The sequence below is a fragment of the Pseudomonas sp. LFM046 genome, assembly GCF_000949385.2.
Classification (GTDB): Bacteria; Pseudomonadota; Gammaproteobacteria; order Pseudomonadales; family Pseudomonadaceae; genus Metapseudomonas.
On sequence record NZ_JYKO02000001.1, the window covers coordinates 3,458,129 to 3,512,344 of the forward strand.

Below are 54,216 nucleotides of genomic sequence, written 5' to 3' on the forward strand. Positions count from 1 at the left end.
TGACGTCGATATGGCTCAGTGCAGTGCCCAGGCGCTCTTCCAGGCCGTCGAGGCGGCCCTGCTGGTAGGCGATCAGGGATTCGACGATCACCGGCAGCGCCATGGCCCGCGACTTCTCCCCCAGGTGGGGGGTGACCTGGGCGCGCATCTGCTCGAAGAGCATCCGCGCCTGCTTCACCTGGCCCTGCTCCAGAGCGAGGAGGATTTCCACGTTGGCCAGCTGCATGTCGAGGTAGTGGCCTTCGAGGAAGTGGTTGCGCTGCTGGGCCAGGGCCAGGAGGCGGCGGGCGTGGTCCGGCTGGGCGAGCACCACCAGCGCCAGAGCGCCGATCACCAGGATGGCCACTTCGAGGAAGGCCTGATTGCGCCCGAGCTGGGCTTCCACCTTGCGGGCGATGCTGACGCAGAGTTCCAGGTCGTCCTTCTGCAGCGCGAGGGCGGCTTTCACCGCCAGGGTCGCCAGGTATTTGTCGCTGAGCGGGGACTCGGCACGGGTTCCGCCCCAGCGCGCCAGCAGCTCGTCGAGCATCTGGTTGGCTTCCGGCAAGGCCATCTCGGTGGTGCGGTTCCAGACATCGGCCAGCACCAGGATCGGGTATCGCTCGGCGATGTCGTCCGGCACCTTCTGCCGCCAGCGGTGAATCTTGTTCAACTGGCCACGGTTGATCAGCTCCAGGCCGCAACCATCCACCAGCGCGGCGAGCATTTCCGGGTCCTCGGCGAGGCTGGCGTGCTCGATGGCGAGGTTCTGCATGTGGTGGTTGGTGAACCAGAGGCTGGCATTGAAGTGCAGTTGCTTGAGGCGTTCCGGGTCGCGAGCCTTGAGGCGGCTGCGCAGGAAGTCGGCGAACAGGAGATGGAAGCGGTACCACTGGCGCTCCCGATCCAGCGGCAGGAGGAACAGCTGCATGGTTTCCAGCCGTTCCAGCAGGGCCTGGCCGTCCTGGCGGCCGGTCAGGGCATTGGCCAGGTCACCGCTGAGCTGGCTGGAGACGCCCAGGGCCAGCAGGGCGTCCTGCAGGTCGGCGGGCAACTGCTCGAAGACACTGGCGAGCAGGTATTGGCCCACCGTGGCCTGGTCGCTGCCCAGGCACTCCATCTGCAGGGTGGCCTGGGGCTGGTGACGGAGCCAGAGGCTCGCCAGCTGGACGCCTATCGCCCACCCTTCGGTATGGCTGTGCAGTGCGGCCAATGCGGCATCATCCAGTTCCAGGCCAGTGTGCGCGAGGTAGTCGCGGGTTTCTTCGACGGACAGGCGCAGTTCGTCGAGGCCGATCTCCAGGAGCCAGCCCTTGGCCCGCAGGGTGGCCAGGTTGAGCGGCGGCAGGGAGCGGCTGCCCACCGCCAGGCTGAAGCTGGCGGGAGCCAGACGCACCAGGCGGCCGAGGGCAGCGAAAAGTTCCGGGTCCTTCACCAGGTGCAGGTCGTCCAGCACCAGCAGCAACGGACCATTGAGACGGGCCAGGTCCACCAGCAGGCTTTCCAGCACGGCGTTGACCGGCACCTGCATGGTGTTCTGCAGGTAGCCCTGGGCGTAGTCACCCAGGCCGGGAACCGCGTCGCCGAGCGTCTTGATCAGGTGCTGGAAGAAGCGCGCCGGGTCATCGTCCTCTGCCTCGAGGGAAAACCAGGCCACGGCACTGCCGTCAGCGCGGCGCTGCTCGGCAAGGGCTGCGAGGGCGGTGGTCTTGCCGAACCCGGCAGGCGCCGAGAACAGCAGGAGACGGGCATGGGGATGGGCGGCCAATGCTGCCTGGACCGGAGGCCGGGGCAGGTAATCGGTGGATGCCTGGGGGGTGACGAGTTTGGAGCGCTGACGGCTGCCGGCCGCGGGGTTAAGGACTGCGTCCACTGCCTGAATCCCTATATCGTTATCGTTGTGGGACGGAGGTACTCCCCCGTGGGATTAGTACATAAGTATCAGAATGCTTTTCCCTCGTAAACTTTGGAAAAGGCTCTAGGATCGACACTGCAGGCAGACTAGAATCCGCCCTTGCATCTCGCCCGCACCTCCCTATGCCCGACTGCCATCTGCACGCCCTTCCCTATCACGAATCGCCCTGCGAACGCTTCGCCCTGGTCCGCCAGGCAAGTGGCGCCGTGTTGCTGGACGCTGGTCGCCCGGTCGCCGACCGTGGACGCTATGACCTATTCAGCGCCTGGCCATTGGCAGAATTTGCAGCAGCGCCGGGCGAATCGGCCAACGACTTCGCGGGACGCCTTCGGGGGGCCCTCGCGGGCCTTGGCGAAGCCGGCCTGCCGGCGGGAATCGAGCTGCCGTTCGTCGGCGGGTTGATCGGTTACCTGTCCTACGATTTCGGTCGCCGGGTGGAGCATCTGCCCGACCAGGCCATCGATGACCTGCAACTGCCGGATGCACGGCTCGGCCTCTACGCCTGGGCCCTGATCACCGATCACCAGGCGCGTACCAGCCAGTTGGTCTTCCACCCGAAGCTGGCGGCAACCGAGCGCCAGCGCCTGATCACCCTGTTCAGCGAACCGGCCCAGGCACCGGCCGGACCGTTCCGCCTGCGTGCACCCTTCAGCGCCAACCTGCAGGAAAGCCAGTACCGCCAGGCCATCGAGCGGGTGCAGGCATACATCCAGGCTGGCGATTGCTACCAGGTGAACTTCACCCAGCGCTTCCAGGCGCCCTGCGAGGGCGATCCCTGGACCGCGTATCAGGCCCTGCGCCGTGCTTGCCCAACGCCCTTTGCGGGTTACCAGGCCTTGGCCGAGGGCGGCGCCATCCTCAGCCTGTCGCCGGAGCGTTTCATCAAGGTCAGCCAGGGCCAGGTGGAGACCCGTCCCATCAAGGGCACCCGGCCCCGGGGACGCACCGCGGATGAAGACCGCGCCCAGGCAGAAGAACTGCTGGCCAGCCGCAAGGACCGCGCCGAGAACCTGATGATCGTCGACTTGCTGCGCAACGACCTGGGGCGCAGTTGCGCCATCGGCTCGGTGCGGGTGCCGGAGCTCTTCGCCCTGGAGAGCTACCCCAATGTGCATCACCTGGTCAGCGCCATCACCGGCCGCCTGGCGGCGGACAAGGACGCACTGGATCTGATTACCGGCAGCTTCCCCGGTGGGTCCATCACCGGTGCGCCGAAGATCCGCGCCATGCAGATCATCGACGAGCTGGAGCCCACTCGCCGCTCGATCTACTGCGGCTCCCTGCTCTATCTCGACGTACGCGGCGAGCTGGACAGCTCCATTGCCATCCGCACCGTGCTCGTGAAGGACGGCCAGGCCAGTTGCTGGGGTGGCGGCGGCATCGTCGCCGACTCCGACTGGCAGGAGGAGTACAAGGAGTCGATCACCAAGGTGAAGGTGCTGATGCAGACGCTGGAGGGGATGGACTCCTGATTCGGGGGCGGTACGTCCTTGTAGGGGCGAATTCATTCGCCCCTACAGGTTCCGAGCACGCTGAAACCAGAAAATGAAAAAGCCCGCATTCGCGGGCTTTTTCATGGGCACAAGGCTCAGAGGCTCAGCTGGCGGCTGGACGCCTTGATGAACTCGCGCTTGAGGTCTTCATAGGTGTGCACCGCCGGGAACTGCGGGAATTCGCGGATCACGTTTTCCGGCGCATGGAACAGGATGCCGGCGTGGGCTTCGCTGAGCATGGTGGTGTCGTTGTAGGAATCGCCAGCGGCGATCACACGGTAGTAGAGGCTCTTGAAGGCGATCACGGACTGGCGCTTCGGATCCTTCTGGCGCAGTTGATAGTCCACCACGCGATCGGTCTCGTCGGTGATCAGGCGGTGGCACAACAACGTCGGGAAGCCCAGTTGGCGCATCAGCGGCTGGGAGAATTCGTAGAAGGTGTCGGAGAGGATGACGACCTGGAAGCGCTCGCGCAGCCAGTCGACGAATTCGACGGCGCCTTCCAGCGGCTTCAGGGTGGCAATCACGTCCTGGATGTCGGAGAGCTTCAGGCCATGCTCGTCGAGGATGCGCAGGCGCTGCTTCATCAGCACGTCGTAGTCCGGGATGTCCCGGGTGGTCGCCTTGAGCGCTTCGATTCCGGTTTTTTCCGCGAAGGCGATCCAGATTTCCGGGACCAGTACACCTTCAAGGTCGAGACAGGCGATTTCCACGAGCATTTCCCCGCATGGCTGTTTTGATTGGAGGCGGCACTCTAGCCGCTCGCCCAAACCCGTGCAACGCGCCCACTTATACCCAAATACAGCAGCGCTGCTTCCTGATGGTTATTTAGGGGCATATCTGGCCTTTGTTAAGATGCGCGGCATAGAGCGCGTCCAGCGCCAACCCATAAAAGGAAGCCTGCCTGATGAGCCAACCCTTCGACGTCGCCGAACTGGCGGCAACCTATGCGACCAAGTCCCCCCAGGACATCCTCAAGCTCGCCTTCGAGCATTTCGGCGACGAACTGTGGATCTCCTTCAGCGGCGCCGAAGACGTCGTGCTGGTGGACATGGCCTGGAAGCTGAACAAGAACGTCAAGGTCTTCAGCCTCGACACCGGCCGCCTCCATCCCGAGACCTATCGTTTCATCGAACAGGTCCGCGAACACTACGGCATCGCCATCGAAGTCCTGTCGCCGGACCCGCGCCTGCTGGAACCCTTCGTCAAGGAAAAGGGCCTGTTCAGCTTCTACAAGGACGGCCACGGCGAATGCTGCGGCATCCGCAAGATCGAACCGCTGAAGCGCAAGCTGTCCACGGTCAAGGCCTGGGCCACCGGCCAGCGCCGTGACCAGAGCCCGGGCACCCGCTCCCAAGTGGCAGCGCTGGAACTGGACAGTGCGTTCTCCACGCCGGACAACCCGCTGTACAAGTTCAACCCCCTGGCGCAGATGACCAGCGAAGAAGTCTGGGCCTACATCCGCATGCTGGAGATTCCCTACAACCCGCTGCACGAGCGCGGCTTCATCAGCATCGGCTGCGAACCCTGCACCCGTCCGGTACTCCCCAACCAGCACGAGCGCGAAGGCCGTTGGTGGTGGGAGGAAGCCACCCAGAAGGAATGCGGGCTGCACGCCGGCAACCTGATCAGCAAGGGTTGACCCTGTGCGCATCACCCTGGTGAAGAAAGTCCTGGCTGACGGCCAGGACTGTCGCAAGTGCCAGGATGTGATGGAACGCCTGGAGCGCGGCGGCCACCTGGGACGGATCGACCGCATCCTGGTGGCCGACGAGCGCAACCCCGCCAGCGCTGGCTGGATGGCCGCGCAGCACTATGGCGTGGATACCGCGCCCTTTTTCGTGGTGCGTCATGACGATGGACGGGAACAGGTCTACACCGTGTTTCTCGCCTTTCTCCGCGAGGTGCTGCAACCGCCCGCTTCGCCTGAAGACGTCGAATAGCCCGGATGGGTTGAGCTACGAAACCCGTGCGGTTCGGCATTCGACCGGTTCCCACAACCTCAACAAAAAGCCCGGCAATCGCCGGGCTTTTTGTTGAGGCAGCACTTCAGTAGGTAGGCAGTTGCACATCGTGGAACAGCTCGTCCAGTTCCGCCTTGTTGTGGCACTGCACGGCCTTGGCCTGAACGTCGCGGGTCAGGTGCGGGGCGAACTTCTCGATGAAATCGCACATGAAGCCACGCAGGAAGGTGCCCCGACGGAAACCGATCTTGGTCACACTGGCCTCGAACAGTTCGCTGGCATCCAGCACGACCAGGTCGCTGTCCAGCTTCGGGTCTACCGCCATCTTGGCCACGATGCCCACGCCCAGCCCCAGGCGCACGTAGGTCTTGATCACGTCCGCGTCGGCGGCGGTGAACACCACCTTGGGCGTCAGGCCGCGGTGGCTGAAGGCTTCGTCGAGCTTGGAGCGGCCGGTAAAGCCGAACACGTAGGTCACGATGGGGTGATCGGCCAGGGCTTCGAGGGTCAGCTTGGACAGCTTCGCCAGGGGGTGGCCTTGAGGCACGATGACGCAACGGTTCCAGCGGTAGCAGGGCATCATCACCAGATCGCCGAAGAGCTCCAGGGCTTCGGTGGCAATGGCGAAATCCACGGTGCCGTCAGCGGCCATTTCGGCGATCTGCATCGGCGTGCCCTGGTGCATGTGCAAGGCCACGTCCGGGTACTGTTTGATGAAGCCCCCGATCACCGGCGGCAGTGCGTAGCGCGCCTGGGTGTGGGTGGTGGCGATGGACAGGGTGCCCTTCTTCTCGTTGGAGAACTCCTGGGCGATCTGCTTGATGCTTTCGACCTTGCGCAGAATCTCACCGGCCGTGGTGATGATGCGCTCCCCGGCGGGAGTGACCCGGGTGAGGTGCTTGCCGCTGCGAGCGAATACTTCGACACCGAGTTCGTCCTCCAGCAGGCGGATCTGCTTGCTGATGCCCGGCTGCGAGGTGTAGAGCGACTGTGCAGTGGCGGACACGTTCAGGTCGTGATGCGCCACTTCCCAGATGTAGCGCAGTTGCTGGAGCTTCATAGGCAATCCTCAAACCGATTGCGCCGCAGGATGTCGGCGGCGTTTATAACCATATTAATAGGTTGCTGAATAAAACTAGACGTTTTTTTCTGTCTTGCACAACCCGCGACCCTCGACATTCAGAAGTCGTTGCGGCCGCGGTGTTGAAGCATGGGGACGAGATACACCGGCACCTCGGAAAGCTGCACCAGACGAGCCGCCGTTCGCCCCAGGGGTGTATCCAGCGCAGTGCCATGGCTGTGGCTCCCCACGACGAGGAGGTCCACCGAGAGTTTCTGCACTTCTTCAAGGATGACCAGCGGCGGATCGCCCTGGACGACCCGAACGGCGCGGATCATGTCGAGATCCTGCACGGCTTCGCCCATTTCATCGCGAAAACCTTCCAGCACCCGTTGTTCGATGCTCGACATGACGGTGCCCAAACCCTTGGCACGGAGCTCCTTCAGAGTGTCGTCATCCAGGTAGGTCTGCAGCACCGACTCGGCGAACAGCCCGAGGGGTTCGACCGCGTGCACTACATAGAGCTGGGCGCTGAAGGCCCGGGCGAGGGACAAAGCGTGTTGGAGTACGTAAGGGGCATAGAGACCGAGGTCCGTGGCATAGAGGATGGAGCGGATCATGAGGCCTCCTACCGCCGTTCATGGCTGGCCTCACCTGAGCTTAGTCAGAACTGTGGTTCGTTGCTCACACCGTGGGGAACATGCCCGGTAGCCACCACGTCCCGTGCTTTCTCGCAGTGCCCGGCCTGGTCGTCGAAGAACACGTCGGCGCCGAAGGTCTCCAGGATGGCGGCCTTTTCCAGCCCACCGAGGAAGAAGGACTCGTCCAGGCGGATGTCCCATTCCCGCAGGGTCCGGATGACCCGCTCGTGGGCCGGCGCGGAGCGCGCGGTAACCAGCGCCGTGCGGATCGGGCAGGCCTCCGGCGGGAATTCCTGCTGCAACCGGTTCAGGGCGGAGAGGAAGGGTTTGAAAGGCCCGCCATCCAGGGGCTCGCGCGCCGAATCCCGCTCGTGGGCCTGGAAGGCGGCGAGACCGCCAGTCTGATAGATGCGTTCCGAGTGGTCGGAGAAGACCACGGCATCACCGTCGAAGGCGATGCGCAGCTCGTTGCTCGCCGCGCGGCGCGGCCCGCCGGAGAGGATGGTGGCAGCGGCATAGCCGCTTTGCAGGGCGCCCCGCACATCCTCGGCATGGGTGGACAGGAACAGGTGGCAACCAAAGGCACGCAGGTAAGGCTCCGGACTCCGCCCGCCGACGAAGGCCGCGCGAGAAATGCCCAGCCCGTAGTGCTGGATGGAATTGAAGGCACGCAGGCCGGTATCGGCGCTGTTGCGCGACACCAGGATCACTTCCACCCGCTGCTGCCCAAGCATTTCATTCAGGCGCAGGAGCTTTTCCACCATGGGATAGGCATCACCCGGGGCCAGCACCTCGTCTTCATGGTCGATCTGGTACTGGCGGTAGGCTTCGATGCCTTCCGTCTCATAGACCTTGTGGCTCTCGTCCAGGTTGAACAGCGCCCTGGAGGAAATGGCCAATACCAGCTTGTCGCCCAGTCCTGCGCCCATGATCCCTGCCCTTCCCGTGATTGACTGGCCGGAGCATATCGCAGCCCACGCGGGAGCGCGCGCCCTCCCCCGCGTTTCTCAGCCTTTCGCGGAAAAATGCCTACGCCAATGTAGGCCCTGCCGCACAAGGGATCAGCCCTTGAACCGGGAAGCAGCGCGTACATTACGGGCCTCCGCATTTTCCGCCACTAGGCGGCCATGCACCCAAGACACAGGAGTGCCCCCATGCATGATTCACCACCGGTCAACAAACCCGATCGCAACCGCAGGGGGCCTACTTGCGGGATTCGCCCTGCCGGCCGTCTTCACCTCCGCAGAACGATGCTGGTTGCCCTGCTGCTGGGGGTCACAAGCGCACCTGCATTCGCCGAATCTCCTTGTCGAACGACTGAGAACGGCTACTACCACTACAATCCTGTCATCCTTTCGATCAGTGGGTATGCCACCCCCGAGTTCAACCCATCCGTGCCGATAGGTACCGTTCTTGACTCGCGAGCGATAGCGCCCCTGGGAATGGGAAACGCCTCTGTGTATTGCTACGGTGGTGTTAAAAACTCCCTAAATGGCCGACTGACCGAGCAACCTGAACCGACATACAACACTTATCCGACTCCGGTAAGCGGTGTTGGCGTGCGTTTTCGCTACGGTAATAACCCCACGTACTGGCCTACCAGCGTCGTTTATGACGGCAGCAATTGGATTGAGGCGCCTTTCAATCCCATCACCATTGAATTCGTCAAGACCGGCCCCATCACGGCCGCTGGCGAGCTCACAGGGGAAATTGGCGGCACGTGGGTATACAACCGGCAATACCAATTCATATCGTACCAGGTAAAGGGCCGTATCCAGATCACCCCGAAGGTACCGACCTGCTCGGTCGCAACCAAACAGATCAACGTCCAGATGAGTCCGACGGGTAGCAGCTTTACCTTGAGCGACTTCGGTGGTGTGGGCAGTACCACACCCGAGCGCAACTTCAGCATCCAGTTGAACTGCTCCGGCGGAGACGAAGGAACGTCGACCAATGCCTATGTGACGCTGACGGATAACGTCAATCCCGGCAACCGCACGAATCTGCTGTCGCTGTCGCGAGCTTCCACGGCATCGGGTTTTGCGGTGCAGATCCTGAAAGATGGGAAGCCGCTGAGTTTCGGTGCCGATTCCAGCAGTGCGGGAAACCGCAACCAATGGAAAGCCGGGAACATCCGGCAAGGACAGGGCGGCTTCACCATTCCCTTGACCGCGCGTTACATTCAGACGAACGCGAAAGTGCTAGGCGGCACGGCGAACGCGACCGCCACGTTCACGATGAGCTATCAGTAGCGCGAAGTGTCGTGAAGCCGTGCGTGGTCTCGGACCATGAACGGCTCCGCCAATGCCACGGCGACCTTCACCTTCAGCCTTGGTCGCGCGCCTCGATAAAGCGCAGAGCCTGGTAAAGGGCTCGCACACGAGTCATCTCGAAACCGGCAGCGGAGGCCGCCGCGAGGGGCGCCTCATAGATGGCCCGCAACTCCAGGGGCCGCTTCTGCGCGAAGTCGTGATACATGCTTGGCAGGTAGTCGGGCATGCGGTCGGTGGAGGCCAGCAGCTTGGCGGCGAAGTTGTCCGGAATCCGGTGACCGCAGGCGGTGGCACCCTCCACCACTTCCAGCATGATGGCCTCGATCAGCGCGCGACTGTCGGCATTGCCCATGAGCGCAGTGGTGCCAGCATTCAGCAGCACCGAAAGGCCGTTGTAAGGCACGTTCCAGACCAGCTTCTGCCAGCGCGCCTGATCCAGGTTGGCCACGGCGGCGGAGTCGATGCCAGCCGCCTTGAACATGGCTGAGCCCTCTTCCGTCAGCGCCTGTCGCTCCTCGTCATCACGGGCCGGGCCGGAGTGGTAGCCGAGGTTCACCGCACCCAGGGACTGGTGCTCGATGACGCCCGGCCCCGAGCGGTGCACGCAGATGTAGCAGAGACCGCCCAGCAGGTGCAGGGAGTCCGGCAGCAGCGGGCGCACATCGTCCTCGACGGCCAGACCGTTCTGCAGCAGCACCACCTTGGCGCCCGGCGCGGCAGCACGGGCAATGACCGGCGCGAGATCGGCGTTACTGGTGGTCTTGGCCCCCACCAGCAGCCAGTCGCAGGGCGGCATGTCGGCGGCATCGCGGTAGGCCTGCACGGGAAACAGCGCCTGCGCACCGTGAACCACGCTGTTCAGCTGGAGGCCACGGGCACTTACGGCGTCGAACTCGCTGCGCAGCAGAAAGTGCACGTCGAAGCCGGCGCGAGCCAGCATCACGCCATAAAAGCCGCCGATGGCGCCGGTGCCGATGATGCCGATGCGCGGTTTGCTTGAACTCATCTAGGGAAGCTCCTCTGCTGGACCGGCCAAGGCCCGGTCCAGGGCTTGAATCAGATCGTCGCGCCGCAGGCTGGCGTGCAGCGCGCCATGGAAAAGGCCATCACGGACCACGAAGAGTGCGGGAAGGTGGAATACCTCATATCGCTCTACCAGCCCACCATTATTACCCGCGTCTATCCAGCACAACCGCTCAACCGGCAGCCCGGCGCCTGGCAAATGCTGGCGAGCCCAACGGCAACTGGCGCAACCGGCGCTGGTGAACACGACCAGGGAGGTGCCTGTCAGGTCGAGCAACCGGCGATCGGCATCGAGGTCGGTCAATTCGGCCTCGAGCACTATAGTGTCTGGAGCGATGCCGGAATCCGGGCATCGGGAGTTCGCGATCATGCGTCAGTTCCTGCGTCACCCCACGGACATGCCGGTGGAGCTGGTTCCGCACAAGGGAGGGACCCTACCCTTGCAGCGGCTGCACGATATCAGTCTGGGTGGGGTAGCGTGCAACTCCCCGCGCGCCTTCCGACGCGGCACCACGCTGCAGCTGATGATCCCGGCGCTGGGCTCGCAGGCGTGCTATTCCGGCACCGTGGCGTGGTGTCGCAAGGAGGGCACGGAGTACATGATCGGTATCGCCTTCATAGATGAAGAGAATCTGTTCCGTGCCCGGATGGTGGAACAGATCTGCCTGATCGAGCAGTACCGCAAGCAGCGCGAGCAAGAGACCGGTACCGCCCTCGACTCGGAAGCCGTGGCCCAGGAATGGATCGCCCGTCACGCCGCTGACTTCGCCCCAGTCTGAAATCCTGTCAATTCCACGCTCGGCGCGTGCATTCGCCATTGTCGAGCCCGCGTGGAAAGCGTTAAGGTTCCCCACCCCGCGCGTTTTTTCTGCTGTGCCTTCCGCCAGTCGGGGTTCCCTGGCGGCCGGCACCCGTGACCTGACGACCCTGAAGAATGAAAAGCACGATGGCTGATTTACAGATCGACGACCTTAACGTTGCCTCCAACGAGACCCTGATCACGCCGGAGCAGTTGAAGCGCGAAATCCCCCTGACCGACGCAGCCCTGGACACTGTCGCCAATGGCCGCCAGGTGGTCCGCAATATCCTCGATGGCAAGGACCATCGCCTGTTCGTGGTGGTAGGCCCCTGCTCCATCCACGACATCAAGGCCGCCCACGAATACGCCGACCGCCTCAAGGGCCTGGCCGCCGAGCTGTCCGATACCCTTTTCCTGGTGATGCGCGTGTACTTCGAAAAGCCGCGCACCACCGTAGGCTGGAAAGGCCTGATCAACGACCCCTACCTGGATGACTCCTTCAAGATCCAGGACGGTCTGCACATCGGCCGCCAGCTGCTGCGTGACCTGGCCGAAAAAGGCCTGCCCACGGCCACCGAAGCCCTGGACCCGATCTCCCCGCAGTACCTGCAGGACCTGATCAGCTGGTCCGCCATCGGCGCCCGCACCACCGAATCCCAGACCCACCGCGAAATGGCCTCCGGCCTGTCCTCCGCGGTCGGCTTCAAGAACGGCACCGACGGCAGCCTGACCGTGGCGATCAACGCCCTCCAGTCGGTTTCCAGCCCGCACCGTTTCCTCGGTATCAACCAGGAAGGCGGCGTCTCCATCGTCACCACCAAGGGCAACGCCTATGGCCACGTGGTGCTGCGCGGCGGCAACGGCAAGCCGAACTACGACTCGGTCAGCGTCGCCATCTGCGAGCAGGAGCTGACCAAGGCCGGCATTCGCCCGAACATCATGGTCGACTGCAGCCACGCCAACTCCAACAAGGATCCGGCCCTGCAGCCGCTGGTCATGGACAACGTCGCCAACCAGATACTGGAAGGCAACAACTCCATCGTCGGCCTGATGGTGGAAAGCCATCTCGGCTGGGGCAACCAGTCGATTCCGAAGGACCTCGACCAACTGAAGTACGGCGTATCCATCACCGACGCCTGCATCGACTGGGACACCACCGAGAAAACCCTGCGCAGCATGCATGCCAAGCTCAAGGACGTATTGCCGAAACGCCAGCGCGGCTGACCGACAGGCAGAAACGAAAACGCCGGGCAATTGCCCGGCGTTTTTCTTTGTGCGCTGGCTCAGCCGTTATGCTGAGCCTGGCGCTGACGGCGCTCGATGTAGCGCTCGACGTAGGAGCAGGACGGGATCACGGTGTAACCGTGGTCCTCGGCGTATTCCAGCGCGGATTCAGTCAGCGCCGCAGCGATCCCGCGACCACGCAGGACGTTCGGCACAAAGGTGCGATAGATGTCCAAAGTCTGTTTCCCCAGGTCCATATAGGCCAGGTACGCACGATGACCGTCCACGGTGGTCTCGAACTGATGACCTGCCTGGTCATGGTGAATGGACAATGCCTCGCTCATCACTACTCCTCTGAGGGGGTCTAAAACCTTACCCGTACCTTATCTATCTTTTCCAGCCGAAGGAACATCTCAGCCGTTCCCGAACCGAATTGGACGCTGAGAAAAGCCTTCCCGTTCTCCACCTTGTGTAATACGCCCTGGTAATAGGCGCCATCGAAGGTGATGAACTGCAGCCGTTTGCCGGCATAGGCCGGCAGATCAGCAACATTGACGAACTCGTACTGCTGCACGGCACGTTCTGTGCCTTCATTTTCCTTCGCCGCGGTGATCTTCTCCATCGCCGCAGGCTTGTTGTGCACCGCCGGGTCCACCCAGGCGAATTCGACCGGCTGCACCAGTTCCTGGTTCACCAGGACCGCCGGACGCAGCATGGACACCACATCCTTGGCTTCGAAGAACTGCAGCCCATCCCAGGCCATGCCTTCACTCGGGTTCAGCTCCACCCGCAGCGACTGCGGGTCCTTCAGATAACGCCCGTAGGCATCCAGCATCGGCTGTCCCAGCGCGATCCGCTGGCTGCGCAGCACGGTGTCGAACTGCTGTACCGCAGTCTGCTGGTACGCCTCGGCGGACTGACCGAGCTTGCCGGCGCAGAACTGCTGGACCTTGCGCTGGTACTGGTTGTCGTTCAGTTCGAAGATCACGCTGGACAAGTGCGGCGGATTGACCTTCAGGTCGCCCGGCTTCTCCGACATGTTAGACAAGGACAAGCTGAGGCGCACTTCACCCATATCGCGGGTATCGGATGTCATCGTCAGGTTCAGCTTCTGCGCGCCCGGCTGGAACAGATAGGAAAACTCCGCGTCCGTCTCCAGGGTCCGATAGCCCATTTCCAGCAACTCGTCGGTGCCGATGTTGCGCACCGAGCCGCAGGCCACTTCGCTCATCGCCGTGAATACACTGCGCTCGGCCGGCGTGTTGTAAAGCTGCTGCATGAATGGCCCATGCACTTCCAGTGCGAGGCCCTTGAGGTTGACCGCCATCTGCTCGGGGAATTTACCCTCGGCCAGACGCTCCTTGAAGCTGAGGAGCTCGCGAAGCCCCTGGAACTTCAGCTCTGCCCGCTGAATCTGGAGGCTATCTCCCATGGCAGGTACGCGAAGTTGCAGGTTCTCAAGGCCAATTCGGCCATCGAAGGAAGAAGTTATCCCCCCGTAGGTGATATCCATCATCGGCGACAACTTGCTGATCGCGTCATCCATGATGGATCTGACCGACCACCAGAGCGACAACTTGATGATCAGCCCCACGGCCAGGACCGACAGCAATCCCCACTTGAGAATCTTCGACATAATGACGTCCTTGAAGTCTGCGCCTCTCTATGGATATCGGAGGCCGGGCAAGCTTAACAGTCACTCCCTGGCACTGCCACGGCGACTCTTTGTATTGCCGAAGATATTTCTAGGTTCACTGCAGAAAGTTCAGTTTTCAATGCCAAATCAGCCCACGGGCAACACCCCCAACGCCGGCACCGGTAACGCCTGTCAGGTTACGGGCAAGAATCCGGCGATAGCGCTGGCACCGACCTACACTTGCAATTCCGACTGATCAAAGAACAACCAGAACGGCTGTTTTTTGACCAGCGACCTCGCTAATTGCTTGTGAACTAGCCGGCAAGCTGAAAAAAATGTGCCTGCCTTGCACAAGGTCAGTTTACTTACTACAAGTTACGGGTAGTATGTACGCCGGCTAATTTCCCAAGCTCGGGGAATTGCTTTATGGAAATGTCCACCTTAAGGGGAACACGATGAACAACGTTCTGAAATTCTCTGCTCTGGCTCTGGCCGCAGTTCTGGCCACCGGTTGCAGCAGCGTATCCAAAGAAACTGAAGCCCGTCTGACTGCTACCGAAGACGCAGCTGCTCGCGCTCAGGCTCGTGCTGACGAAGCCTACCGCAAGGCTGACGAAGCTCTGGCCGCCGCTCAGAAAGCCCAGCAGACCGCTGACGAGGCTAACGAGCGCGCCCTGCGCATGCTGGAAAAAGCCAGCCGCAAGTAATAGCTTTCGGGCTATTGAAGCCGACCCGGCTTGCTGGGTCGGCTTTTTTATTGCCCGCGAATCACCCTCCTCCATCAGCACTGCAGACACTGGAACAACTCCGCTGCAAAGGCTGCATCCCAAACGGCGGGCAAAAGAAAAGCCCGCTGGCGAATCGCTCAGCGGGCTTTGCTCGTGCAATGGAGCGTTTAGAGCTCGGTATTGGGCATCGTGGCCGCCACGGCCGAATCAGGTTCGGCGATTTCTACCGGCAGACCGTCTTCGGCCGCAACCACTTCACGCACCACGTCCCAGTTCAGGCGGATGCGGTTGACCAGGTCTTCGCGCTTGAGCAGGGCGTTGATCACTGCGGTGTGCTTGTCCACCACCGACGGGTCGCCGTGGTCGTCCAGCGGAGCGTGGGCTTCCAGGTAGACCTTGCCGCCGCTTACGCCGAACTTGTAGGGCTCGTTCATGATGCGCACCGGAGTGCCTACCGGAGCCATGGCCGCCAGGGCCAGCACGTTGTTGTTCAGCATGCGGAAGCAGCCGTGGCTTACGCGCATGCCGATGCCGAACTTCTTGTTCGAGCCGTGAATCAGGTAGCCCGGAACGCCCAGACTGAACTTGAACGGACCCAGCGGGTTGTCCGGACCCGGCGGCACCACGGTGGGCAGCGGATCACCATCGGCGGCATGCTCTTCGCGGATGGACTTGGGCGGATACCAGGCCGGATTCGAGGTCTTGCCAGTGATGGTGGTATGGGCAACAGGCGAGCCCCAGCCTTCACGACCAATACCGAGCGGGAAGGTGTGAACCACGTTCTGCCCTTTCGGGAAGTAGTACATGCGGTACTCGGCGAGGTTGATCACGATACCTTCGCGCGGGCCCGGCGGCAGAATGTAGCGGGTCGGGAGGATGATCTCGGTGCCTACGCCCGGCAGCCAGGGATCGACGCCCGGGTTCGCGGCAACCATTTCCAGGTAGCCCAGGTCATTGGCGACACCAATGTCGGCGAAGGTGTCTTCATACTTGGCCTTGATCACCTGGACCTGGCCGACGATGTCTTCGCCGGGCGGGGGCAGGGGCAGCTCCAGGGCTGCAGCAGGCCCCGCCACCAGCAGGGACGCTAATGACAGGGAGCGGGCGACGGCTGGAAAGCGCGACAACATCCGGGAATCCTTGACAATCGACTGATTAAAAGACGCGAAATTCTACACTGGTGCGCGCCGCACCGGGAGCCCTCAGGCTTCCGACCAGACCGAGTGCACCCCGTGACGCTGGGCCTCGAGAGTAGAGCGGCAGTGGGTGCACAGGCGCCGGTCACGCAGCAGCTCCTGCCCAAGATTACTCCAGCGCGGCTGCGCTGGCAGCAAGCCACCGCAGAGGGTCCGATCGGCGAAACCACCCAATTCCAGCTGGCGCACCACCAGGTGCAGGCGCACTTCGCGGCAAGCGAACAGGTCGAGTTGCTCGTCGGGCTCTATCACTTTGTAGCCAAACAGGGACCAGGCGGGGCGCGGCATGGAGGACTCCAGGGAGGGTGCGCAACATTAGCCGAAAGCGAGCTGGGGGAAAAGCGTCAGAGCAAGGGTTCGAGGGTCGGCCAGACATTGTCCAGCAACCGGGGCTGGGCCTTGGCTTGAGGGTGGATCCCGTCGGCTTGCATCATGTCCGGAACGCCGCCCACACCGTCCAGGAAGAACGGCACCAGAGGCACCTGCTTCTGTGCCGCCAGGGTGCTATAGACGTTGGCGAAAGCCGTGGTATAGCGCGCACCGTAGTTGGGCGGCAGGCGCATGCCAAGCAGCAGCACCGAGGCACCCTGTGCCCGGGCGCCATCGATCATGCCGGCAAGATTCTGTTGCAATTGGGCCGGCGGCTGGCCGCGCAGGCCATCGTTGCCGCCAAGCTCGATGATCACCAGTTCCGGCTTGTGTTCCGCGAGCAGCGCGGGAAGCCTCGAAAGCCCGCCAGCACTGGTGTCGCCACTGATTGAAGCGTTCACCACGCGCTGCTTGTAGCCCTTCTCGGAGAGGCGTTTTTCCAGGAGCGAGACCCAGCCCTGGCTGGTTTTCAGCCCTAGAGCGGCGCTGATACTATCGCCGACGACCAGCACCGTCCCCGCCATGGCCTCCTGCGCCAGCAGCAACAGGGACAGGCAGCCGCCCAATAACCAGGCACGCATTGGATTCTCCATGAGCGCAAGCATTCTCGATGCGCGGAACCTTAGCAAAGTGGTTCCCAGCGCGGAAGGCGAGCTGATCATCCTTCACGACCTCTCTCTCAGCCTCGACAAGGGCGACAGCCTGGCCATCGTCGGCAGTTCCGGCTCCGGCAAATCCACACTCCTCGGCCTGCTCGCCGGGCTCGACCTGCCCAGCGGCGGTGAAGTACGCCTGGCTGGCCGCCCTCTGTCGGGTCTGGATGAAGACCAGCGGGCACGGGTCCGCGCGGAACATGTCGGCTTCGTCTTTCAGTCATTCCAGCTGCTGGACAATCTCAACGCACTTGAGAACGTCATGCTACCCCTCGAACTGGAAGGCCATCGGGACGCCCGCAGTCGGGCTCGCCAGCTCCTCGAACGAGTGGGCCTGGGCCAACGCCTCAGCCACTATCCGCGCCAACTTTCGGGTGGCGAACAGCAGCGCGTCGCCATCGCCCGCGCCTTCGCCGCCGAGCCCGACGTGCTCTTCGCCGACGAGCCCACCGGCAATCTCGACAGCCACACCGGCGAGCGCATCAGCGACCTGCTCTTCCAGCTCAATCAGGAACGCGGCACCACCCTGGTGCTCGTGACCCATGACGAACGCCTCGCCCATCGCTGCCGCCGCCTGATTCGCCTGGAAGCCGGCCGCCTGGTCGACCAGGTAGAACCCTGATGCGCCGCCTGCCCTTCACTCGCCTGCTGGCCATGGCTGCGCGCCAGTTGTGGCGCGACGCCCACGGCGGCGAACTGCGGGTGCTGTTCTTCTCTTTATTAGTGGCAGTGGCGGCAAGCAGCGCCATCGGTTACTTCAGCGCCCGCCTGAATGCCGCGATGCTGCTGCGGGCCACCGAATTCCTCGGCGCCGACCTGCTGTTGAGCGGAACCTCCCCGGCCAGCACCGAGCAGATCGACAGCGGCCAGCGGCTGGGACTGAAACACGCCCGTGCCGTGGAGTTCTCCAGCGTGATCGCCGCTGACACCGGCATCCAGCTGGCCAGCGTCAAGGCAGTCGACCCCGCCTATCCGCTGCGCGGCGAGCTCAAGAGCGCCGCCCAGCTCTACGGCGAAGAAACCACCGGCAGCGGCCCGAAATCCGGCGAAGCCTGGGCCGAAGCGCGCCTGTTCGCCACCCTGAACCTGAAACCCGGCGACAGCATCGACGTCGGCCAGAAGACCTTGCGTCTCTCCCGCGTGCTGACCTACGAGCCGGACCGCGCGGGCGACTTCTACAGCCTCACCCCACGGGTACTCATCAGCCTGGACGACCTTGACGCCACCGGCGTGGTCCAGCCCGGCAGCCGCGTGCGTTATCGCGAACTCTGGAGTGGCCCGGACGATGCCCTTGGCCGATACCGCGCTGCTGTGGAGCCCGGCCTCGCCGCCAACCAGCGGCTGGAGGACGCCCGCCACGGCAACCGGCAGATCGGCGGCGCGCTTGGCCGCGCCGAGCGCTACCTGAACCTGGCCAGCCTGGCCGCCGTGCTGCTGGCCGGCGTCGCGGTAGCCCTGTCCGCCGCCCGCTTTGCCGCTCGCCGTTTCGACGCCAGTGCCCTGCTCCGCTGCCTTGGCCTGTCCCGCCGCGAAGCCCTGCTGCTGTTCGGCCTGCAACTGGCACTGCTGGGCCTGCTGGCCAGCGCCCTGGGCGCCCTGCTCGGCTGGATTGCGCAGGCGGTGCTGTTCAAGCTTCTGGGCGGCCTGCTGCCCGCCGTGATTCCAACCGGCGGCATGGTGCCGGCGCTGGCTGGAATCGCCACCGGCCTGCTGGCCCTCGCCGGATTCGCCCTGCCGCCCCTGGCCGCCCTCGGCCGCGTGCCGCCACTGCGCGTGCTGCGCCGCGACCTGCTGCCGCTGCCCGCCAGCGCCTGGCTGGTATACGGCACCGCGCTGTTGGCGCTCGGCTTGATCATGTGGCGCCTCAGCCTGGACCTGAAAATCACCCTGGCCCTGCTGGGCGGCGGTCTGATCGCCGCACTGCTGCTGGGCAGCCTGTTGCTGGCCGGCCTGAATGCCCTGCGCCGCCTGCTCGTCAGCGCCGCGCTGCCCTGGCGCCTGGGCCTCGGCCAACTGCTGCGCCACCCGCTGGCCGCCGCCGGCCAGTCCCTGGCGTTCGGCCTGATCCTGCTGGCCATGGCACTGATCGCCTTGCTGCGGGGCGAACTGCTGGACACCTGGCAGAATCAATTGCCGGAAAACGCCCCCAACCATTTCGCCCTCAATGTGCTGCCCGCCGAGAAGGACGCCTTCGCCAGCCGTCTCGCCGTCCTGTCGCCCCACCCCGCTCCGCTCTATCCGGTCGTGCCCGGTCGCCTGACCGCCATCAACGGCGAAGCGGTACGCCAGTTGGTGAGCAAGGACTCCCAGGGCGAACGCGCCATCCAGCGAGATCTCAGCCTTACCTGGGCGGCGCAACTCCCCAGCGACAATCGCCTGGTATCCGGCCGGTGGTGGAGCGATCTGCCCACGTCCGGACTTCCCGGCGTCTCGGTGGAGTCCAAGCTCGCCGAAAGCCTGGGCCTCAAGCTGGGCGACCGCCTCTCCTTCAGCGTCGGCGGCCTCCAACGGGACGCCCAAGTGACCAGCCTGCGGGAAGTGGACTGGGACAGCTTCCAGCCCAACTTCTATATGATCTTCGCCCCGGACACCCTGGCAGACCTGCCCGTCACCTACCTCACCAGCTTCTATCTGCCACCGCATCACGACCGCGAGTTGGTGGAGCTGTCCCGCGCCTTCCCGGCAGTCACGCTGCTGCAGGTGGAGGCCATCCTCGCGCAACTGCGCAGCATCCTCGCCCAGGTCACCCTGGCCGTCGAATTCGTCCTGCTCTTCGTGCTCGCCGCTGGGCTGGCCGTGCTGTTTGCAGGACTGCAATCCACACTGGATGAACGCATCCGCCAAGGCGCGCTGCTGCGTGCCCTGGGGGCCGAGCGCCGGTTGCTGGTCAGTGCGCGTCGCGCGGAGTTCGCCCTGCTCGGCGCCTGCAGCGGCCTGCTCGCCGCCCTCGGCTGCGAACTGGTCAGTGCCCTGCTCTACCGCTTCGCCTTCGACCTGCACTGGCAGCCCCATCCCTGGCTGCTGGCGCTGCCGTTGCTGGGCGCCCTGCTGGTCGGTGGCGCGGGCGTGCTGGGCACTCGCCGCGCGTTGAACGCCAGCCCGCTGACGGTTTTGCGCGAAGCTTGATAGGCTTTGCCTCCCCAATCCCCGCAGGACCGCCATGAGCCGCTACCGCCCGCCCCGCACCGCCGGAACCCCCTTGATCACCCCGGAAGGCGAAGCCCGTCTGCGCGCCGAGCTCCACGAGCTGTGGCACGTGCGCCGGCCCAAGGTCACCCAGGCAGTGAGCGAGGCGGCCGCCCAGGGGGATCGCTCGGAGAACGCCGAGTACACCTACGGCAAGAAGATGCTGCGGGAAATCGACAGCCGCGTGCGCTTCCTCACCAAGCGGCTGGAGAACCTGAAGGTCGTACGCGACCGGCCGGCCGACCCGGGCAAGGTCTACTTCGGCGCCTGGGTGATCCTGGAGGACGAGGACGGCGAGCAGGCGCGCTACCGCATCGTCGGGCCGGACGAATTCGACCTTAGGCAGAACCTCATCAGCATCGACTCCCCCCTCGCCCGCGCCTTGGTAGGCAAGGCGCTGGACGCAGAGGTCCGGGTCAGTACCCCGACCGGGGAAAAGACCTGGTACGTGGTCGAGATCGATTATCCCTAGACGCCGCGAAGCACTCAGCGACGGGTAATCAACCCCTGGCGCGCGACACGCACCAATTGGCCGATCACTTCAGGCAAGGCTTCGGCGGCAGGTGACTGGATCACCGCCAGGTCGAAGCTGTCGCTGGCAAAGCGGGCGAACGATTCCCCTTCACGGGCGAACTGGATGAGGAAATTGCGTTGGCGGCCCCAGCGTTTGGGCCAGCCGTCGAGGTAGCGCAGGAGTGTCGGCTGGTGGGAGCCGCCGAGCAGGATTCGGGGATTGCGCAAAACCAGGCCGGTGGTGATCGGCGCCAGTCGAAGCAATGGTTGGGGACAGGTCATGGTGTCATGTCTCCGCCTCGTGGGGGTCCCGCTGGGCAGCGGTGAGAGGCGACACCGAACCAGCGTTTTAGCGGAATTTCGAGGTCCCTGAAGACCTCCGCGCCCCGCAAGTAGCTGACTAAATCGGCGCATGGGGCGACATCCTAGAGAAGCCCGCGCAATACTGTCAAGGCGACCACCACGCCCTGCGAGGCTCCCCATGAGTACCCCGCCGTTGCGCCTGTTTTTCGCCATTCCCTGCTGCCCACAACTGGCTCGCGACATCACGGATTGGCGCGCCCAGCACGCCATCGACGGCAAGCCTGTGGCACCGGAAAACCTCCACATGACCCTCGCCTTCCTCGGTTCGCAGCCCCGTGGACAAGTGGAAGTCCTTGAAGCATTGGCAGCCAGTCTGGAGCCCAACGCGTTCACCCTGCACCTGGATCGCCTGGCGCGGTGGAAGAACGGTCTGCTGCACCTGGCACCGAGCAAGGTTCCAGGCGCCCTGTGCGATCTGGAGCATGACCTGCGGGAACTGCTGCTGACCGCCGGCTTCACCCTGGAAACACGCCCCTTCAAGCCTCACCTGACCCTCGCCCGGCACTGCCCCAAGCTGCCCTCCGCCCCGACCCCAACCTTCGATTGGCCGGCGACCGAATTCACCCTCTACGCCTCGGAAAATACCGCCAAGGGCACCCGTTATCGTGCCCTCGGACAGTGGCCTTTGCGGCCTCCGGCCCCAGCCTGACGTTTCGCCGCGTAACAGGAAACTGGCCGGCATCTGCCGGAGAACGGTTGTAAACATCCGCAAAAAGCCCAGGCCAGAGCGCTCAACCGCGAAGTGTCGTGAATGGCATGGTTCCTGCCATCCGCCCTCCCTGAAGTGCACGCCCAGGAAGGGCGTGGCCACGCCAGGGAATGCAGTCAGGCCCTCCCATGCACAACAGTCGAGAGCGCACATGAAGCAAAACAAGACCCTGATCGCCCTCTGCCTTGCCGCAGGGCTCGCCGCCTCCGAGCAGGCACAAGCCTTCTGGTTCGGCTCCAGCGGCTACACCGAGACGCGCTACCCCATCGTCCTCACCCACGGCATGCTCGGCTTCGACAGCATCCTCGGCGTCGACTACTGGTACGGCATCCCGTCCGCCCTGCGCCGCGACGGCGCCCGTGTCTACGTCACCGAAGTCAGCCAACTGAACACCACCGAAGCCCGTGGTGAAGAGCTGCTGGAACAGGTGGAGGAAATCGTCGCCATCAGCGGCAGCCCCAAGGTCAACCTGATCGGCCACAGCCACGGTGGTCCAACCATCCGTTACGTGGCTGCCGTGCGCCCGGACCTGGTCGCGTCCGTCACCAGCGTCGGCGCGCCGCACAAGGGATCGGCCGCCGCCGACTTCATCCGCCAGGTGCCGCCGGGCTCGGCCGGTGAAGCCCTGCTGGCCGGGATCGTCAACGGCCTGGGTGCCCTGATCAATTTCCTCTCCGGCAGCAGCAGCGACCTCCAGCAGAACGCCCTCGGTTCCCTGGAGTCCCTCAACAGCCAGGGCGCGGCGGCGTTCAACGCGCGCTTCCCTCAGGGCCTGCCCACCACCGCCTGCGGCGAGGGCGCCTACCAGGTCAATGGCGTGCGCTACTACTCCTGGAGCGGCACGAGTCCGCTGACCAATGTGCTGGACGTGAGTGACGCGATGCTCGGAGCCAGCTCCCTGACCTTCAACGGCGAAGCCAACGATGGCCTTGTGGGACGGTGCAGCTCGCACCTGGGCAAGGTCATCCGCGACGATTACCGGATGAACCACCTGGACGAGGTCAACCAGACCCTGGGCCTGACCAGCCTGTTCGAAACCGATCCGGTCACCGTCTATCGTCAGCAGGCCAACCGCCTGAAGAACGACGGGCTCTGAGCCACACCCGCGGGGCCTCCGGCCCCCGTCTCCCAAGCCACCCGAGAGCGCCCGTGAAGAGACTCCTGCTGCTGTTTCCCATCGCCTTCAGCGGCGCCCTGGCCATCTTGCTGCAGTCCGGTGGCGAGTCCGCGCCGGCCGCCTCAAGAGCGGCCGCGCCGACCCCGGACCGCGCAACAGCCTTCGAGCCTGCCCCCGCCCCGTCCAGCCCGCCTGGCAGGATCACCCCGCAGCCCGTGCCGGCGACTCCGATGGCCTCGCCCTCGCTGAGCGGGACCGAGGTGGATGGCCGCTTCCATCTGGATGCCGCCGGCAACCTGGTCGTCAGCGAAGATATCCGGCGCATCTTCGACTACTTCCTCAGCACCCAGGGCGCGGAGCCCCTCGCCAACAGCATCCGCCGGCTGCGCGGCTACATCGCCGAACAACTGGATGCGCCGGCCGACGGCCAGGCCCTGACGCTGCTCGACCAGTACCTCGACTACAAACGTCAGTTGGTGCAACTGGAGCGCGATCTGCCGCTTCTCGCTGACCTGACCGCCCTCCACCAACGTGAAGCCGCCGTCCAGGCATTGCGCGCACGCCTCTTCAGCGCCGAAGTCCATCAGGCTTTCTTCGCCAATGAAGAGGCCTACAACGCCTTCACCCTGCAGCGCCTGGCCATCCAGCGGGACGCCAGCCTGGCCCCGGCAGCCAAGGCCGCCGCCATCGACCAGCTCCGCAGTTCCCTGCCCGAAGAGCTGCAGACCATGGTCGCCAGCCAGCTCCAGGCGGAACTCCGAGCCCAGGTCAGTGCGCTTCAGGCCGACGGTGGCAGCCCGGAGCAGGTTCGCCAGCTGCGCCAGCAACTGGTGGGTGCCGAAGCCACTGCCAGACTGGAAGTCCTGGACCAACAGCGCCTGCAATGGCAGCAGCGGATGCAGGACTACCTGAAGGAAAAGGCCCGCATCGAAGCCAGCGAAGGGTTGAGCGATAGCGACAAGGCTCTCGCCATCAGCCAACTGGAGGAAGAAGGGTTCAATCCGCAGGAACGATTGCGCCTCAAAGCGGCAGCGGAACTCGCAGCTGCCCGCAAAAAGCAGCCCTGAAACGCAAAAAGGCCCGCCGAAGCGGGCCTTTTCATCAGTGGAGCGATCAGCTGGCGATATTGCGGTCCAGGGACATCTTTCCGGCACCTTCGATCAGCAGGGTGGCGCCGATCAGGCCAAGAATCATGGCGTATTCGAAGCCGCCATTCGTGATGAAGAAACCACTGGCCCAGTGCACGCTGAAGATCGCGACCACCATCGCCACGATCAGCGCCGCAGCAGCCGGGCGCACCAGCAGGCCGATCACCAGCGCCACGCCGCCGAAGAACTCGGTACTGCCTGCCATGAGGGCCATCAGGTAACCGGGGGTCAGGCCGATGCTTTCCATCCACTGGCCAGTGCCCGCCAGACCATAGCCACCGAACATGCCGAAGAGTTTCTGCGAACCGTGAGCCATGAAGGTCAGGCCGGTGATGACACGCAGCAGGGTGATCCCGTAGCCGGCATTGGTCGCGAGGATGGATTTGATCGGGTTGCTCATCGAGGTGTTCCTTGTGTTGGGGGAGTAGATGAGCACAAGTTTAGTAGAATTTTTTGATATTAAAATCGCAAAATTCCCAACACACATATCGAATAACTAGATTATTTGTTGATCTTGCCGGGGCTTTTCGAGGGTTCCAGTAGATAACGCTCACGGTCGAAGGCCAGGTAGTACTTGTTCACGCTGTTCACGTAGCTCACCACCCCCATGCCGGCCTGTTCGGCGGCGACCCGCTCTACATGGAAGAACCACTGATTGGGGTTCAGCCCCCGCCGCCGCGCCTCCGCACGCATGCCCTGGACCCGTTGCGGCCCCAGGTTGTAGGCGGCCAGCACGAACGCCATGCGCTCGCGCTCGTCGAGCTGGGTGCTGGAGAAGCTGCGGCGCAGCTTCGCCAGATACTTGGTCGACGCCTCCACATTGTTGTCGAGCTTCTGGATGCTCCCTACGCCTACGCTACGGGCTGCCCCGGGCGTGATCTGCATCAGGCCGGTCGCACCACTCGCACCCTTGGCGGCCGGATTTAGGCTGGATTCCTTGTAGGCGAGCGCCGCGAGGTTCAGCCAATCGAATTGGTGCTGCTCGGCATAACGCTGCAGCACCGGGCGCACCCGTTCGAGGCGCTGGCGTTCCTTGCGTGCGAGGGGATTGTGCACCTTGTAGAGGCGGCGGTAGATCCGCTGGAAAGCGGCGTCCTGGTCATCGGGCGCCCGGTAATCCGCCAGGAAGCGATCGACACTGGCCCTCAGCATCGGCGCGTCGCGCCGGACGAACCAGGTCATGTCGCCCTTGCGGTCCAGCACCAGGTGCCGATCCACGCGCAGTTTCGGCAACACCTTGGCCCAGCGCTCGGCAATGGGCTGCTCCACCGCCGTCAACGGGAAAATGCCGGCCTGCACCATCTCCAGCACGTCCTCCACGGCCAGGGTCGGATCGACCCACTCGATGACGATCGGGGCCAGCTTGCGCGCGGCCAATCCTTCGTTCACCTGACGCAGCGCCTCCCCGGCAGCGCTGCCCGCCGGGAGCGCGATGCTGCGCCCGGAAAGCTGCTCCAGACGCTGATAGCGCCGCTGCCCCTGGCGGCTGACCAGCACCAGCGGCACATCCTGGCGCAGCGGCGCGCTGGCACTGACATTGGAGCCCACGCCCTGGCTGACCAGTTCACCCGGCGCTACCAGGTCGCCCTCGCCCCGCTGCAGCGCGGTCAGCAACTGGTCCTTGGCCTTGGGAATGATCTTGACCCTGATCTCGCGCCCGTCGCGGGCATTGCGATTGAGGTACTGCTCGAAGGCGCGAATACGGTGGTACTCGACACCAACCGGCTCACCCTTCACTTCGCCAGAGCTGTTGCGACTCTGGTTGACCAGCACCTTGAGCACGCCACTGCGGCGGATCTGAGCCAGGTCGCGGGTTTCGACCGGTTGCTGCCAGGCTTCCGGCGGGCCGGCCAGACGCGCGCTTGCCGGATAAGGCAGCAGCGCCAGCAGGCAAAGCAGGAACAGCAGCGGTCGCGTCATCGATTCTCCAGGGGCTTGGCGGTGCAATAGCGCGCGCCGGAGCGTGTAGAGCCGCTGCGCCGCGAATCCTTGGCTGGCGAGCGAGGGGCGCGGAGAGTGTCACAGCTAAGCGCCCGATGCCAGTCAAAGCGTGGCATTGACTTCAACATATGCCGCCAAGTTCCTGTAAGTATTGGTTTTTTTGAATTAGTTCGAGCTTTGTTATGCTGCCCTGCTCCAACTCGAGGTAGCACGATGCAACTCATCGATATCGGCGTCAATCTGACCCACCCCAGTCTCGCCGCCGATTCCCGCGCCCTGCTGGAACGCGCCCAGGCCGCCGGCGTGTGCCAGTTGGTGCTCACCGGAACCAGCCTGGAAGACAGCGAGAAGGCCCTGCTGTCCGCGGAGGAGCTGGATGAAAGCGGCCTGCGCCTGTTCAGCACCGCCGGGGTCCACCCCCACGAGGCGAGTCACTGGAACAGCGACAGCCATCGCCAGCTGCGCGACCTGCTGGGTGAGACGCGGGTACGGGCGGTCGGTGAATGCGGCCTCGACTTCAACCGCGACTTTTCACCGCGCCCGCTGCAGGAGAAGGCCCTCGAGGACCAACTGGCTCTGGCGGTGGAACTGGGGAAACCGGTATTCCTCCACGAGCGCGATGCCGACGAGCGACTGCTGGCGATCGTGAGGGAGTTCCGCGACCAGTTGCCTGCCGCCGTCGTGCATTGCTTCACCGGCGAGAAGCGCGCCCTCTACGGCTACCTCGACCTGGACCTGCACATCGGTATTACTGGCTGGATCTGCGACGAGCGCCGCGGCACCCACCTCCATGACCTGGTGCGCGACATCCCCCGTGGCCGCCTGATGCTGGAAAGCGACGCCCCCTATCTGCTGCCCCGCAGCCTGCGCCCCAAACCCAAGCACGGTCGCAACGAGCCGGCCTTCCTCACCGAAGTGCTGCGCGAAGTCGCCCAGCACCGTGGCGAGAGCCAGGAAGCGCTGGCCCGGCACACCACAGCCTGCGCTCGCGCGTTCTTCGGGCTGCCGGCCGTCGACTGACCCGCCCAATCCAGCGGCCCGTTGATTCGGATCAAATTCGGTAGGAACGTTCCGGCAGAAAATAGTGGCACCTTGCCAATACCTACCGAGTGCATAAGAAAAATGGGTACCTGGATTCGCGATATCTCGCTGAAGTACAAGTTCTGGGCCGTCAACGCGGTCGCCTTCCTCACCACCCTCCTGCTGGTGCTGCATGCGCTCCATCTGGAGCAGCAGGGCCGCGCCGACAGCGCCCGCAGCGCCGCCGACGCGCAAGCCCAGCTGCTCAGGTCCTGGCCCGCCGGCCAACCCTTGCCCTCCTCCCCCCGAATCATCACCTTCGCCAACGGCAGTGCGCCGCAGCTGCCCGGCGGCCAGGCCTTGGCCAAAGCCAGCGGCTGGGTAGAACTGCCCCATGACGGCCTGTTCGGCAGCGATCCGGTGATCGGCGCCCAGGTGCTCGATGGCGCCGACGGCCAGCGTGTCGCTGTGTTGGCCAGCAGCCCGAGCCTGATCCAGTTGCTCAGCACCCGTTTCGTCGAGTACGCGATTTCCGTGTTCCTGCTGATGGTCGCCCTGCTGGCCGCCTCGCAATTGCTGATCCGCTTCCTGCTCAGCCACCTCAACACCCTCAAGGATGTGATGCTCCACGTGGAGCGCAGTGGTGATCTGTCCGCCCGCGTCTCCCTCGACAGCCGCGACGAGGTCGGCCAGATGGCCAGTGCCTTCAACGCCATGCAGGCCGGCTACCAGCGGGTGGTCAGCACCGTGACGCAGGCCGTCGCCCGTCTCGACGAAGGCGCCGCACGCCTGGCCAGCAGCATGGGCGAAGTGCGCCAGGGCATGCTCGGGCAGCAGAGCGAGACCGACCAGGCCGCCACCGCCATCAACGAAATGTCCACCACCGTCCACCACATCGCCCAGCACGCCGCCGACACCCGCGACCAGTCGCAGAACGCCGACCAGCTTGCCGGCGCCGGCCAGTTGGTGGTGGAGCGTGTCGAGAGCTCCATTGCCGGGCTCTCCACCGGCGTGCAGCAGACCGCCGAGATGATCCAGCGCCTGGCCGAGGACAGCCAGAAGATCAGCGGCGTGGTCAACGTCATCCACGGCATCGCCGAGCAGACCAACCTGCTGGCGCTGAACGCCGCCATCGAAGCCGCCCGCGCCGGGGAAATGGGCCGTGGTTTCGCCGTGGTGGCGGATGAGGTGCGCAACCTCGCCAAGCGGGTGCAGGACTCCACCGACGAAATCACCAGCATGATCAGCGCCCTCCAGGCCGGCACCCGCGACGCGGTGGAGTTCATGCGTGAAAGTTCGCTCAAGGCCGACGATTGCGTGCAAGCGGCCCATGAAGCCGGCGCAGCCCTCGCAGCGATCACTGGCGCCGTGGCGCAGATGCGTGAAAGCAACACCCAGATCGCCGTGGCCGCCGAGCAACAGAGCCAGGTGGCCGAGGAAATGACCCGCGCCGTGGTGGGGATTCGCGATGTCACCGAGCTGACCGTCGGCCAGACGGTGAATTCCGCCGCCACCAGCAGCGAACTGGCGGGGCTGGCCAGCGAGCTGTCCCAGGCCATCCGCCAGCTCAAGCTTCGCGCCTGAGGGCTCAGGGGACGCTATCCGCTCCATAGGGAGTTGCCATTCGCCGGCCCGCCAGGGCCGGACTAGACTGCCGGCATCCCCTCAAGGAGGCGACCATGGGCAAGCGACTTCCCAACATCCACGCCTGGCAGTGGCGTACCTACTCCGACAACCACCAGCATCCGACCAACCTGATCCTGCATGTGATCGCCGTGCCGCTGTTCATCGTGGCCGCGATCACCCTCGTCTATGGGTTGTTCAGCTTCAGCTTCCGACCCGTCGCACTGGGCGTGATCGGCATCATTGCCTCCCTGGCCTTTCAGGGCCGGGGGCACAAGCTTGAAGACGTGCCACCGGTTCCCTTCAGCGACCGCAAGGACGCCATCGGAAGGCTGCTGGTGGAGCAGTTCGTCACCTTCCCGCGCTTCCTGCTCAGCGGCCAGTGGTGGCGCAACTGGCGCAGGAAGCGCTGAACGCGCTCCCGCTCTCGGCCGTCAGCCGAATACCACCACCGTCTGCCGACTCATCGCGACCAGTTCGCCGGCAGGCGTCCAGAGTGCGGCTGCGGCATGGCCGTATCCGTCGCGGGCGTGTTCGATCCGTGCGCGGTACTTGCACCAGTCGTGGGTATCCAGTTTCGCCAGGGGCTGCACGAACTCGATGGTCCAGGTCAGGGTGCTGCCTGGCGCCGGCGCCGGCAGGTGCGGCACCGTGGCGGGCGGCCAGGCGTCCACCAAGGCCAGCAGGTGGGCCTCACTGACCGGTTCCTTCTCCACCGCCCCCCGGAAGCGTACCCAACCGCCCATATCGCGTTCGCGGCTGTTGGAGAACGGCATGCCGCCCACGGCCCAGCGCATGGCCAGGTGGCGGGTGAACTCCGGCGTAACGCCCTGGATGTAGGGCAGTTCGGGGCAGTCGTCGACAGCTTTCATCTCGGGCGCAGGCTCGGCATCCATCTGCACCACCGACTGGCGCGAACCGCCGAAGCTGCCCTGCACCAGCGCCACCACCTGCCCCTTCTGAAGCACGCGGCAGAACACCTGGCTCACCGCCTTGCCTTCGCGCAGCAACTCAGCCTCGAAGTTCGCCGGCACCTCGGGCTCCAGCGGACCGACGAAGGTCGTCGCCAGGGACCGCACCGGCCGGCCCGGCTCGACTTTCGCCCGCATGGCCTCAAAGGCCAGGGCCGCCACCACACCACCGAAGACGGCCCGTCCCTGCCCCCAGGTCGCAGGCACCACCACTTCGGATGGGTTGCCGCGAGCCGCCTCGATCATCTCGGAAAAGTTCATTGCGATGCCCCGTCATTGGTCTGGCGGCGATCTTAGGGCATTGCCTCGCTCACTCGAAAGCACCGTCGCAGGGCTGCCCGGCCAAGGCACAGGGGAGAACTGCCAAGCCTCGCTCAGGCCAGACGCCTGAGGAGTTTTTCCAGGACCTGGTCAGAGCGCACTTCGGCAGCGCGCAGGGCCACCTGCCAGGCACGCACCCGGGGCCGCAGGTCCGGCTCTCGCTCCACCCTGGCCAGCCACTGGAGATTGTCGTGCCACCAACCCAGGGTGGTCTGCGCCCCCACCAGCAGCTCCAGGGTCCTGGGGGACAGCGCGAGGACATCCGGATAGGCCTCGACGCTGTAGCGCATGCGTTTGATCAGCAGCCGCAGACGGTGGCGGTCGTGAACGGGGTCGCGCAGGGCTTCCTCCACTCGACGGCGACTCTTTGCCAGGGATTTTTTGATCGCCTTGCTCAGGCCCTTTACCAGCCCTTCGCGATCGGACACCCGCATCAGATGGGGCCAGGCCTCAAGCACCTGGAACAGGCGCGCCAGCTCGGGCGACTGGAGGAACTGGGCATAGCCGGCAACGCGCGCTTGTTCCCGCTCGTGGGTCAGTCGATTCAAACCATGGCTGCGCAGTTCGATGATCAGCACTTCCAGATCCCGTAGCGGCCCGCTCAAGGTGGCCACATCGGTTGCCGCCTGGATCAATACGTCTACGGCCGGTTGGCCATGAAAGGGGCGCAAAAGGCTTCGCAGGCGACGGGTCGCCACCCGCAGGTCATGGAGCGCCTCCTCGTCGGTGCCGGCCGCGACACGTTCGACGCAAGCGTGAAGGCGCACGTCCAGGCCGATGACTTGCGCAATCAAGGCGTCCAGCATTCTGGCCATCTTCAGGCACTCCGGGCTTCAGCGCGAACTACGTCGGGGAATTGTTCAAGCATGGATCATCGGCGCGCACCCCGCAGGCGCCAGGGCAACGACTTGCGCAGCTCACGCAGCGGCCCCGCCGGGTCGACCTGCTGAGGCCGGGCATAACGGCTGGCTTCGAAGGCAGCCAGGAACGCGTGGATCTGCTCGGCATGACGGGGCAGCTCGCGGCTGGCTCGCTCGGCGAAGGCCCGAGGCCCCTCGCCCTTCCCCCGCAGCACGCCATGGCGCGCCAACAGCCGTTCGAAGGCCTGGAACTGGCGTAGCTGCGGATCGCGCTCCCGCCGCCAGGGCGCAAACAGCAGCAGCGCCAGCATGCTCATCAGCACCGCCCCGGCGCCCACCAGGCAGAGGCCCAGGGTGCGGCCGTCCACCTGGCCGAACCAGCGCTGCACCAGTTGCATCTGGACTTCCCCCTGGTAACCCAGCACCCAGCGCTGCCAGCCGTAGTTGAGGTTGTCCCAGGCCAGCCGAATGTCGTTCAGCCAGGCCAACTGACGGAAGCGCAGAGGCGACAACGGCGAGCCCTCGAGGAAGCTTTCCTCGCCGGCCACCGCCTCTTCCAGGCCTCGTTCGATGCGACTGGGCGCCACCTGGAACGTGGGGTCGACGCTGACCCAGCCGCGCTCCGGCAGCCAGTACTCCACCCAGGCATGGGCATCGAACTGGTGTACCAGCACATACTTGCCGGCCGGGTTGAACTCTCCGCCCTGGTAGCCCGCCACCACCCTCGCGGGAATGCCGGCGGCACGCAGGACGAAGGTCATGGCGCCGGCGTAATGGGCGCAGAAGCCGCGACGGGTATCGAACAGGAAGGCGTCGATATTGTTCGCCTCCAGGGGCGGCGGCTTGAGGGTGTAGACGTAGGACTCGCGGTGGAAATGCTCCAGCAGCGCCTTCACCAACTCCTGAGGATCGGCATACCGCAGCTTGAGTTCCAGGGCCCAGGCGCGGGCACGCGGATCACTGCCAGTCGGCAGCTGCCGGGCTCGGCGCAGGGATGCGGGGTTGCCCTCGGGGTCGCGCACCGCCGACGGCCAGGAGGTGACCTGGTAGAGGAGCGTGCGGTCCACCGGCGTACGCCGTTGCAGGCCGAAGTCGGCACGGACACGCACGCCCTCCTCATTGGTCTCCCCCACATCGAGGGCGAACAGCCAGGGCTTGCCGCTGGGCTGCATGACGATGCTGTAGCGCAGCGGCTCCCCTTCCTTGCGCCAGTCCGCCGCCGCGCCGAGTTCGGCGCCCTGGGACTGGGACCATCGGCGGCCGTCGAACTGCTCCAGGGTCAGGGCGCGCCAGTAGAGCTGGCTTACCGGCGGCACCGGGCCCTCGAAACTGGCGCGGAAGGCCAGCTCGCCGGATTGGCTGAGTTCGGCGATGTCCGCCGGGCTCATGGCATCGGACAGGCCGGAAACGCCCTTGTCGCTCGGCAACGGAAGCGACCAGAGCGGACCCAGGCGCGGAAAGAACAGGAACAGCAGGAGCATCAACGGCACCGCCTGCACCAGCAGGCTGCCAGCAGCCTTCAGCGGCACCAGCGGTCGCGCGGCGAAACGGCTTTGCTGCAGCCCCACCAGCGCGGCCAGCAGCGCGCAGGTGGGCAGGAGACTGTAGAGAGCCGCCAGCATGCCGTCGTTGAACAGGTAGGCGGTCACCTGGGTGAAGAAGCCCAGCATCACCAGCACCAGGGCATCGCGCTGCCGGCGCAACTCCACCAGTTTGAGAATGAACACCGCCACCAGCAGGACTTCGGCCGCTTCCAGCCCCACCAACGTGCCTCGCGAGAAGAAAACGCCAAGCGCCACGAAGAGGATCAGCGCCGCCTTGACCACGCTACCGGGGAACTGGGCGCGCATGCGAAACATCTGGATGCGCCAGGCAGCGCAGACCAACCACAGGGCGATGGTCCACATCGGCAGTTGCGGCAGGTGCGGCACGATCACCAGCACCTGGGCCACCAGCAGCCAGGTCAGGCCGATCCGCGTGATGGATTCGTCCGGCTTCATCAGCGGCTCCCGAACAGCGCCAGGGCGCGCAGGCAGGCTTCGCGATGCGCTTCCCCGGTGTCCGGTGCCAACTCCTGGCTCCCCAGACGCAGGCCGAAGGGCTGTCCACTGGCGGAGAACTGCAGCACCCAATGGCACAGCAGGCCCAGGCGCGGCTCCAGGTCGCCGTCCAGTTGCCCCAGGTCGAGCCAGAGATCACGCCCCGCCAGGGCCGCGAAATCCTTGACGAGCAGCCCCTGTCCCCGGGAGTAGGCCTTCCAGTGCAAACGCCGCCGCGAGTCGCCGGGCTGATACACCCGGAGCCCCTGGTAGTCGTCCGCGCCGGCACCCAGCACGTGCTGGCCTTCATCGCCGTCATCGTTGCCGCGTCCGGCCATCAGGGGCAGGTCGCCGGGCAGCGGACGCGGGTAGACGAGCAGTGCCTGGTCCAGGTCCACCCAGCTCCAGGCCACCAGCAAGCCGAGGGGGAAGCGGCTCTCCACCCGCAGCCGCCGGGGGCGCAGCCAACCACGATGCTGGGTGGGCAGGTGCAACTCGACCTCACGAGAACCCTGTGCGGGTACGTCCTGCATCTGGAGGGGCCTTGGCGGCCAGCCGATGGCGATGGCCTGGTGCTCACGACCGCCGCTTTCGAGGGTGACATGGAAGTGCGCCTGCTCGCCGAGGAACACTGGCGCGCCGCCGGCGGCCTTCAGGCTGAGCCCCGACAGGTTGCGGAAGGTGTGCAGGATGGCCACCAGAAACACCGACAGGAGCAGGAACGTCATCCCGTAGGCCAGGCTGTTCTGGTAGTTGATGGCGACCAGAAGCATGGGCACCAGCGCCAGCCCGAAGGCAGCGCCGGCGCGGCTGGGCAGGATGAAGATGCGCCGCTGGTTGAGCCGGATCTGGCTGGCCCGGGGGATACGCCGGGTCAGCCAGCGATCGACCTGGACTTCGAGCATCAGAGGGCCGGCACTTCGCGCAGCAGCCACTGCACCAGCGCCCCGCCGCCATGGCCGGACGGGTCAGCACGCTCACGCAGGCGATGGCCGACTACCGAGGGCAGCACGGCCTGGACGTCTTCTGGAATCACGTAATCGCGCCCCGCCAACATCGCCCAGGCACGGGCCGCCGACAACAGGGCGAGGCTGGCACGGGGCGACAGGCCCCAGGCGAACTGCGGCTGGCTGCGGGTGGCCTCCACCAGGCGCAGCACATAGTCCACCAGCGCGTCACGGGCCACCACCTTGGGCACTTCGGCCTGGATCAGCCCCAGTTCGGCATGGGTAAAGACAGGTTCCAGGCGCGGCAGCAGCTCACGGCGCGCTTCACCCTGGAGTAGCGCTTTCTCGGCTGCCTTCGCCGGATAGCCCAGGGACAGGCGCATGAGGAAGCGGTCCAGTTGGGACTCCGGCAGGGCAAAGGTGCCGCCCTGGGTGACCGGGTTCTGGGTGGCGATGACGAAGAAAGGTTCCGGCAGCGGGCGGGTCGCGCCCTCGATGGTCACCTGCCCTTCTTCCATGGCCTCCAGCAATGCGCTCTGGCTCTTGGGGGTGGCGCGGTTGATCTCATCGGCAAGCACCAGCTCGGTGAACACCGGGCCCGGGTGGAAGACGAACTGGCCGCTGTCCTTGTCGAACACCGAGGTGCCGAGGATGTCGCCCGGCAACAGGTCGGAGGTGAACTGGATGCGCTGGAAGCTCAGCCCCAGCACCTTGGCCAGGGCATGGCCCAGGGTGGTCTTGCCCATGCCGGGCAGGTCTTCGATCAGCAGGTGCCCACGGGCCAGCAGGCAAGTCAGCGCCAGGCGCACCTGCGGCTCCTTGCCCAGAAGGACCTGGTTCACCGCGTGCAGGCAGGCATCCAGTTTGGTTCGCATTCGTCGCTCCCTGTGCAATGCGACGATGCTACTGGCAGGCCAGGCAATGGCAAAGCGCCCAGCCATCTTTACTCATCAAACTGTGCGTCAGCTCGCTACGCGCGCCTTCGCCAGCAGGCCGAAGAACCGCTGCCCAAGCCGGCCCGCCGAGCCCCCGGGCAGGACAGCGGGCGCGGGGAGCCTTATACTCCCGCGCCCGATCCAGCTTCAGGAATTCCGCCATGGCCAATGCCTACCTCGACCACCACCTCGCCCTGCTCGCCCACCTGCGCAGCATCCTGGTCGCCCTGGGTGAGGCCGAACAGGTGCCGGAGGAGAACCACGCCCTCTTCGTCGAGCGCTTCGACGATCTGATGAGCGAACTGCCCCGCGACCCGGAGGCTAGCCAGTACCTGGGCCAGGACCTGATCAGCCAGGTCTTCCACCGCTACCCGCAGATCGCCCACCTCGTGCCCCGCGACCTGCTCTGGTTCTTCGGTGGCGACTGCCTGCACTTCATGCCGGACGAGGAAATCGAGCTGTTCCAGCGCCTCGACGAACGCCGCTATGAGGCCGAGCAGAACGACGAACCCTTCGACTGGAACCGCGAAAAGCAGCTGCTGGCTCTCCCGGACAACGGCAGCAAGCACTAAGCACCCCGGGGCGGCGCCCTGCCGCCCCGGCACGCCCTTCTTCCCCAAGCCGATCTCCCCGACCGCCACCCATCGCTTTGCGCCGATAAGCGATTGCGGCCCATGGCCAGCCTCTGACATCATTGCGAATCATTCTTAATCACTCCTTGAATTTCTTCTCAACGAGGTCAGCGTGTCGGCTGGAGATTCTGCGAACCAGCATTTGGTGGGGCTGCTCTACCGCGATCATCGCGACTGGCTGTTCGGCTGGCTGCGAAAGACCGTGCATTGCCCCCACCGAGCCGAGGACTTCAGCCAGGACACCTTCCTGCGCCTGCTCGCCCGCCCGGACCTGCAGCCGCCACGGGAACCCCGCGCCCTCCTGGCCACCATCGCCAGAGGCCTGCTGGTGGACCAGTTCCGCCGCAATGACCTGGAACGCGCCTACCTGGAAGAACTGGCCCACGCGCCCGAGTCGCTGCACCCCAGCCCCGAGGAACAGGCGCTGGTCCTGGAAAGCCTGCGGGAGATCGACCGCCTGCTCGGCCAGCTGTCCAGCAAGGCCCGCGCGGCCTTCCTCTATAACCGCCTCGACGGCCTCGGCCACGCCGAGATTGCCGAGCGCCTGGGCGTTTCCACGTCGCGGGTCCGCCAGTACCTGGCCCAGGGCCTGCGCCAGTGCTACATCGCCCTGTATGGAGAGCCGCTGTGAGCCGCGTCTCCGCACGCGCCCTGGACGAGGCCATCGCCTGGCAACTGTGCCTGGACTCCGGCGAGACCACTGAACAGGAACGCCATGAATTCCAGCGTTGGCTGTCGGCCCACCCGGACCACGCACGGGTCTGGCAACAACTCGCCGGCATCGACCGGCAGCTGTCTGCCGCCGCCCCGACGCCGGCCCGCCGCGCGCTGCTGCGCAGCGGTGGCGTACGGCATCGCAGCCTGCACCGGATTGGCACCAGCGCCCTGGGCATGGTCCTGGCGGTGGGGCTCGGGCTGACCCTGCTGGCCCATCAGCGCCCCCTGGGCGATTACCTGGCCGACGAGATGACCGCCAGCGGCCAGCATCGGGAACTTCGCCTCTCGGACCAGACCTCGGTGCAACTGAACAGCCGCACCGCCCTGGACATCGACTTCGACGGCCCGCAACGCCGGCTCTTCCTGCGCAGCGGGGAAATCCTCGTGCAGACCGGCCACGGCGACTCGCGCCCCTTCATCGTGGAAACCGAGCAAGGACGCCTGCAACCACTGGGCACCCGCTTCCTGGTCCGCCGCGACGGGGAAACGACCCGTTTGATCGTGCTCGAATCCGCCGTGGCCGCCCAACCGAGGAATGGCTCCGCAGAGCGTGTCATCCGCGCCGGTGAGCAGATCAGCATGGACCGGCAGCACCTGGGCCAGACCCATGCGGCGCCGGTGGGCGCCGAAGCCTGGAGCCGTGGGATGCTGGTGGCGGAGGACATGCCGCTGGCCCAACTGATCGCCAGCCTGGGCGAGTACCGCAGCGGCTACCTCAGCGTCGATCCGGCGGTCGCCAACCTGAAGATCAGTGGGGTCTTCCCGTTGAACGACAGCGACAAGGCCCTGGCCGCCCTGCCCCCCAGCCTGCCAGTGCGCATCGAGCGCTTCAGCGACTGGTGGGTGCGCGTGGTGCCGGCGAAGGACTGACACCCCGGCCATACCCCCGCATCCATGACCACACCGTGGACGGAACATCACCGTCCACCCCACCCAAAACCATTCCAGGGACGGAATCGAAAATTTTTTCACCGTCCCCTGTCACTTTTCGAATCTGCTTCGGCAATTGGGCATTGAGACGATTTCTCAGTTAGGAGATATTCGCAGTGCGCCGTGCCACCACCCCGTTCCGCCACACCCTTCTGGCCGTGGCCATCAGCCTCGGCAGCCTGTCCGCCCAGGCCCTGGCTGAAACCTACCACTTGCCATCGGCTCCCCTGGCCAACACGCTCAACCGCATTGCGGTCCAGTCCGGCATTGTCCTCAGCGTCGCCCCCGCCCTGACCGCGGGCAGGACCGCGCCCGCCGTGGAAGGTGACTTCAGCCCGCTCCAGGCCCTGTCCCAAGCCCTTCAGGGCAGCAGTCTGCGCCTGGTGCAGAACGGCGCCGACAGCTACAGCGTGGCACCCGTGACCGACGAGGCGATGAACCTGCCCGAGGTGAACATCGACGGCAGCCGCAGCTATGAAACCGCCTGGGGCCCGACCACCGGCATGGTCGCCACCCGCACCGCCGCTGGCACCAAGACCGACACCGCGATCAACGAGATTCCGCGCTCCATTTCGGTGATCACCCGCGACCAGCTCGACTCTCGCCCCACCCTCAACCTCAACGACTCGCTGCGCTACACCGCCGGCGTGATGAGCAGCGGCTACGGCTCGGACTCCCGCGCCGACTGGCTGAAAGTTCGCGGTTTCGTGCCGACCCAGTTCCTCGACGGCTTGCCGCTGCCGGTCGGCTCCTTCGCCAACCCGAAGATCGAGCCCTGGAACCTTGAGCGCATCGCCGTGCTGCGTGGCCCGGCCTCCTCCGTCTATGGCCAGACTCCGCCCGGCGGCCTGCTGGACATGGTCAGCCGCCGCCCCCAGGACGAGCAGGCCAATGAGGTGGAGCTGCAGGCCGGCAACAACGATCACAAGCAGATCAACTTCGACAGCACCGGCCGCATCGACGACGAGGGCCAGTTTCTCTACCGCGCCAGTGGCACCGTGCGCGACAGCGACTCGCCCATCGACCACATCCCGGACAAGCGCTACAACATCGCACCGAGCCTGACCTGGAACATCAACGACGACACCCGCTGGACCTTCCTCTCGCAGTACACCCGCGACGACACGGGCATCACCGGCCAGTTCCTGCCGCTGCAGGGCACCAAGATCGACTCGCCGTTTGGCGACATCTCCCACCACAAGAACCTCGGCGAGCCGGACTGGGACTTCTACGACCGGACCTACTACGCCCTCGGCTATTCCTTCGAGCATCGCTTCAACGATGTCTGGCAATTCCGCCAGAACCTGCGCTACACCAAGAGCGACCTGGAGTTCCAGGCGGTGAACGTGGCGACCTTCAACACCATCGACGACGAAGGCAACGTCAATCGCGAGTCCGGCATCGTCGACGAAGACATCAGCCAGTTCGCCCTGGACAACAACTTCCAGGCCGACTTCAGCACCGGCGAACTGGGCCACACCGTTCTGCTGGGCCTCGACCACCAGCGCGCCAACACCAACTACCGCTGGCTCTATGGCATGGGCGTCCCGCCGATCAACGTCAACGACCCGATCTACGGGGGCGACATGTCCGGCGTCGAATACCTCACGATGCAGGACTTCAACCAGAAGACCTATCAGACCGGCCTCTACATCCAGGACCAGATCGCCCTGGACAACTGGCGCCTGACCCTCGGCGGTCGCGAAGACTGGATCCACACCGGCACCACCTTCTTCAACCAGAACGATGCCACCAATACCCAGCGCGACTCGGCCTTCAGCGGCAACGTGGGCCTCAGCTATCTGTTCGACAATGGCATCACGCCGTACATCTCCTACGCCGAATCCTTCCAGCCAACGATGGGCGCCACCGTCAGCAGCACCGAATCCTTCGAACCCACGGAAGGCAAGCAGTACGAAGTCGGGGTCAAATACCAACCGCCGGGCACCGATGCCATGCTGACCGCTGCGGTCTACGACCTGACCCAGACCAATGTCAGCGTGACCGAGGGCAGCGTGACCCGGCAGATCGGCGAACTGGATGTACGTGGCCTGGAGCTGGAAGCCATTGCTGACGTCACCGAGAACCTCAAGCTGGTGGCGTCCTACAGCTACACCGACAGCGAGATCAAGAAAGGTCCGGACAAGGGCAACCGCATGCCCCAGATTCCGCGCAACCAGGCCACCGCCTGGGCGGATTACACCTGGCACAGTGGCCCGCTGGACGGTTTCGGCGTGGCGGCCGGAGTGCGTTACGTCGGCGACACCTATGGCAATACCGCCAATACCTGGCTGGGCCACGTGGGTTCCTACACCGTCTACGACGCGTCGGTGCACTACGACCTGGGGCGCCTGAACAGCTCCCTGCGCGGTGTCTCCGTGGCGGTGGACGCGAAGAACGTGTTCAACAAGGAATACCTGTCCACCTGCGACGGCTACTGGTGCTACTACGGCGACGAACGCAGCGTCGTCGGCAGCCTGAACTACAAGTTCTAAGCCCCACGCACGACGGAAGAAAGGCCGCCCCGCCGGCGGCCCACTCAACAGGGAATCGCCATGCAAAGCCGCACCATTCGGCGCTGGTCCAAGGTCCACACCTGGAGCAGCCTGATCTGCACCCTCTTCCTGCTGATGCTGGCCCTTACCGGCCTGCCGCTGATCTTTCACCACGAACTGGAGCACCTGCTGGGCGAGGCGCCGGAGCTGCGGGAGATGGCGCCAGACACGCCGCACCTGGGCCTCCAGCAACTGGTGGACGCTGCCCAGCGCCACCGCCCCGGCGAAGTGGTGCAGTACCTGGGCTACGAGACGGACGAGCCCAACGGCGTGATCGCCATCACCGCCGCAACCGCCGGCACCGAACCGAACGCGTCCCACACCTTCATGCTCGACGCCCGCACCGGCGAATCGGTTGCCATGCCGGCTGCCAACGGCGGCGTGCTGATGTTCATCCTGCGGCTGCACGTGGACCTGTTCGCCGGACTGCCCGGCAAGCTGCTGCTGGCGTTCATGGGCCTGCTGTTCGTGGTCGCCATCGTCTCGGGCGCAGTGCTCTACGCCCCGTTCATGCGCCGCCTGAAGTTCGCCGAAGTACGCCACCAGCGCTCCACCCGCACGCGCTGGCTGGACCTGCACAACCTGATTGGCATCGTCACCCTGACCTGGGCCCTGGTGGTGGGCGTGACCGGCGTCATCAGCGCCTGCGCCGACCTGCTCATCAATGCCTGGCGCCAGGACGCCCTCGCCGCGCTGGTACAGCCCTACCACGACGCCCCGCCGCTGACCGAGCGCGCCCCGGCGGATCGGGTACTGGATATTGCCGGCGAGGCCCTGCCCGGCATGCAGGCGGACTTCATCGCCTTCCCCGGCACGCGCTTCTCCAGCGCCCATCACTACACGGTCTTCATGGTGGGCAGCAGCCATCTGACGGCGCACCTGTGGACGCCGGTGCTGATCGACGCACGCACCCTGGAGGTGACGGCCATCGCCCAGCGTCCCTGGTACATGGATGCTCTGGCCATGTCCCAGCCGCTCCACTTCGGCGACTACGGCGGAGGGCCGATGCAACTGCTCTGGGCTGCGCTGGACGTTCTCACCATCATCGTCCTCGGCAGCGGGCTGTATCTCTGGTGGGTACGGCAGCGGCGCGGTGCCGGAACTCGCGAAGCCGCGGAGGTCCCGGCATGAAGTGGCGGCAATCCACCTTCGCCCTCCCGCTCGCCATCGGCGGAGTCTCGGCCCTCGGCCTGTTCAGCGCCTTGCTGGGGGATGGCTGGTGGGATGCCCTCGCCTGGATAGGCCTCGGTATTCCCGCCGTGCTGGGCACTTGGTCGCTGCTGGGCCGCCCGAGCGCGTAGACATCCACGTTCGTAGAATGGGTCGGCGATACCCATCAGCCCTGTCCGCATGGGTATCGCTCCGCTCCACCCATCCTACGAACAAAAAAAAGCCCGCCAGGCAATGCCGGGCGGGCTTTTTCGATGGGGTGCGTAATTGCGTGGAGGGTCCGTGAAGATGGACGCCTGCCGACGCCTCGCCTCAGCCCTGTCGGGCTTGTTCGGCGCGCTGCTTGGCAGCGACAGCTTCTTGCTGCTTCTCTTTGAGCTGGACCTTCGCCAGATGGGTCTGCCAGCGTGCCGTCGTACGATCGCCGCCGCCGGCGGCCATGGCGGAAGTGGCCGAAAGGACGATGGTCAGGGCGGAAGCAAGGGCGATAACAGATTTCATAATCAAACTCCGGACAACAAAAGGGCAAAACAGAAAGATCAGCGGGAGCCTCGTCGATCAGAGCAGGTGACTGGAGCACGAGCTAATGCCTGAATGGCGACGGCCCAATGATCGGTTCCGCAAAATAGGACCGGCCCAAGCGCATTCCGTTCGCTAGCTAACGAATTCCGTTACCCAAAAATCCCTCCAGAGACCGGGAAAAATCCGCTACCGCCGGGAGGCTAGAGCGGCCGGAACCGCCTGTCGGGATAGCGGCAGATACCACCCTGTACGGACGGCTAGAAGGCATTTCCCGTCGATGCCACTCAGGTGTCGTTTTCGGCAAGCGTCGCGCCGAGCTGCGCCAGTTGCTCACGCAGCCAGCGCAGGCCGGGCGCCAGCTCCTGCTGGCGGTGCCAGATCAGGCTCACCTGCACGGGCGGCGTCGCCACCGGCAGCGGCGCCACCTCCAGCGCGTAGAGGGCCGCGAAGTGCTTCGCCAGCCGGCGCGGCACGGTGCCCAGCAGGTCGGAGCGCGCCACGATGGGTGGGATCGTCAGGTAGTGGGGAACCTGCAGCCCAGCCTGACGCTTGATCTTCGCCGAGCCCAGGACTATCTCCAGCGGCGAGCCGCGACCGGCGCGCGGCAATATCAGCACATGCTGGCTACCCAGGTACCCCTCCAGAGTGAGGCCACCCGCGAATGCCGGGTGCTCGGCCCGGCCGATCACGACCAGCTCCTCCTCCATCAACGGCTGGTAGCAGAGATCGGGGTTGTCGAAATAGAGGTAGTCGATGGCCAGGTCCAGCTCGCCAGTGGCCAACCGTGTCATCAGGCTTTGCGCCTCATCGTCCTGTACTTCCAGCGCCACCCGTGGCGCCTCGCGCCTCAGCTGTTCCAGCAGCGCCGGCAATAGCATGGCCTGGGCGTAGTCGTTCATCGACAGGCGGAAGCAGTGCTCGGCCTCTGGATCGAAGACCTCCTGTGCCCCCAGCCCGAGCTGCAGCAGCTTCAGGGCCTGGCGCACCGGGCCGTAGAGCACCTGGGCATGAGCGGTGGGCAACATGCCGCGGGCGGTACGCTTGAACAACGGCTCGCCCAATTGACTGCGCAGTCGCGCCAGGGCGTTGCTCACCGCAGGCTGACTCATGTGCAGGCGCGTGGCGGCCCGCGACAGGTTCTGTTCCTGCATCAAGGCATCGAACACCAGCAGCAGGTTCAGGTCGATTCGGCGCAAATTCAGGTTCATGAATAATGCTCATTTCGACTATCCATTATCGGAATAAAACATTCATCACTAGACTTCCTGGTATGTCAACAAGACTGCCGGAGCAGCCATGAGCCACGACACGCAGGCGTTTCGCGACCGCTATCGCGCGGGTATCCACCCCCTCTACAACGCCTGGCTGCATGGCGGTTTCGTGCTGCTCTACGGCGCCGCCTGCCTGAGCTTCTTCCTGGGCCGTCTCAACGACGTGCGGCCCTGGGAATGGCTGGTGGTGCCGGCGGCGCTGATGTTCTTCAGCTGGGGCGAATACACGATCCACAAGAACCTGGGCCACAACAAGACCCGCCTCGGGGCGCTGTTCTACAAGCGCCACACCGGCGATCACCACAGCTTCTTCGTGGCCGGGCAGATGACCTGGGAATCAGCGCGGGACTGGCGGGTGATTCTCTTTCCGGCGTGGCTGATCGTCCTGTTCAGTACCGGCCTGTTCCCGGCCTGGTGGCTGCTCTCGTTCATCAACGCGAACGTCGCGGCCCTCTTCGTGACCACGCTGCTGGCGGGTTATCTGAGCTACGAAGTCTTCCATGCCTGCGAGCACCTTCCTGCCGGCCATCCCATCGCACGCCTGCCCTGGATTCGCCACATGCGCCGGCTCCACGAGCTGCACCACCGACGCGACCTGATGCAAAGCCGCAACTTCAACCTGGTCTTCCCGCTGATGGACTGCCTCAAGGGCACCCTGCACTGGGAACCCCTGGAACAGGAGCGCTCCATGACCCGAATGCAACACTCGGTAGATATCGCCCGCCCTCCGGAACACGTGCTGGCCTACGCGAGCACCGCTACCCGCTGGCCAGAGTGGCACCCCTCCTCTCTGCAGGTTGAGGGGCCCATCGGCCCGCTGCCGGCCGGGAGCCATTTCGAGGAGGACATCCACGCGGGCGGCCGTTCCGGGCATCTCAGCTGGGATGTGACCGAGTACAGCCCGGGCCGCCGCTGGCGCGCCACCGCGCACGGTACCCACGGCCTGGGGCTGCTGCTGACCTACGAATGCGAGAAGACGGCGAACGGCACCCGCTTTGTCCGCACCCTGGAATACGGCTTCTCCGGCTGGGTCATGCGTTTGGCCAATCGGCTGGTAATGCGCCGCACGATCGACCGCGAGTCGGTCGAGTCGATGCGGCAACTGAAGGCGATGGCCGAGCAGCACATAGAGGCTGCGTCGCTGCAGCAGCGGGATACGGCCTGAGGAAGGTGAAGCGGCCGAAAGGGACCGCTTCAAGGGATTGCGCTGGCGTCAGTCCGGCGTCGCGGCCGGTTCCTCAACGGCCTCGGTCGCCGTCGCGGCAGGCTGAGGACGCTTGGCCTTGCGCTCCTGCGCCTGCTCCCGCGCGCGGCGTGAGGCCAGCTTGCGTGCGTGCAGTGCCTGGGCTGCCGTCACCTCGCCCACGGGCTGACCCTGCAGGTCGACACGCGCGGCATTCTCCACCATGCACGCCCAGTAGCGACCACCCGAGCACCAGGAGCCAATGGCCTGCTTCAGTTGCTCTGCCGTCGTACCCAGGACTTCCAGGTGCTGCTGCGCGTCTTCAAAGATGCCCTGCTTGAGCGGGACCTTGGGCGCCGGGTTACGCGGGAAGGCCAGGGGGAAGTGCTTTTGCAGGCGCCAGATGATTTCCACTTCGGGGGAAACCGGCTCACGACGCTGTTTCGGGGCTGCGGTCCGCTTGGCCTTCGGCTTGGGCTTCGACTCCGGTTTCGCCGGACGAGACTGCTCAGCCTGAGCGCGAAGACGATCCCTCAATTCAGCAAGTTGTTCAAAACCCATCTTACGCATTTACCAGGTTTGGTTCGGTCGGGGCGGCAGGTTACCCCATAAGCTCCCCGGCTGCAGCCGTCGAATGGGCCTTGGGCGATGGTTGCCCGGTCGAGGACGGGCCGGCAGCGTCCTCGTACCGGTGTCGCAAGCCACTTGGCCAGCCGTTACCGCCTCGATCAGAGATACCGCAACCCGTACTTCTGCTGCAGCCGGGTGAGCTCGGCGGGATCGGGTTTCCCCGGCGCGGCGCGACGAATCAGCTCGCCGGCCTCGCGGAAGAACCCTTCTGCCCCGCCGGGCGTGAAGGTCGTGAGAAAGCGACAATCGCTGCTGCCTTCGTTACGGAAGCATTGCTCCACTCCCCGTGGCGCCACGACATAGCTGCCGGCAGTGGCAACGTAGGTGGCGTCGCCTATGTGCATGGTCAGCTGCCCTTCGAGAATGAAGTTGTTCTCGTCTTCCCCCTCATGCACATGGCGCGGCACCATGCCGCCGGGAGGCAGCACGGTTTCCATCAGGGAATAGGCGCCCCCGGTTTCGGCCGCGAACACCTTGATGTTCATCTGCGCGCCAGTGGGATGCCGGACCTGGTGGCCCTCATCACGGGAGACCATACGTGTCTGGACGGGTTCCTTTTTCATGTTGCCTCCATGGGGCGTCTGCGAATGGCGTAGCGACCTGGGCCGCCGGTCAGCCGGCAATGTACCCATGCCGGCTGTGGCAAGATTCATCCATCTGGCCAATCAATCGCTGAATCCGGACAACATGCCGACCACCTCTCTCCCACCGTTGGGCCCGCTGGCGAACGCCGTGGTCGCCACAGGTTTCGCTGCCGTGAGCGAAGGCATTTCCGGCGCACATTGCCATCCACAAGGACAACTGGTGTTGTCCGTGGCGGGTGTGGTCGCCTGCAAGGTGGCCAACACCCACTGGATCGTCCCCCCACACTGCGCACTCTGGATTCCGGCGGGCATACCCCATGAAAGCCAGGCCTCAGCCAACGCCTTCGGCTATTTCCTGTTCATCGATCCACACGCGTCGCCGCTGCCGGACGAGTGCTGCACGCTCCGCATGACGCCCCTGCTGCGCGAATTGATCGTCGAACTGGCGGCCGGCGCTGATCGACCCAACGCACGTGGCCGGAACCTGATGATCCAGCTACTGCTTGAAGCGCTGGGTTCGATGCCGCTGGAACGCACCTGCTTCCCCATCCCGGCGGACCCGCGACTGAAGCTAATCGCCCAGGCGCTGATCGAGGCCCCCGACGACAGGAAAACCCTCGCACACTGGTCGAATCTGATCGGCATGAGCGAACGCACGCTCTCGCGCCGGCTGTTCGCCGAAACCGGCATGTCCTTCGGCGCATGGCGCAGGCAACTTCATCTGATGGTGGCGCTGCGGGGCCTGGCCGCCGGCAACAGCGTCCAGCAAGTGGCCGGAGACCTCGGCTACGAAGCCGTCACCGGTTTCATCACGATGTTCAAACGCGCCCTCGGCACCACGCCGGCGAAATACTTCACCCGCCACCGGCAGGGTCCGGATGGTTCGGATACCTAGCCGGGCCACTATTCCTGGCATTGCAGCTCGGCGGGATGGACCGCGCTACCGAGTCGCAGCAGCGCCTCCGCCGTATCGGGGCGGCCGAAGAACCACCCTTGCGCCAGCACGGTCTGGCCGGTGCAGTTGAGCAGTTGCGCCTGCTCTTCGGTCTCCACGCCTTCGAACACCAGGCCGACGCCGAGCCGCCGGGCGATGGCGAGGATTTCCGGGACGAAGGAGTTGTTCCGGCTCCGGGGTTCGCTGGGCAACAGGGAGCGGTCGACCTTGATGTAGTCGATCGGCAGGTGCTGCAGCTGGCTCAGGCTGGAATAGCCGGTGCCGAAGTCGTCGACATAGATGGGGTGCCCGAGATCATGCAAGCGCTGCAACGCCACCATGATGTCCTGAAGTTCGGCCGTCGAGCGCTCGGTCAGCTCGAACCCGACATGGCGCCTGGGCAACCCCTCCGGCCAGCAGCGATCGAGGGTCGCCAGCAAGCTCCCGTCGACCAGCTCTGGTGAGCTGACATTGATGGTCACGCGGAAATCCGGCTGTGCCTCGAACAGCTGGCGCATGTCGCTCAGTACGGTGCGGACCACGAAGGCGGTGATTTCGGTGATCAGGTCGCAGCGCTCGGCGACTCCGATGAATACGTCCGGCGGAACCGGTCCATCGATCCAGCGAATCAGCGCCTCTGCGGAGACCATCCGGGGTGAAGGCCCCAGCTCCATGATCGGCTGGTAGCGGACAGCGAACAGTCCATTGGCCAGGGCACGGCGCATCTGCGCGGATAGCGAAACCCGGCGGCGGTAGGCGATAACCGCGAATGCCCCTGCGCAGCAGCCCAGAATTCCGCCCGCCAGGATCAGCAGGTACATGGCGTTCCGCTCGGCTATCGAGCGAGCCTGGGCCGTGGCTACGACCGTGGAGCACAGTGGATAGCGGCTCGAACAGAACGCCTGTCCGCCCGACAGATCCGCGACGTGCCCCGCCTCGATGAAGGCCGGCAGACCCAGCGGATCGAGCCCGATGACCAGCGCTTTTGGCCGGTCTCGCAGTGCGATCACGTAGTGCAGCCCCGGCGCGACCGGCACCCGGAACGCATCGAGATCCATCATCAGATTCGACCGCCTGGACTGCAGGACCAGCCCATAGGCGTCCGACGAGGAAAGCAGCGGCACGGTCCAGAAGGCGGCCATGTTCGGCGCCAGGGAGATCGGCACCTGTACAGCAGTGAATGGCGTCGGAAGGATGCCGAGTACGGTTGAGCAGACGAGCCTGTCATCCGCGAGACGCCCTACATCCTTGATGTACTTTGCCCGCACCAGCGCTGATCGCATGACGGTGAAATCCTCGCCGGAGCAGACCGCATGAGGCGAAGCATCCATCTCGGCAAGGGTGCGCTCTGACGCATCGAGCACGACGTCTATTTGCCGAACGACGTCCTCGCCGAGCCCACCTACCGACTGATCCAGCAATCGATGGGCGGTAAAACTGCTGGCCAGAAGCGCGAGGCCGATCGCGATCAGCACCACGACGCTGAAGAGCAGGTGCTCCGCCCAACGGAAAGAGTGCCAGCCCTGGCCTTTGACCATGTGCATCGTCCTTTGCGGTCGTGGTGACAGCCGCCAGCGGCGGGTGCAATGAGGTGAACCACCTGATTGATATCAGGTAATTCGCAGCATTCAAAGGGTTGGACGTATTCCAGATTCGACCCGTGGAAACCCGCGCTTCAGGGCTTCACAGCCATCCGCTTGCAGCCAGACCTTCTGGAGAAATGAAAACGTAAGACAGCGACCCGCTGGGCCCTGAAACGCAGAAACGAAAACGCCGCTCGATTGAGCGGCGTTTTCGTTTATTTGGAGCGGGAAACGAGACTCGAACTCGCGACCCCGACCTTGGCAAGGTCGTGCTCTACCAACTGAGCTATTCCCGCGTACAACGTTACAAAGTGGCGTCCCCTAGGGGACTCGAACCCCTGTTACCGCCGTGAAAGGGCGGTGTCCTAGGCCACTAGACGAAGGGGACTGAAATTGGAGCGGGAAACGAGACTCGAACTCGCGACCCCGACCTTGGCAAGGTCGTGCTCTACCAACTGAGCTATTCCCGCATGCAACTTTTACAGTCGGGTTCGTTAGAACCCAGCTCGACGCTTTCGCTTCGAGGCGAACAAGGCCGCCTAGCCTTGCTCTTGAATTTGGAGCGGGAAACGAGACTCGAACTCGCGACCCCGACCTTGGCAAGGTCGTGCTCTACCAACTGAGCTATTCCCGCATACAACTTTGAAAGTGGCGTCCCCTAGGGGACTCGAACCCCTGTTACCGCCGTGAAAGGGCGGTGTCCTAGGCCACTAGACGAAGGGGACGCGGCCCGGAACTTACAACAGCTTTGACGCTTTCTTCCGGCTTCTCAGCTTTGCCTTAGGCATCGCGTCGAAGTGGCGCGCATTCTATGGAGGCTTTGAACACCCGTCAACCCTCTATCAAAAACTTTTTAAAATCAAAGACTTCTGGTCAAAATTTGATCCACCTCTATGAGCTTTAGAGTCAAGCCTCTACACTCGGCCGCACCTGACAAGAACATCGGAGCCCTAAAGATGTCGCCACTCGTGATCACCCTGCTGATCGTCGTCGGTATCGTCATCCTCGTTGTCATTGGCTACATCAATCACCTGGTGGAAAACAGCAAGCTGGAGAAGGCCCGCCTGAAGGCCGACCTCAACGATCGCATCCGCCGTTGCGCCGATCTTTCCGAAACCCTGCCGGGCCAGATGGTCTCCCCCAGCCTCAAGCTGTTGCTCACCCGCCTGCAACTGCAAATGAGCGAGCGCCTCCAGCAACTGGACAAGCACGACAACGCGCTCAAGGCCCGCCTCGAGCAGCTCCGCGCCCTGACCAGCCAGGGCGAATCCATCAAGGTGAACAATCCGCCGCAGAAGATCCTGACCGAAGCCAAGGCCAAGGAAATTCGTTTCCAGCTGGAAAGCCTCCATGGCCAGATCACCCGCGCTGCACAGGAAGGCCTGTTGCCCGCTGGGGAAGCGAAGCACCGGGTTGGCGAGGTTCGCGACATGCTGGTTCAGCTGCATGTGGAGTTCTTCACCAACCTCGGCCTCCAGGCCCTGCAGGAAGGCCAGCCGCGCCAGGCCCGCCTGGCCTTCGAACGCGGCGTCCAGTACTTGCAGAAGCAACCCGACCCGGCCCGTTACCAGAATCAGCAGCAACAATTGAAGGCCCAGCTGGAACGCGCCAATGCCCTGGCACTGGAGAACGACAAACCCAACGCGGACGAACCGAGCGAGCTGACCGAAGGTCTTAAGTCATTGGAAGACGAAGACACCTGGAAGAAGAAGAACATCTACGACTGATTCGCTCAGACGAGGACCTCCCGATGAGCCTGACCCTCTACGGCGCCCCGCTCTCTCCCTTCGTACGCAAGGTACGCCTCTATCTGCATGAGAAAGGGCTGGACTACCAGCTTGAGATCATCTCCCCCTTCAGCCAGCCCGCCTGGTTCCGTGAGCTGAGCCCCCTTGGACGCATTCCCGCCATGCGCGACGGCGACCTGACCCTGGCCGACTCCAGCGTCATCTGCCAGTACCTGGAGGAGAAGCACCCCGAACTCGCCCCGCTCTACGGCCGCAACGCCGAGGAACGCGCGCGGGTGCGCTGGCTGGAGAAGTATTGCGACTATGAAATCGCCCCCCTGGCCACCTTCGGGGTTTTCCGCAATCGCACCCTGAAACCCTCCATGGGCCAGCCTTGCGATGAAGCCACGGTGCAGGCTGCCCTCGTGGACAAGCTGCCACCCCATTTCGACTACTTGGAGAAGGCCCTGGGCACCGCCGAGTACTTTGTGGGTGAGCGCCTGACCATCGCCGACCTCGCCTTCGCCACGCAGATGATCAACATGGAACACGGCGGCGAGCGCCTGGACCCTGAACGCTGGCCGCGACTGGCCGCCCATTACGAGCGCATCGCCGCCCGTGATTCGGTGCAGGCCGTGCTGCCGGGCGAACAGAAGATCCTCGCCAAACTGGCCGGACGCGCCTGAGCCAGCCAACTTCGCGGCCTGACTCCAGCACCTGGCTGACAGGGTGCGCTGCGTGCACCGCTTCCAGGTTCAGCTCCAACGCCACTGCCCACCACTGGTGCGCACGGCGCACCCTATAAAGTCGGCTCCGCTGCGCCATCCAGTACGACAGGAGACGTAACCACAGCGCTGATTTCCCAAGCACAAACAAAAAAGCCCGGACTCGTCCGGGCTTTTTTCGCAGTCAGCCGATCAGAAATCGGTCAGGCGCAAATAGATGGCTGCAAGTTGCTCGATACCTGCCTGGTCCTGCGCACTGAAGCGCGCCAGCTTCGGGCTGTCCAGGTCAAGCACGCCGATCAGGCGGCCGTCCTTCACCAGGGGCACCACTAGTTCGCTGTTGGACGCGCTGTCGCAGGCAATATGCCCCGGGAAGGCATGCACGTCTTCCACCCGCTGGGTTTCGCGGGTACGCGCCGCGGCACCGCAAACGCCTTTGCTGAAGGGAATGCGCACGCAAGCGACCTTGCCCTGGAACGGGCCGAGCACCAGTTCCTCGTTGCGATTGAGGTAGAACCCGGCCCAGTTCAGGTCCGCCAGTTCATTGAAGAGGAAGGCGGAGAACTGCGAGCTGTTGGCGATGAAATCGCGCTCGTCAGCCAGCAGAGACTCCAGTTGCGCCGCCAGAAGCGCATAGCCGGAAAGGCCGGCGCCGGCCTGTTGCAGATCGATCATTTGGAAGACTCCAGCAAAGCAAGCCCAACCCAATGGCGGGCGAATTGATAGGCACAGCGGCCGTTGCGATTGCCGCGCCCCAGGGCCCAGCGAATCGCCAGTTTTTCCAGCTCTTCGGACCACGCCCAATCCAGCCCGGCGGGTTGCGCCAGCACGCCGATCCAGTGGCGCACCACGGCGAGGAAGTGATCCTGGGTGAAGGGATAGAAGGACAGCCACAGGCCGAACCGATCGGACAGGGCGATCTTGTCCTCTACCGCCTCGTTGGGATGCAGCTCACCGTCCACCATCTCCCAGTGGTCGTTGTCGCTCTGCTTCTCCGGCACCAGATGGCGGCGGTTGGACGTTGCGTAGAGCAGCACGTTGTCGGGAGCACGCTCCAGGGAACCGTCCAGCACGCTTTTCAGCACACGGTAGTCGCCCTCGCCCGCTTCGAAGGACAGGTCGTCACAGAACAGCACGAAGCGTTCCGACTGCCCGGCCAGCTGCTCCACCACTCGGGGCAGGTCGGCCAGGTGATCACGCTCGATCTCGATCAGGCGCAGGCCGGCGCCGGCATGCTCGGCCAGCAGGGCGCGCACCAGGGACGACTTGCCGGTGCCACGGGCGCCCCAGAGCAGCGCGTGGTTGGCGGGCAGGCCATCGACGAATTGGCGGGTATTGCGGGCCAGCTGCTCGCGCTGGGTATCGACGCCAATCAGGTCGGCCAGGGACAGGTCCAGGCTCACGTCCAGTGGTTGCAGGTAGCCGCTGCGGCCGTCGCGATGCCAGCGCGCCGCCAGGCAATGCTGCCAATCGATGACAGGGCGGGTAGCGGGCAACAGGGGTTCGAGGCGGGCCAGCACCGCATCGGCGCGCTCGAGAATCTCATAAAGGCGGGAATCCACGTTCAACTCCTTGCTCAGCCGCAGTCACCAGGCGCTGCCGGCAGACGGGATAGGCTATGCTTGGCAAGCCCTCGGAACAAGGCCAAATCCTACGCCCCATGGATATTCCGCTGACACAACGGCTGTCGTTCAAGCAGGCCAGCCTGACCGTGCTGGTGGCGTTCATCCTTGGCACCGTGCTCAGCGTCATCCAGGTCGCCAGCGACTACTTCAACGAAAACGCCTCGATCGACCGGGAGATCAAGGCACTCCTCGAAATCGCCCACAGCCCCGCCGCGCGAATCGCCTACAACATCGACGCCGAGCTGGCCCAGGAATTGGTGATGGGCTTGCTGCGCTCGCCGGCGGTGATCCGCGCCGAGATCATCGACAATAACGGCGCCGTGCTGGCCAGCGTCAACCGTCCCCGCACCGAGAGCGATTTCCGCATCTTCAGTGACTATATGTTCGGCGAGCGGCGGGAATTCGAAGACCCGCTCTACATCATCCACGCCCCCAACGAGACCCTTGGCGTGCTACGCCTGGAGGTGGACACATTCGCCTTCGGCAGTCACTTCCTGCGTCGTGCGATGCTCACGCTGCTCAGCGGCTTCGTGCGCAGCTTGTTGCTGTCGCTGATCCTCCTGGTGCTCTTCTACAGCATGCTGACCAAACCCCTGGTGGAACTGATCCGTGCCCTCAGCGAGCGCGATCCGCGTGCCGCGCCGGGCACCGGACTGCCCTGCCCGCCCGGCCACGAGAAGGACGAGATCGGCGTGCTGGTGGAAGTGATCAATCGCCAGTTGGCCAGCCTGTCCACCGAAATGCAGCAGCGCCGCGAAGCGGACCAGCGCCTTAACCAATACCTGGCGGAACTGGAAAACATCGTCTCGGCGCGCACCGCCGAACTGAAAGCCGCCAACAGCCGCCTCAGCCGCTACAACCAGGAACTGGAAGTGGCACGCAGCACCGCACTGGAGATGGCCAAGGCCCGGGCTGCGTTCCTGGCCAACATGAGCCACGAGATCCGCACCCCGCTCAACGGCCTGCTGGGGATGCTCGACCTGGCCCTGGACGGCCCGCTGAACCCAGAACAGCGCCGCCAGCTGCAGATCGCCCACGACTCGGGCAGCGTGCTGGTGGAGCTGCTCAACGACATTCTCGACCTGTCCAAGTTCGAGGCCGGCCAGCTTGAGCTGGAACAGATTCCCTTCGACCTCGGCACCCTGGTGGAAGACACCGCCAACCTGCTGTCGCAGAACGCCGCAGCCGGCGTCGAGCTCACCTGCCTGATCGATCCCCAACTGCCCTCCCTGGTGGTGGGCGACCCGACGCGGGTTCGCCAGGTGATCAGCAACCTCCTGTCCAACGCCCTCAAGTTCACCCGCTTCGGTCGCGTCGACCTGCGCGCCGCGCCCAGCCCCGGCGGTGTGCTGATTACGGTGCGCGACACCGGCATCGGCATTTCCGCCGAATCCCTGCCCAAGCTGTTCCAGCCGTTCTCCCAGGCCACCGCGGGTATCACCCGGCAGTTCGGCGGCACGGGCCTCGGCCTGGCGCTGACCCGCCACCTCTGCGAAGCCATGCAGGGCCAACTGGACGTGAAATCCCAAGAAGGCATGGGCAGCCTGTTCAGTGCCGAACTGCCGCTGGTAGCGCATAGCCCGTCAGAACCGCGTCCACCGCTGAAGGGCAAGGTCATCGCCCTGTGCAGTGCCAAGAGCGGCCTGGCCGAAATGCTCGGCACCTGGCTGCGCGAATGGAACCTGGACTTCGAGCGGCGCGACAAGGATGCCGACCTCGCCGACGTACAAGCCGACCTGCTGATCAGCGACAATCCCGACTGCCTGGAGAACGTGCGCCGGACCGCCCGGATACCGATCCTGCTGGTCACCGGTTATGGCAGCTTCCTCCCGCCTCCCCGCGCGGCAACCCTGACACCCCTGCACCAGTTGGCACGCCCCCTGTCCCGGGCAGCGCTCTACCAGGCCTTGCAGCGGGTGCTGATGCAGGTACCGGACGAGGCGCTCGCTTCCGCGCCGCAGGCGGCCGAAGCGCCGCACCGCAACGCCCGTGTGCTGCTGGTGGAGGACAACGCGGTGAACCAGCTTGTTGCCAAGGGCATGCTGGCCAAGCTGGGCTGCGAGGTCCTGCTGGCGGCCCACGGCGCCGAGGCACTCAGCCGGCTGGAGCAGACGGCCGTGGACCTGGTGCTGATGGACTGCAACATGCCGGTGATGGACGGCTACGAAGCGACCCGGCGCATTCGCCAGAGCGGGCGCTGGCCGGGGCTGCCCATCATCGCCCTGACCGCCAACGCCCTACCGGACGAGCGCGAACGCTGCCACGCAGCCGGCATGGACGACTACCTGGCCAAGCCCTTCCGCCGCGAAGAACTGGTCGCCCTACTGGACACCTGGTTACCCGCTACTCAAGCGACCCCATGAGCTGACCCAGCAGCTCGCCCAGACGCTCACGCAACTCGGCCATCTCGTTGAGATCCAGGCCACTGGAGCAGATCAGCTCATTGCGCAGGGGCACCACCTTGTCCCGCAGGGCGGCGCCCTCCTCCGTCAGCGCCAGATGCACCTCGCGCTCGTCGTGCGCCGCTCGCTGGCGACGCACCAGACCCAGCTGTTCCAGGCGCTTGAGCAACGGCGTGAGGGTGCCGGAATCCAGCAGCAGGCGCTCGCCCAGGGCCTTCACCGTAGGCTGCTCCGGCGGGCGCCCGTGCCACTCCCACAGCACCAGCATCACCAGGTACTGCGGGTAGGTCAGGCCAAGGGGCTCCAGCAGCGGGCGGTAACCTCGGATCACCGCCCGGGAGGCGGCGTAGAGCTTGAAGCAAAGCTGGTTATCCAGCAGC

General features: G+C 64.7%; 55 protein-coding genes and 5 tRNA genes (2 of these 60 only partly in view). 27 read left to right on the forward strand and 33 right to left on the reverse strand.

Annotation, left to right across the window (positions count from 1 at the left end):
• Positions 1–1,852 carry the 5' portion of a LuxR C-terminal-related transcriptional regulator gene (locus tag TQ98_RS15820; RefSeq protein WP_103102987.1) on the reverse strand. The gene continues 863 nt to the left of window position 1, outside the view, so the window shows 1,852 of its 2,715 coding nt (coding positions 1–1,852); the start codon lies at positions 1,850–1,852; its stop codon lies off the left edge, out of view.
• Positions 1,853–2,016: 164 nt separating this feature from the next.
• Here TQ98_RS15820 and pabB point away from each other — a divergent pair, with 164 nt between their 5' ends.
• Positions 2,017–3,366, forward strand: coding sequence for an aminodeoxychorismate synthase component I (gene pabB / locus TQ98_RS15825; protein WP_044874300.1), 1,350 nt, complete (start codon positions 2,017–2,019; stop codon positions 3,364–3,366).
• Between the two features lie 116 nt (positions 3,367–3,482).
• Here pabB and thrH read toward each other — a convergent pair whose 3' ends face one another.
• The gene (gene thrH / locus TQ98_RS15830) at positions 3,483–4,100 is read right to left on the reverse strand and encodes a bifunctional phosphoserine phosphatase/homoserine phosphotransferase ThrH (RefSeq protein ID WP_044874694.1); all 618 of its coding nucleotides are present in this window, start codon (positions 4,098–4,100) and stop codon (positions 3,483–3,485) included.
• A 194-nt stretch (positions 4,101–4,294) separates the two neighbouring features.
• On the opposite strand from thrH, the gene TQ98_RS15835 reads away from it, so the two are divergent.
• Both TQ98_RS15835 and TQ98_RS15840 read left to right on the forward strand, forming a co-directional pair.
• On the forward strand, positions 4,295–5,029 hold the full coding sequence (locus tag TQ98_RS15835; RefSeq protein WP_044874299.1) for a phosphoadenylyl-sulfate reductase: 735 nt from the start codon (positions 4,295–4,297) through the stop codon (positions 5,027–5,029).
• A gap of 4 nt (positions 5,030–5,033) precedes the next feature.
• Entirely contained in the window at positions 5,034–5,330 is a 297-nt protein-coding gene (locus tag TQ98_RS15840; protein WP_044874298.1) for a hypothetical protein, read from the forward strand.
• A gap of 106 nt (positions 5,331–5,436) precedes the next feature.
• Here TQ98_RS15840 and cysB read toward each other — a convergent pair whose 3' ends face one another.
• From cysB to TQ98_RS15855, 3 genes are all read right to left on the reverse strand, one after another.
• On the reverse strand, positions 5,437–6,411 hold the full coding sequence (gene cysB, locus TQ98_RS15845) for an HTH-type transcriptional regulator CysB (protein WP_044874297.1): 975 nt from the start codon (positions 6,409–6,411) through the stop codon (positions 5,437–5,439).
• 119 nt (positions 6,412–6,530) lie between these two features.
• Entirely contained in the window at positions 6,531–7,031 is a 501-nt protein-coding gene (locus tag TQ98_RS15850) for a universal stress protein (protein ID WP_044874296.1), read from the reverse strand.
• Positions 7,032–7,075: 44 nt separating this feature from the next.
• Positions 7,076–7,981, reverse strand: coding sequence for a 5'-nucleotidase (locus TQ98_RS15855; protein ID WP_044874295.1), 906 nt, complete (start codon positions 7,979–7,981; stop codon positions 7,076–7,078).
• A 225-nt stretch (positions 7,982–8,206) separates the two neighbouring features.
• Between TQ98_RS15855 and TQ98_RS15860 the strand changes: the two genes are divergently transcribed.
• Positions 8,207–9,304 carry a fimbrial protein gene (locus TQ98_RS15860; protein WP_158249362.1) on the forward strand — a complete coding sequence of 366 codons (1,098 nt, stop codon included), beginning with the start codon at positions 8,207–8,209 and terminating at the stop codon, positions 9,302–9,304.
• A 73-nt stretch (positions 9,305–9,377) separates the two neighbouring features.
• Here the strand turns inward: TQ98_RS15860 and TQ98_RS15865 are convergent, their stop codons facing one another.
• Together TQ98_RS15865 and TQ98_RS15870 are read right to left on the reverse strand one after the other, a co-directional pair.
• Positions 9,378–10,331: a putative 2-dehydropantoate 2-reductase gene (locus TQ98_RS15865; RefSeq protein WP_044874293.1), complete on the reverse strand. Its 954-nt coding sequence runs from the start codon at positions 10,329–10,331 to the stop codon at positions 9,378–9,380.
• A complete protein-coding gene (locus tag TQ98_RS15870) occupies positions 10,332–10,718 on the reverse strand; it encodes a thioredoxin (RefSeq protein ID WP_044874292.1) in 387 nt (128 codons plus the stop codon).
• On the opposite strand from TQ98_RS15870, the gene TQ98_RS15875 reads away from it, so the two are divergent.
• Together TQ98_RS15875 and TQ98_RS15880 are read left to right on the forward strand one after the other, a co-directional pair.
• Positions 10,717–11,127: a PilZ domain-containing protein gene (locus tag TQ98_RS15875; RefSeq protein WP_044874291.1), complete on the forward strand. Its 411-nt coding sequence runs from the start codon at positions 10,717–10,719 to the stop codon at positions 11,125–11,127. The genes TQ98_RS15870 and TQ98_RS15875 overlap by 2 nt on opposite strands.
• Positions 11,128–11,294: 167 nt before the next feature.
• Positions 11,295–12,371, forward strand: coding sequence for a 3-deoxy-7-phosphoheptulonate synthase (locus TQ98_RS15880; RefSeq protein WP_044874290.1), 1,077 nt, complete (start codon positions 11,295–11,297; stop codon positions 12,369–12,371).
• Between the two features lie 59 nt (positions 12,372–12,430).
• On the opposite strand, the gene TQ98_RS15885 is transcribed toward TQ98_RS15880, so the two are convergent.
• Together TQ98_RS15885 and TQ98_RS15890 are read right to left on the reverse strand one after the other, a co-directional pair.
• The gene (locus tag TQ98_RS15885; RefSeq protein ID WP_044874289.1) at positions 12,431–12,715 is read right to left on the reverse strand and encodes a GNAT family N-acetyltransferase; all 285 of its coding nucleotides are present in this window, start codon (positions 12,713–12,715) and stop codon (positions 12,431–12,433) included.
• A gap of 20 nt (positions 12,716–12,735) precedes the next feature.
• The gene (locus TQ98_RS15890) at positions 12,736–14,007 is read right to left on the reverse strand and encodes a hypothetical protein (RefSeq protein WP_044874288.1); all 1,272 of its coding nucleotides are present in this window, start codon (positions 14,005–14,007) and stop codon (positions 12,736–12,738) included.
• A 455-nt stretch (positions 14,008–14,462) separates the two neighbouring features.
• On the opposite strand from TQ98_RS15890, the gene oprI reads away from it, so the two are divergent.
• Positions 14,463–14,714, forward strand: a complete 252-nt coding sequence (gene oprI / locus TQ98_RS15895; RefSeq protein WP_003448337.1) for an outer membrane lipoprotei OprI — start codon at positions 14,463–14,465, stop codon at positions 14,712–14,714.
• 188 nt (positions 14,715–14,902) lie between these two features.
• On the opposite strand, the gene TQ98_RS15900 is transcribed toward oprI, so the two are convergent.
• The 3 genes from TQ98_RS15900 to TQ98_RS15910 form a co-directional block, all read right to left on the reverse strand.
• Positions 14,903–15,865 carry a L,D-transpeptidase family protein gene (locus TQ98_RS15900; RefSeq protein WP_044874287.1) on the reverse strand — a complete coding sequence of 321 codons (963 nt, stop codon included), beginning with the start codon at positions 15,863–15,865 and terminating at the stop codon, positions 14,903–14,905.
• Positions 15,866–15,937: 72 nt separating this feature from the next.
• Entirely contained in the window at positions 15,938–16,219 is a 282-nt protein-coding gene (locus tag TQ98_RS15905; protein WP_044874286.1) for a hypothetical protein, read from the reverse strand.
• A 56-nt stretch (positions 16,220–16,275) separates the two neighbouring features.
• Positions 16,276–16,881: an arylesterase gene (locus tag TQ98_RS15910; protein ID WP_044874285.1), complete on the reverse strand. Its 606-nt coding sequence runs from the start codon at positions 16,879–16,881 to the stop codon at positions 16,276–16,278.
• Positions 16,882–16,891: 10 nt separating this feature from the next.
• Here TQ98_RS15910 and TQ98_RS15915 point away from each other — a divergent pair, with 10 nt between their 5' ends.
• Genes TQ98_RS15915 through greB form a run of 3 tightly spaced genes read left to right on the forward strand, consistent with a single transcriptional unit; the run spans position 16,892 to position 20,611 of the window.
• Positions 16,892–17,575 (forward strand): ABC transporter ATP-binding protein, encoded by a 684-nt coding sequence (locus tag TQ98_RS15915; RefSeq protein ID WP_044874284.1) that lies wholly within the window; start codon positions 16,892–16,894, stop codon positions 17,573–17,575.
• Positions 17,575–20,079 (forward strand): FtsX-like permease family protein, encoded by a 2,505-nt coding sequence (locus TQ98_RS15920; RefSeq protein ID WP_044874283.1) that lies wholly within the window; start codon positions 17,575–17,577, stop codon positions 20,077–20,079. The genes TQ98_RS15915 and TQ98_RS15920 overlap by 1 nt, the downstream gene beginning before the upstream one ends.
• A gap of 34 nt (positions 20,080–20,113) precedes the next feature.
• Positions 20,114–20,611, forward strand: a complete 498-nt coding sequence (gene greB, locus TQ98_RS15925) for a transcription elongation factor GreB (protein WP_044874282.1) — start codon at positions 20,114–20,116, stop codon at positions 20,609–20,611.
• 14 nt (positions 20,612–20,625) lie between these two features.
• Here greB and TQ98_RS15930 read toward each other — a convergent pair whose 3' ends face one another.
• Positions 20,626–20,934 carry a hypothetical protein gene (locus TQ98_RS15930; RefSeq protein WP_044874281.1) on the reverse strand — a complete coding sequence of 103 codons (309 nt, stop codon included), beginning with the start codon at positions 20,932–20,934 and terminating at the stop codon, positions 20,626–20,628.
• A 199-nt stretch (positions 20,935–21,133) separates the two neighbouring features.
• On the opposite strand from TQ98_RS15930, the gene thpR reads away from it, so the two are divergent.
• The 3 genes from thpR (at position 21,134) to TQ98_RS15945 (ending at position 23,908) form a co-directional block, all read left to right on the forward strand.
• On the forward strand, positions 21,134–21,664 hold the full coding sequence (gene thpR, locus TQ98_RS15935; protein ID WP_044874280.1) for an RNA 2',3'-cyclic phosphodiesterase: 531 nt from the start codon (positions 21,134–21,136) through the stop codon (positions 21,662–21,664).
• Between the two features lie 211 nt (positions 21,665–21,875).
• Entirely contained in the window at positions 21,876–22,820 is a 945-nt protein-coding gene (locus TQ98_RS15940) for a triacylglycerol lipase (RefSeq protein WP_044874279.1), read from the forward strand.
• Between the two features lie 53 nt (positions 22,821–22,873).
• Positions 22,874–23,908, forward strand: coding sequence for a lipase secretion chaperone (locus TQ98_RS15945; protein ID WP_044874278.1), 1,035 nt, complete (start codon positions 22,874–22,876; stop codon positions 23,906–23,908).
• 46 nt (positions 23,909–23,954) lie between these two features.
• Here the strand turns inward: TQ98_RS15945 and TQ98_RS15950 are convergent, their stop codons facing one another.
• Positions 23,955–24,389 (reverse strand): DoxX family protein, encoded by a 435-nt coding sequence (locus TQ98_RS15950; RefSeq protein ID WP_044874277.1) that lies wholly within the window; start codon positions 24,387–24,389, stop codon positions 23,955–23,957.
• Positions 24,390–24,490: 101 nt separating this feature from the next.
• Entirely contained in the window at positions 24,491–25,909 is a 1,419-nt protein-coding gene (locus tag TQ98_RS15955) for a transglycosylase SLT domain-containing protein (protein WP_044874276.1), read from the reverse strand.
• A gap of 234 nt (positions 25,910–26,143) precedes the next feature.
• Between TQ98_RS15955 and TQ98_RS15960 the strand changes: the two genes are divergently transcribed.
• From TQ98_RS15960 to TQ98_RS15970, 3 genes are all read left to right on the forward strand, one after another.
• Positions 26,144–26,950 (forward strand): TatD family hydrolase, encoded by an 807-nt coding sequence (locus TQ98_RS15960; RefSeq protein ID WP_044874275.1) that lies wholly within the window; start codon positions 26,144–26,146, stop codon positions 26,948–26,950.
• Between the two features lie 102 nt (positions 26,951–27,052).
• The gene (locus TQ98_RS15965; RefSeq protein ID WP_044874274.1) at positions 27,053–28,534 is read left to right on the forward strand and encodes a methyl-accepting chemotaxis protein; all 1,482 of its coding nucleotides are present in this window, start codon (positions 27,053–27,055) and stop codon (positions 28,532–28,534) included.
• A gap of 95 nt (positions 28,535–28,629) precedes the next feature.
• The gene (locus TQ98_RS15970; RefSeq protein ID WP_044874273.1) at positions 28,630–28,986 is read left to right on the forward strand and encodes an Mpo1-like protein; all 357 of its coding nucleotides are present in this window, start codon (positions 28,630–28,632) and stop codon (positions 28,984–28,986) included.
• A 21-nt stretch (positions 28,987–29,007) separates the two neighbouring features.
• Here TQ98_RS15970 and TQ98_RS15975 read toward each other — a convergent pair whose 3' ends face one another.
• From TQ98_RS15975 to TQ98_RS15995, 5 genes are all read right to left on the reverse strand, one after another.
• Complete coding sequence (locus TQ98_RS15975) at positions 29,008–29,805, reverse strand: acyl-CoA thioesterase domain-containing protein (RefSeq protein WP_044874272.1); 798 nt, start codon at positions 29,803–29,805, stop codon at positions 29,008–29,010.
• A 113-nt stretch (positions 29,806–29,918) separates the two neighbouring features.
• A complete protein-coding gene (locus TQ98_RS15980) occupies positions 29,919–30,671 on the reverse strand; it encodes a CHAD domain-containing protein (RefSeq protein ID WP_044874693.1) in 753 nt (250 codons plus the stop codon).
• Between the two features lie 65 nt (positions 30,672–30,736).
• Positions 30,737–32,725, reverse strand: a complete 1,989-nt coding sequence (locus TQ98_RS15985; protein WP_044874271.1) for a DUF3488 and transglutaminase-like domain-containing protein — start codon at positions 32,723–32,725, stop codon at positions 30,737–30,739.
• On the reverse strand, positions 32,725–33,669 hold the full coding sequence (locus TQ98_RS15990) for a DUF58 domain-containing protein (RefSeq protein WP_044874270.1): 945 nt from the start codon (positions 33,667–33,669) through the stop codon (positions 32,725–32,727). Before TQ98_RS15990 ends, TQ98_RS15985 begins: the two co-directional genes overlap by 1 nt.
• Complete coding sequence (locus TQ98_RS15995; RefSeq protein ID WP_044874269.1) at positions 33,669–34,586, reverse strand: MoxR family ATPase; 918 nt, start codon at positions 34,584–34,586, stop codon at positions 33,669–33,671. The genes TQ98_RS15990 and TQ98_RS15995 overlap by 1 nt, the downstream gene beginning before the upstream one ends.
• Positions 34,587–34,807: 221 nt before the next feature.
• On the opposite strand from TQ98_RS15995, the gene TQ98_RS16000 reads away from it, so the two are divergent.
• The 6 genes from TQ98_RS16000 (at position 34,808) to TQ98_RS27920 (ending at position 40,781) form a co-directional block, all read left to right on the forward strand.
• Positions 34,808–35,218, forward strand: a complete 411-nt coding sequence (locus TQ98_RS16000) for a PA2817 family protein (RefSeq protein ID WP_044874268.1) — start codon at positions 34,808–34,810, stop codon at positions 35,216–35,218.
• Between the two features lie 172 nt (positions 35,219–35,390).
• Positions 35,391–35,909 carry an RNA polymerase sigma factor gene (locus TQ98_RS16005; protein ID WP_044874267.1) on the forward strand — a complete coding sequence of 173 codons (519 nt, stop codon included), beginning with the start codon at positions 35,391–35,393 and terminating at the stop codon, positions 35,907–35,909.
• Entirely contained in the window at positions 35,906–36,865 is a 960-nt protein-coding gene (locus tag TQ98_RS16010; protein WP_044874266.1) for a FecR family protein, read from the forward strand. The genes TQ98_RS16005 and TQ98_RS16010 overlap by 4 nt, the downstream gene beginning before the upstream one ends.
• A gap of 176 nt (positions 36,866–37,041) precedes the next feature.
• Positions 37,042–39,420 (forward strand): TonB-dependent siderophore receptor, encoded by a 2,379-nt coding sequence (locus tag TQ98_RS16015; protein ID WP_044874265.1) that lies wholly within the window; start codon positions 37,042–37,044, stop codon positions 39,418–39,420.
• A 60-nt stretch (positions 39,421–39,480) separates the two neighbouring features.
• Positions 39,481–40,611, forward strand: a complete 1,131-nt coding sequence (locus TQ98_RS16020) for a PepSY-associated TM helix domain-containing protein (RefSeq protein ID WP_044874264.1) — start codon at positions 39,481–39,483, stop codon at positions 40,609–40,611.
• Complete coding sequence (locus TQ98_RS27920) at positions 40,608–40,781, forward strand: hypothetical protein (protein WP_177410176.1); 174 nt, start codon at positions 40,608–40,610, stop codon at positions 40,779–40,781. Before TQ98_RS16020 ends, TQ98_RS27920 begins: the two co-directional genes overlap by 4 nt.
• Positions 40,782–40,962: 181 nt before the next feature.
• Here the strand turns inward: TQ98_RS27920 and TQ98_RS16025 are convergent, their stop codons facing one another.
• Positions 40,963–41,151, reverse strand: a complete 189-nt coding sequence (locus TQ98_RS16025) for a hypothetical protein (protein WP_044874263.1) — start codon at positions 41,149–41,151, stop codon at positions 40,963–40,965.
• A gap of 305 nt (positions 41,152–41,456) precedes the next feature.
• Positions 41,457–42,380 (reverse strand): LysR family transcriptional regulator, encoded by a 924-nt coding sequence (locus TQ98_RS16030; RefSeq protein WP_044874262.1) that lies wholly within the window; start codon positions 42,378–42,380, stop codon positions 41,457–41,459.
• A gap of 88 nt (positions 42,381–42,468) precedes the next feature.
• On the opposite strand from TQ98_RS16030, the gene TQ98_RS16035 reads away from it, so the two are divergent.
• The gene (locus tag TQ98_RS16035; RefSeq protein WP_044874261.1) at positions 42,469–43,608 is read left to right on the forward strand and encodes an SRPBCC family protein; all 1,140 of its coding nucleotides are present in this window, start codon (positions 42,469–42,471) and stop codon (positions 43,606–43,608) included.
• Positions 43,609–43,656: 48 nt separating this feature from the next.
• Here the strand turns inward: TQ98_RS16035 and TQ98_RS16040 are convergent, their stop codons facing one another.
• Together TQ98_RS16040 and TQ98_RS16045 are read right to left on the reverse strand one after the other, a co-directional pair.
• Entirely contained in the window at positions 43,657–44,187 is a 531-nt protein-coding gene (locus TQ98_RS16040) for a ProQ/FINO family protein (protein ID WP_044874260.1), read from the reverse strand.
• A 167-nt stretch (positions 44,188–44,354) separates the two neighbouring features.
• Complete coding sequence (locus TQ98_RS16045; RefSeq protein ID WP_158249363.1) at positions 44,355–44,819, reverse strand: cupin domain-containing protein; 465 nt, start codon at positions 44,817–44,819, stop codon at positions 44,355–44,357.
• A 67-nt stretch (positions 44,820–44,886) separates the two neighbouring features.
• Here TQ98_RS16045 and TQ98_RS16050 point away from each other — a divergent pair, with 67 nt between their 5' ends.
• Positions 44,887–45,735: a helix-turn-helix transcriptional regulator gene (locus tag TQ98_RS16050; RefSeq protein WP_158249364.1), complete on the forward strand. Its 849-nt coding sequence runs from the start codon at positions 44,887–44,889 to the stop codon at positions 45,733–45,735.
• An 8-nt stretch (positions 45,736–45,743) separates the two neighbouring features.
• On the opposite strand, the gene TQ98_RS16055 is transcribed toward TQ98_RS16050, so the two are convergent.
• The 6 genes from TQ98_RS16055 to TQ98_RS16080 form a co-directional block, all read right to left on the reverse strand.
• Positions 45,744–47,312, reverse strand: coding sequence for an EAL domain-containing protein (locus TQ98_RS16055; RefSeq protein ID WP_044874259.1), 1,569 nt, complete (start codon positions 47,310–47,312; stop codon positions 45,744–45,746).
• A 265-nt stretch (positions 47,313–47,577) separates the two neighbouring features.
• Positions 47,578–47,653, reverse strand: a tRNA-Gly gene (locus TQ98_RS16060).
• A 16-nt stretch (positions 47,654–47,669) separates the two neighbouring features.
• A tRNA-Glu gene (locus tag TQ98_RS16065) sits at positions 47,670–47,745 on the reverse strand.
• A gap of 6 nt (positions 47,746–47,751) precedes the next feature.
• Positions 47,752–47,827: transfer RNA gene (locus TQ98_RS16070), tRNA-Gly, on the reverse strand.
• Between the two features lie 88 nt (positions 47,828–47,915).
• A tRNA-Gly gene (locus TQ98_RS16075) sits at positions 47,916–47,991 on the reverse strand.
• 15 nt (positions 47,992–48,006) lie between these two features.
• Positions 48,007–48,082, reverse strand: a tRNA-Glu gene (locus TQ98_RS16080).
• A 231-nt stretch (positions 48,083–48,313) separates the two neighbouring features.
• Here TQ98_RS16080 and TQ98_RS16085 point away from each other — a divergent pair.
• Together TQ98_RS16085 and TQ98_RS16090 are read left to right on the forward strand one after the other, a co-directional pair.
• On the forward strand, positions 48,314–49,084 hold the full coding sequence (locus TQ98_RS16085; RefSeq protein ID WP_044874258.1) for a hypothetical protein: 771 nt from the start codon (positions 48,314–48,316) through the stop codon (positions 49,082–49,084).
• Positions 49,085–49,107: 23 nt separating this feature from the next.
• Entirely contained in the window at positions 49,108–49,770 is a 663-nt protein-coding gene (locus TQ98_RS16090) for a glutathione S-transferase family protein (protein ID WP_044874257.1), read from the forward strand.
• Positions 49,771–50,001: 231 nt separating this feature from the next.
• Here TQ98_RS16090 and TQ98_RS16095 read toward each other — a convergent pair whose 3' ends face one another.
• Together TQ98_RS16095 and TQ98_RS16100 are read right to left on the reverse strand one after the other, a co-directional pair.
• Positions 50,002–50,484 carry a GAF domain-containing protein gene (locus TQ98_RS16095; protein WP_044874256.1) on the reverse strand — a complete coding sequence of 161 codons (483 nt, stop codon included), beginning with the start codon at positions 50,482–50,484 and terminating at the stop codon, positions 50,002–50,004.
• Positions 50,481–51,371 (reverse strand): ATP-binding protein, encoded by an 891-nt coding sequence (locus tag TQ98_RS16100; RefSeq protein ID WP_044874255.1) that lies wholly within the window; start codon positions 51,369–51,371, stop codon positions 50,481–50,483. The genes TQ98_RS16095 and TQ98_RS16100 overlap by 4 nt, the downstream gene beginning before the upstream one ends.
• Before the next feature lie 98 nt (positions 51,372–51,469).
• On the opposite strand from TQ98_RS16100, the gene TQ98_RS16105 reads away from it, so the two are divergent.
• A complete protein-coding gene (locus TQ98_RS16105; RefSeq protein WP_044874690.1) occupies positions 51,470–53,797 on the forward strand; it encodes a response regulator in 2,328 nt (775 codons plus the stop codon).
• On the opposite strand, the gene TQ98_RS16110 is transcribed toward TQ98_RS16105, so the two are convergent.
• Positions 53,778–54,216, reverse strand: the 3' portion of a protein-coding gene (locus TQ98_RS16110) for a MarR family transcriptional regulator (protein ID WP_044874254.1). It continues 29 nt past the right edge of the window; only the last 439 of its 468 coding nucleotides appear in the window; its start codon lies beyond the right edge, outside the window; it ends in the stop codon at positions 53,778–53,780. The genes TQ98_RS16105 and TQ98_RS16110 overlap by 20 nt on opposite strands.

Coding starts and splice junctions, on each gene's coding strand:
- TQ98_RS15920 (WP_044874283.1), top strand. CDS start 17,575: ATGCGCCGCCTGCCCTTCACTCGCCTGCTGGCCATGGCTGCGCGCCAG.
- TQ98_RS15985 (WP_044874271.1), bottom strand. CDS start 32,725: ATGAAGCCGGACGAATCCATCACGCGGATCGGCCTGACCTGGCTGCTG.
- TQ98_RS15885 (WP_044874289.1), bottom strand. CDS start 12,715: ATGAGCGAGGCATTGTCCATTCACCATGACCAGGCAGGTCATCAGTTC.
- TQ98_RS15980 (WP_044874693.1), bottom strand. CDS start 30,671: ATGCTGGACGCCTTGATTGCGCAAGTCATCGGCCTGGACGTGCGCCTT.
- TQ98_RS15915 (WP_044874284.1), top strand. CDS start 16,892: ATGAGCGCAAGCATTCTCGATGCGCGGAACCTTAGCAAAGTGGTTCCC.
- TQ98_RS15835 (WP_044874299.1), top strand. CDS start 4,295: ATGAGCCAACCCTTCGACGTCGCCGAACTGGCGGCAACCTATGCGACC.
- TQ98_RS15975 (WP_044874272.1), bottom strand. CDS start 29,805: ATGAACTTTTCCGAGATGATCGAGGCGGCTCGCGGCAACCCATCCGAA.
- TQ98_RS15950 (WP_044874277.1), bottom strand. CDS start 24,389: ATGAGCAACCCGATCAAATCCATCCTCGCGACCAATGCCGGCTACGGG.
- TQ98_RS15990 (WP_044874270.1), bottom strand. CDS start 33,669: ATGCTCGAAGTCCAGGTCGATCGCTGGCTGACCCGGCGTATCCCCCGG.
- TQ98_RS16105 (WP_044874690.1), top strand. CDS start 51,470: ATGGATATTCCGCTGACACAACGGCTGTCGTTCAAGCAGGCCAGCCTG.
- thpR (WP_044874280.1), top strand. CDS start 21,134: ATGAGTACCCCGCCGTTGCGCCTGTTTTTCGCCATTCCCTGCTGCCCA.
- TQ98_RS15865 (WP_044874293.1), bottom strand. CDS start 10,331: ATGAGTTCAAGCAAACCGCGCATCGGCATCATCGGCACCGGCGCCATC.
- TQ98_RS16020 (WP_044874264.1), top strand. CDS start 39,481: ATGCAAAGCCGCACCATTCGGCGCTGGTCCAAGGTCCACACCTGGAGC.
- TQ98_RS15960 (WP_044874275.1), top strand. CDS start 26,144: ATGCAACTCATCGATATCGGCGTCAATCTGACCCACCCCAGTCTCGCC.
- TQ98_RS15880 (WP_044874290.1), top strand. CDS start 11,295: ATGGCTGATTTACAGATCGACGACCTTAACGTTGCCTCCAACGAGACC.
- greB (WP_044874282.1), top strand. CDS start 20,114: ATGAGCCGCTACCGCCCGCCCCGCACCGCCGGAACCCCCTTGATCACC.
- TQ98_RS16035 (WP_044874261.1), top strand. CDS start 42,469: ATGAGCCACGACACGCAGGCGTTTCGCGACCGCTATCGCGCGGGTATC.
- TQ98_RS15860 (WP_158249362.1), top strand. CDS start 8,207: ATGCATGATTCACCACCGGTCAACAAACCCGATCGCAACCGCAGGGGG.
- TQ98_RS16045 (WP_158249363.1), bottom strand. CDS start 44,819: ATGAAAAAGGAACCCGTCCAGACACGTATGGTCTCCCGTGATGAGGGC.
- TQ98_RS15930 (WP_044874281.1), bottom strand. CDS start 20,934: ATGACCTGTCCCCAACCATTGCTTCGACTGGCGCCGATCACCACCGGC.
- TQ98_RS15855 (WP_044874295.1), bottom strand. CDS start 7,981: ATGGGCGCAGGACTGGGCGACAAGCTGGTATTGGCCATTTCCTCCAGG.
- TQ98_RS15965 (WP_044874274.1), top strand. CDS start 27,053: ATGGGTACCTGGATTCGCGATATCTCGCTGAAGTACAAGTTCTGGGCC.
- TQ98_RS16095 (WP_044874256.1), bottom strand. CDS start 50,484: ATGATCGATCTGCAACAGGCCGGCGCCGGCCTTTCCGGCTATGCGCTT.
- TQ98_RS15870 (WP_044874292.1), bottom strand. CDS start 10,718: ATGATCGCGAACTCCCGATGCCCGGATTCCGGCATCGCTCCAGACACT.
- TQ98_RS16085 (WP_044874258.1), top strand. CDS start 48,314: ATGTCGCCACTCGTGATCACCCTGCTGATCGTCGTCGGTATCGTCATC.
- TQ98_RS15905 (WP_044874286.1), bottom strand. CDS start 16,219: ATGCCGCGCCCCGCCTGGTCCCTGTTTGGCTACAAAGTGATAGAGCCC.
- TQ98_RS15890 (WP_044874288.1), bottom strand. CDS start 14,007: ATGTCGAAGATTCTCAAGTGGGGATTGCTGTCGGTCCTGGCCGTGGGG.
- TQ98_RS16050 (WP_158249364.1), top strand. CDS start 44,887: ATGCCGGCTGTGGCAAGATTCATCCATCTGGCCAATCAATCGCTGAAT.
- TQ98_RS16055 (WP_044874259.1), bottom strand. CDS start 47,312: ATGGTCAAAGGCCAGGGCTGGCACTCTTTCCGTTGGGCGGAGCACCTG.
- TQ98_RS16040 (WP_044874260.1), bottom strand. CDS start 44,187: ATGGGTTTTGAACAACTTGCTGAATTGAGGGATCGTCTTCGCGCTCAG.
- TQ98_RS15955 (WP_044874276.1), bottom strand. CDS start 25,909: ATGACGCGACCGCTGCTGTTCCTGCTTTGCCTGCTGGCGCTGCTGCCT.
- TQ98_RS16090 (WP_044874257.1), top strand. CDS start 49,108: ATGAGCCTGACCCTCTACGGCGCCCCGCTCTCTCCCTTCGTACGCAAG.
- TQ98_RS15900 (WP_044874287.1), bottom strand. CDS start 15,865: ATGTTGTCGCGCTTTCCAGCCGTCGCCCGCTCCCTGTCATTAGCGTCC.
- TQ98_RS16025 (WP_044874263.1), bottom strand. CDS start 41,151: ATGAAATCTGTTATCGCCCTTGCTTCCGCCCTGACCATCGTCCTTTCG.
- TQ98_RS15850 (WP_044874296.1), bottom strand. CDS start 7,031: ATGATCCGCTCCATCCTCTATGCCACGGACCTCGGTCTCTATGCCCCT.
- TQ98_RS15910 (WP_044874285.1), bottom strand. CDS start 16,881: ATGCGTGCCTGGTTATTGGGCGGCTGCCTGTCCCTGTTGCTGCTGGCG.
- TQ98_RS15940 (WP_044874279.1), top strand. CDS start 21,876: ATGAAGCAAAACAAGACCCTGATCGCCCTCTGCCTTGCCGCAGGGCTC.
- TQ98_RS15875 (WP_044874291.1), top strand. CDS start 10,717: ATGCGTCAGTTCCTGCGTCACCCCACGGACATGCCGGTGGAGCTGGTT.
- TQ98_RS16000 (WP_044874268.1), top strand. CDS start 34,808: ATGGCCAATGCCTACCTCGACCACCACCTCGCCCTGCTCGCCCACCTG.
- cysB (WP_044874297.1), bottom strand. CDS start 6,411: ATGAAGCTCCAGCAACTGCGCTACATCTGGGAAGTGGCGCATCACGAC.
- TQ98_RS15970 (WP_044874273.1), top strand. CDS start 28,630: ATGGGCAAGCGACTTCCCAACATCCACGCCTGGCAGTGGCGTACCTAC.
- pabB (WP_044874300.1), top strand. CDS start 2,017: ATGCCCGACTGCCATCTGCACGCCCTTCCCTATCACGAATCGCCCTGC.
- TQ98_RS15995 (WP_044874269.1), bottom strand. CDS start 34,586: ATGCGAACCAAACTGGATGCCTGCCTGCACGCGGTGAACCAGGTCCTT.
- TQ98_RS16030 (WP_044874262.1), bottom strand. CDS start 42,380: ATGAACCTGAATTTGCGCCGAATCGACCTGAACCTGCTGCTGGTGTTC.
- TQ98_RS27920 (WP_177410176.1), top strand. CDS start 40,608: ATGAAGTGGCGGCAATCCACCTTCGCCCTCCCGCTCGCCATCGGCGGA.
- oprI (WP_003448337.1), top strand. CDS start 14,463: ATGAACAACGTTCTGAAATTCTCTGCTCTGGCTCTGGCCGCAGTTCTG.